At 37.5% G+C, this 57,671-nt stretch carries 56 protein-coding genes and 2 pseudogenes; 20 read left to right on the forward strand and 38 right to left on the reverse strand.

What is annotated here, in order from left to right:
- Positions 1–167: 167 nt before the first annotated feature.
- Positions 168–1,988, reverse strand: a complete 1,821-nt coding sequence (locus CIL03_RS15915) for a coiled-coil domain-containing protein (protein WP_094886877.1) — start codon at positions 1,986–1,988, stop codon at positions 168–170.
- Positions 1,989–1,990: 2 nt separating this feature from the next.
- Entirely contained in the window at positions 1,991–3,934 is a 1,944-nt protein-coding gene (locus CIL03_RS15920) for an efflux RND transporter permease subunit (protein ID WP_240508109.1), read from the reverse strand.
- A 330-nt stretch (positions 3,935–4,264) separates the two neighbouring features.
- Here CIL03_RS15920 and CIL03_RS15925 point away from each other — a divergent pair, with 330 nt between their 5' ends.
- Positions 4,265–4,780 carry a TetR-like C-terminal domain-containing protein gene (locus CIL03_RS15925; protein ID WP_240508098.1) on the forward strand — a complete coding sequence of 172 codons (516 nt, stop codon included), beginning with the start codon at positions 4,265–4,267 and terminating at the stop codon, positions 4,778–4,780.
- Between the two features lie 179 nt (positions 4,781–4,959).
- Here the strand turns inward: CIL03_RS15925 and ectA are convergent, their stop codons facing one another.
- The 3 genes from ectA to CIL03_RS15940 form a co-directional block, all read right to left on the reverse strand.
- Positions 4,960–5,466, reverse strand: a complete 507-nt coding sequence (gene ectA / locus CIL03_RS15930; RefSeq protein ID WP_094886879.1) for a diaminobutyrate acetyltransferase — start codon at positions 5,464–5,466, stop codon at positions 4,960–4,962.
- 455 nt (positions 5,467–5,921) lie between these two features.
- Positions 5,922–6,773, reverse strand: coding sequence for a DegV family protein (locus CIL03_RS15935; RefSeq protein ID WP_094886880.1), 852 nt, complete (start codon positions 6,771–6,773; stop codon positions 5,922–5,924).
- A gap of 242 nt (positions 6,774–7,015) precedes the next feature.
- Positions 7,016–9,448, reverse strand: a complete 2,433-nt coding sequence (locus tag CIL03_RS15940) for an ATP-binding cassette domain-containing protein (RefSeq protein WP_094886881.1) — start codon at positions 9,446–9,448, stop codon at positions 7,016–7,018.
- Positions 9,449–9,743: 295 nt separating this feature from the next.
- Between CIL03_RS15940 and CIL03_RS15945 the strand changes: the two genes are divergently transcribed.
- Positions 9,744–10,151, forward strand: a complete 408-nt coding sequence (locus tag CIL03_RS15945) for a VOC family protein (RefSeq protein ID WP_108721258.1) — start codon at positions 9,744–9,746, stop codon at positions 10,149–10,151.
- On the opposite strand, the gene CIL03_RS15950 is transcribed toward CIL03_RS15945, so the two are convergent.
- The 9 genes from CIL03_RS15950 to CIL03_RS15990 all read right to left on the reverse strand — a co-directional run bounded on the left by CIL03_RS15950 (position 10,141) and on the right by CIL03_RS15990 (position 16,976).
- Positions 10,141–10,380 carry a hexameric tyrosine-coordinated heme protein gene (locus CIL03_RS15950; RefSeq protein WP_094886882.1) on the reverse strand — a complete coding sequence of 80 codons (240 nt, stop codon included), beginning with the start codon at positions 10,378–10,380 and terminating at the stop codon, positions 10,141–10,143. The two genes, CIL03_RS15945 and CIL03_RS15950, sit on opposite strands and share 11 nt — an antisense overlap.
- A 235-nt stretch (positions 10,381–10,615) precedes the next feature.
- A complete protein-coding gene (locus tag CIL03_RS15955) occupies positions 10,616–11,674 on the reverse strand; it encodes a DUF4030 domain-containing protein (protein WP_165767983.1) in 1,059 nt (352 codons plus the stop codon).
- Complete coding sequence (locus tag CIL03_RS15960) at positions 11,664–12,194, reverse strand: RNA polymerase sigma factor (RefSeq protein WP_094886884.1); 531 nt, start codon at positions 12,192–12,194, stop codon at positions 11,664–11,666. The genes CIL03_RS15955 and CIL03_RS15960 overlap by 11 nt, the downstream gene beginning before the upstream one ends.
- Positions 12,195–12,485: 291 nt before the next feature.
- Entirely contained in the window at positions 12,486–12,926 is a 441-nt protein-coding gene (locus tag CIL03_RS15965) for a hypothetical protein (protein WP_094886885.1), read from the reverse strand.
- 152 nt (positions 12,927–13,078) lie between these two features.
- Positions 13,079–13,720 (reverse strand): GNAT family N-acetyltransferase, encoded by a 642-nt coding sequence (locus CIL03_RS15970; protein WP_240508099.1) that lies wholly within the window; start codon positions 13,718–13,720, stop codon positions 13,079–13,081.
- A 403-nt stretch (positions 13,721–14,123) separates the two neighbouring features.
- Positions 14,124–14,618, reverse strand: a complete 495-nt coding sequence (locus tag CIL03_RS15975; RefSeq protein WP_094886886.1) for a DinB family protein — start codon at positions 14,616–14,618, stop codon at positions 14,124–14,126.
- A gap of 74 nt (positions 14,619–14,692) precedes the next feature.
- Positions 14,693–15,280, reverse strand: a complete 588-nt coding sequence (locus tag CIL03_RS15980) for a DUF1062 domain-containing protein (protein ID WP_094886887.1) — start codon at positions 15,278–15,280, stop codon at positions 14,693–14,695.
- 371 nt (positions 15,281–15,651) lie between these two features.
- Positions 15,652–16,353, reverse strand: coding sequence for a GNAT family N-acetyltransferase (locus CIL03_RS15985; RefSeq protein ID WP_094886888.1), 702 nt, complete (start codon positions 16,351–16,353; stop codon positions 15,652–15,654).
- Between the two features lie 185 nt (positions 16,354–16,538).
- Positions 16,539–16,976, reverse strand: coding sequence for a membrane lipoprotein lipid attachment site-containing protein (locus CIL03_RS15990; RefSeq protein WP_240508100.1), 438 nt, complete (start codon positions 16,974–16,976; stop codon positions 16,539–16,541).
- Positions 16,977–17,362: 386 nt separating this feature from the next.
- Between CIL03_RS15990 and CIL03_RS16000 the strand changes: the two genes are divergently transcribed.
- Positions 17,363–17,644, forward strand: coding sequence for a hypothetical protein (locus CIL03_RS16000; protein WP_094886891.1), 282 nt, complete (start codon positions 17,363–17,365; stop codon positions 17,642–17,644).
- Between the two features lie 356 nt (positions 17,645–18,000).
- The gene (locus CIL03_RS16005) at positions 18,001–18,387 is read left to right on the forward strand and encodes a DUF3888 domain-containing protein (RefSeq protein WP_094886892.1); all 387 of its coding nucleotides are present in this window, start codon (positions 18,001–18,003) and stop codon (positions 18,385–18,387) included.
- Between the two features lie 123 nt (positions 18,388–18,510).
- Here CIL03_RS16005 and CIL03_RS19900 read toward each other — a convergent pair whose 3' ends face one another.
- The 7 genes from CIL03_RS19900 to CIL03_RS16035 form a co-directional block, all read right to left on the reverse strand.
- The gene (locus tag CIL03_RS19900) at positions 18,511–18,660 is read right to left on the reverse strand and encodes a hypothetical protein (protein ID WP_165767984.1); all 150 of its coding nucleotides are present in this window, start codon (positions 18,658–18,660) and stop codon (positions 18,511–18,513) included.
- A gap of 58 nt (positions 18,661–18,718) precedes the next feature.
- Positions 18,719–19,492: a class I SAM-dependent methyltransferase gene (locus CIL03_RS16010; RefSeq protein ID WP_094886893.1), complete on the reverse strand. Its 774-nt coding sequence runs from the start codon at positions 19,490–19,492 to the stop codon at positions 18,719–18,721.
- Between the two features lie 239 nt (positions 19,493–19,731).
- Entirely contained in the window at positions 19,732–20,358 is a 627-nt protein-coding gene (locus CIL03_RS16015) for a Type 1 glutamine amidotransferase-like domain-containing protein (RefSeq protein ID WP_094886894.1), read from the reverse strand.
- An 83-nt stretch (positions 20,359–20,441) separates the two neighbouring features.
- The gene (locus CIL03_RS16020; protein ID WP_094886895.1) at positions 20,442–20,915 is read right to left on the reverse strand and encodes a GNAT family N-acetyltransferase; all 474 of its coding nucleotides are present in this window, start codon (positions 20,913–20,915) and stop codon (positions 20,442–20,444) included.
- A 167-nt stretch (positions 20,916–21,082) separates the two neighbouring features.
- On the reverse strand, positions 21,083–23,704 hold the full coding sequence (ppsA, locus tag CIL03_RS16025; protein WP_094886896.1) for a phosphoenolpyruvate synthase: 2,622 nt from the start codon (positions 23,702–23,704) through the stop codon (positions 21,083–21,085).
- 172 nt (positions 23,705–23,876) lie between these two features.
- The gene (locus CIL03_RS16030; protein ID WP_094886897.1) at positions 23,877–24,674 is read right to left on the reverse strand and encodes a nucleotidyltransferase domain-containing protein; all 798 of its coding nucleotides are present in this window, start codon (positions 24,672–24,674) and stop codon (positions 23,877–23,879) included.
- Between the two features lie 266 nt (positions 24,675–24,940).
- Positions 24,941–25,204 (reverse strand): hypothetical protein, encoded by a 264-nt coding sequence (locus CIL03_RS16035; protein ID WP_094886898.1) that lies wholly within the window; start codon positions 25,202–25,204, stop codon positions 24,941–24,943.
- A 730-nt stretch (positions 25,205–25,934) separates the two neighbouring features.
- On the opposite strand from CIL03_RS16035, the gene CIL03_RS16040 reads away from it, so the two are divergent.
- The gene (locus CIL03_RS16040) at positions 25,935–26,114 is read left to right on the forward strand and encodes a hypothetical protein (protein ID WP_094886899.1); all 180 of its coding nucleotides are present in this window, start codon (positions 25,935–25,937) and stop codon (positions 26,112–26,114) included.
- A 136-nt stretch (positions 26,115–26,250) separates the two neighbouring features.
- The gene (locus CIL03_RS16045) at positions 26,251–26,418 is read left to right on the forward strand and encodes an aspartyl-phosphate phosphatase Spo0E family protein (protein WP_094886900.1); all 168 of its coding nucleotides are present in this window, start codon (positions 26,251–26,253) and stop codon (positions 26,416–26,418) included.
- A 131-nt stretch (positions 26,419–26,549) separates the two neighbouring features.
- Here CIL03_RS16045 and CIL03_RS16050 read toward each other — a convergent pair whose 3' ends face one another.
- On the reverse strand, positions 26,550–26,840 hold the full coding sequence (locus CIL03_RS16050; protein WP_094886901.1) for a hypothetical protein: 291 nt from the start codon (positions 26,838–26,840) through the stop codon (positions 26,550–26,552).
- A gap of 369 nt (positions 26,841–27,209) precedes the next feature.
- The gene (gene fosM / locus CIL03_RS16055; protein WP_420855423.1) at positions 27,210–27,659 is read right to left on the reverse strand and encodes a FosM family fosfomycin resistance protein; all 450 of its coding nucleotides are present in this window, start codon (positions 27,657–27,659) and stop codon (positions 27,210–27,212) included.
- Between the two features lie 454 nt (positions 27,660–28,113).
- Here fosM and CIL03_RS16060 point away from each other — a divergent pair, with 454 nt between their 5' ends.
- Complete coding sequence (locus CIL03_RS16060; protein ID WP_094886903.1) at positions 28,114–28,314, forward strand: hypothetical protein; 201 nt, start codon at positions 28,114–28,116, stop codon at positions 28,312–28,314.
- Between the two features lie 232 nt (positions 28,315–28,546).
- Here CIL03_RS16060 and CIL03_RS19905 read toward each other — a convergent pair whose 3' ends face one another.
- The 4 genes and pseudogenes from CIL03_RS19905 to CIL03_RS16075 form a co-directional block, all read right to left on the reverse strand.
- On the reverse strand, positions 28,547–28,717 hold the full coding sequence (locus tag CIL03_RS19905; protein WP_165767985.1) for a hypothetical protein: 171 nt from the start codon (positions 28,715–28,717) through the stop codon (positions 28,547–28,549).
- Between the two features lie 427 nt (positions 28,718–29,144).
- On the reverse strand, positions 29,145–29,420 hold the full coding sequence (locus CIL03_RS16065) for a CD3324 family protein (RefSeq protein ID WP_094886904.1): 276 nt from the start codon (positions 29,418–29,420) through the stop codon (positions 29,145–29,147).
- A 453-nt stretch (positions 29,421–29,873) separates the two neighbouring features.
- Positions 29,874–30,176, reverse strand: a complete 303-nt coding sequence (locus tag CIL03_RS16070; protein WP_094886905.1) for a metal-sensing transcriptional repressor — start codon at positions 30,174–30,176, stop codon at positions 29,874–29,876.
- 192 nt (positions 30,177–30,368) lie between these two features.
- Positions 30,369–32,533, reverse strand: a pseudogene (locus CIL03_RS16075) (heavy metal translocating P-type ATPase).
- Positions 32,534–32,723: 190 nt separating this feature from the next.
- Here CIL03_RS16075 and CIL03_RS16080 point away from each other — a divergent pair.
- Entirely contained in the window at positions 32,724–33,329 is a 606-nt protein-coding gene (locus CIL03_RS16080) for a YdhK family protein (RefSeq protein WP_094886906.1), read from the forward strand.
- A 372-nt stretch (positions 33,330–33,701) separates the two neighbouring features.
- The gene (locus CIL03_RS16085) at positions 33,702–34,619 is read left to right on the forward strand and encodes a glycine betaine ABC transporter substrate-binding protein (protein WP_206207715.1); all 918 of its coding nucleotides are present in this window, start codon (positions 33,702–33,704) and stop codon (positions 34,617–34,619) included.
- A gap of 115 nt (positions 34,620–34,734) precedes the next feature.
- On the opposite strand, the gene CIL03_RS16090 is transcribed toward CIL03_RS16085, so the two are convergent.
- Positions 34,735–35,385 carry a lysozyme inhibitor LprI family protein gene (locus CIL03_RS16090; RefSeq protein ID WP_094886908.1) on the reverse strand — a complete coding sequence of 217 codons (651 nt, stop codon included), beginning with the start codon at positions 35,383–35,385 and terminating at the stop codon, positions 34,735–34,737.
- An 83-nt stretch (positions 35,386–35,468) separates the two neighbouring features.
- A complete protein-coding gene (locus tag CIL03_RS16095) occupies positions 35,469–35,993 on the reverse strand; it encodes a GNAT family N-acetyltransferase (protein WP_094886909.1) in 525 nt (174 codons plus the stop codon).
- A gap of 235 nt (positions 35,994–36,228) precedes the next feature.
- Here CIL03_RS16095 and CIL03_RS16100 point away from each other — a divergent pair, with 235 nt between their 5' ends.
- Together CIL03_RS16100 and CIL03_RS16105 are read left to right on the forward strand one after the other, a co-directional pair.
- On the forward strand, positions 36,229–37,275 hold the full coding sequence (locus CIL03_RS16100) for a M14 family zinc carboxypeptidase (protein WP_094886910.1): 1,047 nt from the start codon (positions 36,229–36,231) through the stop codon (positions 37,273–37,275).
- Between the two features lie 425 nt (positions 37,276–37,700).
- Positions 37,701–39,275, forward strand: a pseudogene (locus tag CIL03_RS16105) (BCCT family transporter).
- A 106-nt stretch (positions 39,276–39,381) separates the two neighbouring features.
- Here the strand turns inward: CIL03_RS16105 and CIL03_RS16110 are convergent.
- The 3 genes from CIL03_RS16110 to CIL03_RS16120 all read right to left on the reverse strand — a co-directional run bounded on the left by CIL03_RS16110 (position 39,382) and on the right by CIL03_RS16120 (position 42,845).
- A complete protein-coding gene (locus tag CIL03_RS16110; RefSeq protein WP_094886911.1) occupies positions 39,382–40,800 on the reverse strand; it encodes a hypothetical protein in 1,419 nt (472 codons plus the stop codon).
- Positions 40,793–41,350 carry an RNA polymerase sigma factor gene (locus CIL03_RS16115; RefSeq protein WP_094886912.1) on the reverse strand — a complete coding sequence of 186 codons (558 nt, stop codon included), beginning with the start codon at positions 41,348–41,350 and terminating at the stop codon, positions 40,793–40,795. The genes CIL03_RS16110 and CIL03_RS16115 overlap by 8 nt, the downstream gene beginning before the upstream one ends.
- A 295-nt stretch (positions 41,351–41,645) precedes the next feature.
- Positions 41,646–42,845, reverse strand: coding sequence for a hypothetical protein (locus CIL03_RS16120; protein WP_094886913.1), 1,200 nt, complete (start codon positions 42,843–42,845; stop codon positions 41,646–41,648).
- 359 nt (positions 42,846–43,204) lie between these two features.
- Here CIL03_RS16120 and CIL03_RS16125 point away from each other — a divergent pair, with 359 nt between their 5' ends.
- A complete protein-coding gene (locus CIL03_RS16125) occupies positions 43,205–44,086 on the forward strand; it encodes a DMT family transporter (protein WP_094886914.1) in 882 nt (293 codons plus the stop codon).
- Between the two features lie 57 nt (positions 44,087–44,143).
- Here the strand turns inward: CIL03_RS16125 and CIL03_RS16130 are convergent, their stop codons facing one another.
- From CIL03_RS16130 to CIL03_RS16150, 5 genes are all read right to left on the reverse strand, one after another.
- Positions 44,144–44,905 carry a LysM peptidoglycan-binding domain-containing protein gene (locus CIL03_RS16130; RefSeq protein ID WP_094886915.1) on the reverse strand — a complete coding sequence of 254 codons (762 nt, stop codon included), beginning with the start codon at positions 44,903–44,905 and terminating at the stop codon, positions 44,144–44,146.
- Positions 44,906–45,136: 231 nt separating this feature from the next.
- Complete coding sequence (locus CIL03_RS16135; protein ID WP_094886916.1) at positions 45,137–46,564, reverse strand: vWA domain-containing protein; 1,428 nt, start codon at positions 46,562–46,564, stop codon at positions 45,137–45,139.
- Positions 46,565–46,804: 240 nt separating this feature from the next.
- Entirely contained in the window at positions 46,805–46,990 is a 186-nt protein-coding gene (locus CIL03_RS16140) for a PspC domain-containing protein (RefSeq protein ID WP_094886917.1), read from the reverse strand.
- A 91-nt stretch (positions 46,991–47,081) separates the two neighbouring features.
- Complete coding sequence (locus tag CIL03_RS16145) at positions 47,082–48,104, reverse strand: FecCD family ABC transporter permease (protein ID WP_094886918.1); 1,023 nt, start codon at positions 48,102–48,104, stop codon at positions 47,082–47,084.
- A complete protein-coding gene (locus CIL03_RS16150; RefSeq protein ID WP_094886919.1) occupies positions 48,101–49,111 on the reverse strand; it encodes a FecCD family ABC transporter permease in 1,011 nt (336 codons plus the stop codon). Before CIL03_RS16150 ends, CIL03_RS16145 begins: the two co-directional genes overlap by 4 nt.
- Before the next feature lie 108 nt (positions 49,112–49,219).
- On the opposite strand from CIL03_RS16150, the gene CIL03_RS16155 reads away from it, so the two are divergent.
- The 5 genes from CIL03_RS16155 to CIL03_RS16175 all read left to right on the forward strand — a co-directional run bounded on the left by CIL03_RS16155 (position 49,220) and on the right by CIL03_RS16175 (position 53,647).
- Positions 49,220–50,197 carry an iron-hydroxamate ABC transporter substrate-binding protein gene (locus tag CIL03_RS16155; protein ID WP_094886920.1) on the forward strand — a complete coding sequence of 326 codons (978 nt, stop codon included), beginning with the start codon at positions 49,220–49,222 and terminating at the stop codon, positions 50,195–50,197.
- A 409-nt stretch (positions 50,198–50,606) separates the two neighbouring features.
- Positions 50,607–51,386 (forward strand): ABC transporter permease subunit, encoded by a 780-nt coding sequence (locus CIL03_RS16160; protein ID WP_094886921.1) that lies wholly within the window; start codon positions 50,607–50,609, stop codon positions 51,384–51,386.
- A 26-nt stretch (positions 51,387–51,412) separates the two neighbouring features.
- Positions 51,413–52,108: an ABC transporter ATP-binding protein gene (locus CIL03_RS16165; protein WP_240508101.1), complete on the forward strand. Its 696-nt coding sequence runs from the start codon at positions 51,413–51,415 to the stop codon at positions 52,106–52,108.
- 2 nt (positions 52,109–52,110) lie between these two features.
- The gene (locus CIL03_RS16170; protein ID WP_094886923.1) at positions 52,111–53,115 is read left to right on the forward strand and encodes an aliphatic sulfonate ABC transporter substrate-binding protein; all 1,005 of its coding nucleotides are present in this window, start codon (positions 52,111–52,113) and stop codon (positions 53,113–53,115) included.
- A gap of 16 nt (positions 53,116–53,131) precedes the next feature.
- Positions 53,132–53,647: a thioredoxin domain-containing protein gene (locus tag CIL03_RS16175; RefSeq protein WP_094886924.1), complete on the forward strand. Its 516-nt coding sequence runs from the start codon at positions 53,132–53,134 to the stop codon at positions 53,645–53,647.
- A gap of 255 nt (positions 53,648–53,902) precedes the next feature.
- Here CIL03_RS16175 and CIL03_RS16180 read toward each other — a convergent pair whose 3' ends face one another.
- Positions 53,903–54,421 (reverse strand): RpnC/YadD family protein, encoded by a 519-nt coding sequence (locus CIL03_RS16180; RefSeq protein ID WP_094886925.1) that lies wholly within the window; start codon positions 54,419–54,421, stop codon positions 53,903–53,905.
- 134 nt (positions 54,422–54,555) lie between these two features.
- Here CIL03_RS16180 and CIL03_RS16185 point away from each other — a divergent pair, with 134 nt between their 5' ends.
- From CIL03_RS16185 to CIL03_RS16195, 3 genes are all read left to right on the forward strand, one after another.
- A complete protein-coding gene (locus CIL03_RS16185) occupies positions 54,556–55,563 on the forward strand; it encodes an ABC transporter substrate-binding protein (RefSeq protein WP_094886926.1) in 1,008 nt (335 codons plus the stop codon).
- A 131-nt stretch (positions 55,564–55,694) separates the two neighbouring features.
- A complete protein-coding gene (locus CIL03_RS16190; RefSeq protein WP_094886927.1) occupies positions 55,695–56,687 on the forward strand; it encodes an ABC transporter permease in 993 nt (330 codons plus the stop codon).
- Positions 56,680–57,474, forward strand: coding sequence for an ABC transporter ATP-binding protein (locus tag CIL03_RS16195; RefSeq protein ID WP_094886928.1), 795 nt, complete (start codon positions 56,680–56,682; stop codon positions 57,472–57,474). Before CIL03_RS16190 ends, CIL03_RS16195 begins: the two co-directional genes overlap by 8 nt.
- The last annotated feature ends 197 nt before the right edge of the window (positions 57,475–57,671 follow it).

Consider the following 57,671-nt stretch of genomic DNA (forward strand, 5'->3'; position numbering starts at 1 on the left):
ACCGGGATCTGCCAGTGTACCGCACGACTTTTCTTGCATATCGCGCGACTTTCTAGATGTATCGCACGACTTTACTTGAGTATCGCGCGATTATTCACTAAACCGGCACGTCACTAAGCCAAAAAAGATGCTGCCCACAACCGGTCCAGCATCTTTTTTCTTTCTCATTAACTAAATAAATCCTTCAAACGAGCCCAAAATCCTTTTTCTTCTTCAACAGGCTTTTCAGCTGTTTCAGGTTCTTCATATTTTATACTCTCCGTTTTCAATACGAACTGTACTGAATTTACGTTTTCATTTTTATCGGAAACAAAGGATACTGCCTCAAAATCTGATTTATCAAATTCTGAAATCATCTGATCGATTTCTTCTGTCATTTGACCTGGCAGATCACTGGTCGATTCGTGCAATTCATTTGTACCGTCATGAAGCTCGCCTGCACCATTTTCCAATTCCTCTGTTCCGTCAGCCAATCCTGCTACACCTGTGTGCAATTCCTGATAAGAGCTGGATAATTGGCTTACTCCGCTAGTATAGTCCTCTAATCCGGAATGGAATGTTTTATAATTGGAAGACAAAGCGGCAATCCCTTCCTGAAGTTCGGCAAAACTGCCAGCACTATCCATTTTCTCAAGGGAAGAAGACAGCTCGCCGGCCATTGCATCCAGATTACGCTGCATTTCAGCAAGTGCGTCGATAACACCCTGTAATGTGCCATCAACTGCAGCAAAAGCCTGTTTTACCTCAGCATAGGTTCCTTTTGCAGTTTGAGCTGCAGTGTATGTTTCAATTAGTTTTCCTACTACTTCCTGATCTGCGTCGCTGCTTTTTAAGGCTGCAAATTCTTCCTTTGTAAGAGTATAGGAAGGAATTGCTTCCATCGCTGAATCCAGAGCACCATAGGCACTTTTGTAATTCTGTTTGAGAGCAGCTAAACCATCTTTTGTGTCTCCTAAACCGCCAGATATTCCGGCAAGTCCGTCGACTAGCTGGTCCATCCCGCTTGTATCAATTTCTCCGGCATTGCCAAGTGAATTACTCATTGTTTCGAGTGCTTTTTCAATTTCTCTAGAACCACTTACCAGTTCAGCGGAAGAACCTGCAAGATCTGAGATTCCATTTTTATATTGGCTAGAACCATCTTCCAATTCACCTGCACCATTATTTAATTCGGAAACACCGCTGCTTAATTCAGCAACCCCATCATTCAACTCTGAAATGGCATCAGACAATGTTTTCATTTCACCTGTCATGTCGCCCGCATCAGGGCTGTCAATCGACATGGACTGTGGTGCCCCTGCAATATCAATCCCGGATAGTTCAAAATTCGCAGCGTCCGCTTCCACTGCAAGTTTTCCCTCATTCTCAGGCATCACGGTAAATGTTACTTGCTTGTTCTTACCATTATTGGCAACCATCCCGTCCGGAGCTTTGATATTCGTAAACACACTGGAATCCATCGGAATGGAAATTTGCAATAAGTAGTTTTCAAAGAATACCGGATTGACCTTCTCATTTGCTGATGTTTCTATTTGAATTTCAACATGGCCGTCCTTTCCGGCTAAATCCTCAGGTGAAATCTGCTTTCCATCCAAGGTATAGGAAATTGCAATATCCCAAGGCAGGGGTTCCTCATCCAGATTCCCCTGATAATAGAATTTCCCTTCCGGCGCGCTGAGCTGTACCTTTTTATCTTTTTGTTCCAGTTCAGCTAAATCAGTTAGGTTCTTCAGGCTGGAATACGAGCCATAATCAACGACTTTTCCTTCTTTTTTTATGTCTAACGTATTTACCACATATATTTTCTGCCTGTCACCAGTGGCACTGAGATTCGCATATACCACTTCATCCTTTGATGAAACTTCCCCATTTTTTTCAGAACTGGATTCCTCTGAATTGCTGTCATTTGCAGAAACAGTTGCAAGAAATGACGGCAATACAAGAATCATAGCTGTTAACACAAGTAGTATCTTCTTTATTCTCCTCATCATCATTTCTCCTTAAAAAAGTTTGGTTTCCATGTTGTCTTTTCTATTACTCTATCAAATACCAATAGTATAGCCGGCAGGAATAGCACGACCATAATAAAGGCAAGCAATGCCCCTCGTCCAAGCAATAGGCCGATCGATGACACGATTGGGTTTGTCGAGGTAATCCACAGAATGAACCCAACACTGGACAGAATCGATGCTGATATGGCAATCGAGAATATTTTTTCATCCAGGGTTTTCTTGATTGCTTTCAATGCTGTCATTTCTTTTCGGTTCTCTTTATATGCTTCCGTCAGTAGAATAGCATAATCCACTGTCGCTGCCAGCTGCACGGTACTGACAATCAGATATCCTACAAACACCAGCGAGGAATCCGTAAAGTAAGGAACCGACAAATTGATCCATACAGATGACTGAATCGTAAGCAGAAGGATTACAGGATACGAAATGGACTTAAAGGTGATCATCAAAACAATGGCAATCGTAATGACGGTCAGCAAATTAACGACTGTATTATCTTTTTGAACAACATTTTTCATATCATATAATGTCACGCTTTCTCCAAGCGAATAGAAACCATCTCCATAATAGCCTTCTGCTGTTTTGTGGACATCTTCAATAAAACCAAATGCCACATCTCCCTCGGCCTCCGTATTGGTTTGAAGAATGATCCGGCTGTATTGTTCAGAAAAGAACTGTTCCGTCACGGATTCACCCAGGTAATCAGGCGGAATCCCCGCTCCGACAGTGCTGACATAGGAAATCACACTTTTCACATGCTCGTTTTCTTTTAGGTCCTGCACTAGTTCTTCTTCTTTTGCTATATCACCTTTTGGAACCAGCAATACCATCGAGGTATTTTTCCCAAACTCCTCTTCAATTTTTTCAATATCACTGCCAGCACGGGTTGTATCCGGCTGTTCCCCAATCCCATAGATAAAATTGGTTTGACTTTGTGCTAAAAACGCCGGTACAAGAAGCAGCAATACGATAAGCAAACTTGGTACTTTCAGTTTTACAACCTTGCTTCCGATATTTTTGAAACTAGGAAGCAATGCTTTATGCTGTGTTTTATCAATCCAATGATAAAACATGAGTGTCAATGCTGGTAAAAAGACCATGACACTGATAAAGCTTAAAAGAATTCCTTTTACCAGGTTCAGGCCTAAATCTGACCCAATCCCAAAATCCATAAACATTAGTGCGATAAAACCGAAGAAGGTTGTTGACGCACTAGCTATAATCGCAGGGAACGACCGCTTCATCGCAAGCCGCATCGCTTCCTTAGGATCAGCTACTTTCTGTCTGTAATCTGAGAAACTATGAAGCAGGAAGATCGCATAATCAAGTGAAACCGCGAGCTGGAGTATCGGTGCTACTGATTGAGTAACAAAGGATATTTCTCCAATAAATATATTGGTTCCAAGGTTGATCAATACAGATACACCAATAGCAGTCAAAAAGAATACCGGTTCAATCCAGGAGGTCGTTGAGAGGACCAAAATGAGAATAATAATCGGTATTAATAACGCTGCCGCATACATGGTTTCCGTAAAAGCCATCTTCTGCTGATTGGCTGTATCAAGTGCCTCACCTGCCATGGCATTCTCTTCGCCAATGAGGTCATAGATCTCATCTGTAATTTCTACTTCATCTCCTGCACGGATACTGAAGGAAAATAATGCATTGCTATCTTTATAATAAGTTTCAACGGTCTCCTCATCCGCCATTTCAATCGGAGTTTTAATATCAATCGCATCATCCAGCCAGGTGACATCAGTTACTCCATCAATGGAAGCCAGCTTTTCTTTGAAAACAAGTGCCTCCTGTATCGTCACTTCATTCATCATGACACTCGTATTCGGAACAGACCCATCAAATTCTTCCTGCATAATATCCAGTGCTTTGGTGGACTGCGCCTCTTCCGGCAAATAATCTGTCATATTGTAATTTACAGATACCGCAAATTGAGCAGCGGCACTGATAACTGTAAAGATGATAAATGCAATCACAATCGGCTTTTTATGTTTTATAATTCGTGCTGCTATGTCTATTTCTATTCATCCTCTCTTGCAAAAACAAAAAATCCACTATATCATTATATAAACACCGTGTTGGTTTTACAACAAACAGTTTCGCAAAATGCGTACATTGCCCAACATATTCGTTTGATTTGTTGGATAACATTATTTTTTATGGAGGAGATTCCTATTACTTCAGAAAAATTAGATCGGCGGAAGAAATATACACGAATGGTTTTAAAGGATAGCTTCATGAGACTGTTAAAAGAAAAGCAAATTTCAGCTATAACGGTGAAAGAACTTTGTGAACTTGCAGATATAAACCGCTCCACTTTCTATACACACTATTCCGATCATTATGACCTGCTGACACAAATAGAAGATGAATTGATTGAGGATATGAATATGTACCTGAGTGCATACAATTTCGAGAAGGAAAAGGAAACCCTGCAGATGACAGAAAAACTGCTCGAATACCTGGCGACACGGAAAGAGGAATGTCAAACACTTCTTAACAAAAATGCTGATTCATCTTTTCAAGAGAAAGTGAAAGCTGTCGCCCATCGTTACATCATGAAAAACTTGATCGAAGCGAATCATCTTGATAAAAGCCTTTCTGAGTATCTCAGTGCATTCATCGTCAGCGGCAGTATCCAAATGATGAAGCTGTGGATGGAGAAAGGGATGGAGAAATCCCCGAAGGAAATGGCGGAGGTTATTATTAATTTGATTAATAAGGGAGTTTATGGGATGAGTGGAGACATATGATAACCCAAATTCTAATATGGGATAAGTTAGAAAATGGGTTATATGATAAAATTGCACACTCATGAACAGTTGTTGAATCAGTGATCATGAGTGTATTTTTTCATTATTCCAATAATTTCGTGGAAGAGTGTGAGTCCCCGCGCTACACTAAAGTTAAATAAAATATCTCTCATTTTAATTTATTTTTGCAGTGGTCCAATTTTAAATAATAACTCATCTTCTTGCCCTTTTTCCGGGAAATCTTTAGTCAAAAAATAATGACTAAGTTTCCAATTCGTATTAAATTTCCTTGCAAGCCCTAAGAATAGATGTCTTGATGCTTCATTTGACCGTGCTACAGTCGATTCCACATAATGAATCCCTTCACATGCAGTACGTTCCAGTAATTGCTGCAACATTCTTTTTGCTAATCCATTCCCTCTTTCAGACTCTTGAACTGCTATCTGCCAAATAAATAATGTATTCGCTTTTTCCGGGTGAATAAACCCAGATATAAAGCCGACAATCTTATGTGTCTCTTTACTAGTAACTACAATTGACGTATCTGCAAAAAACTCGCACCACATCAAATAGCTATAGGATGAATTCAAATCCAGGTTGCCAATTTGTTTAACAAGATTATAAACTTCAGCACCGTCTTCTTTGTCTGGCTTACGGAAATGATATTCTGCTTTACTTATATCCAACTTTTCTGCTACTCCCGAAATAGTGATGCTTCCACCTCCAAATTCATTTTCCTTATATCAATCACCATTAATATCCTATAAGTAATCGTTTGTTTCGTCAAAATGGATTAAACTTGAAATAGCCTGTTTAATCATGACTAATCGTTTTTAAGGAGAAATAGATGCCGTTGTCTATAAAATGCTACCAGATAATATGACATCATCCGGAATTTAAAGAATTCAGTGAATTTCCATTTCCATAAACGCTTGATCTATCAGTGTTTTTATCAACTTTCTTCCAGAAGTAAGATATTTTCTTAATTATTAATGATTAATTTAACTTAGTTAAAAGGCTTCTCTAATTTATGCTGCAAAAGTTGAGTGAACAAATAGCATTAAAAAATTACCACTTATGAACCGTTGTTTAATCAATAATCATGAGTGGTTGTTAAAGTAACGTATTGACTTATCCCGACCTATCTCTCTATCCCGGCAACTCCAAAACCACCAGGTCCAGCGTGCGTAGAAATCATAGCGCCGGCTTGCATCCATTTGATATTTTTAAACCCATGTTCTTTTGCGATAGCCGTCATTCTATCCTTGATACTTTCATCAAGTCCAATGGAGTACAGTAAATAGAGTTGTCCTTTATCAATGTCGTACTGATTTAAATATTCCTGCAAAAGTTTTTCTGTAACGGCGCTCATTTTACCGCGATATTTTTTGGTGGAAACAAGTTTTCCATTTTTTAATTCGATGCAGGGCTTGATCTTTAATAAAGCACCTCCAAGATAAGCCAGATTACTCACTCTTCCACCCGCCTTTAAAAATTCTAAGCTTCCGGGAACGAAAGCCAGTCTGGACTTCGGTATGATTGATTCAATTTTTCCCACTAAATTTTCGGGTTCAATTGCAGGTTCTTTCTCTAATAGATCAACCGCATACATTACAATCGCAGCCAATCCTCCTGTAACGTTTAAAGCGTCAATCAGGATAATATCATCCAGATTTTCCGTAGCGATGAGGGCATTTTGAAAGGAAGAAGATGCTTTTGACGTATAACCAATATGTATAATGATGCAACCAGGATAATCCGCTTTTATCCTCTTAAAAAAATGCTCATATTCATGGGCGTTTGTTGCTGTTGTAGAAGGGATTTTTCTCGTCCGCTCATGATAATCATAAATATCCTGTACTGCTAGCGTTCCATCTAGATAATCCTTATCATCCATAATAACGTGCATCGGGACGACTTGAACTTCATGTTTCTCAGCTGTATCCTTTGGCAGATCCGCTCCACTCTCTGTGGTTAAAATAATTCTTCTCATCTATCTAACCCCTCCTTGATTATTAATACCTATTCTTACTATACATTATAAGGAAGGACTTTTCAGAAATTAATTTAAAAGTACAAAAGTCGTGCAATTAGAATCGAAAGTCGCGCGACTAAACATGATTATCACACGACTTTACGCACTTTATGCTAGACCAACCCCATTGCCAAAGGGATTGGTGGGATATTGGCAAAAAAACAGGCAGGACCTTATTGGATCCAGCCTGAAATTTTAAATTATAAATATTGTCCTGTCACTGATGATAGATTCGCCTTAATGTCATTTGGCGTTCCTTCTGCAATAATATTTCCACCTTTGACACCGCCTTCTGGTCCTAAATCAATTATCCAGTCACTCTTATTGATCATATGAAGGTTATGTTCCACCATGATAATTGAATTGCCCTTATCGATTAAACGATTGAATAATTCTAACAAATATTGAATGTCATAAGGATGCAGACCTGTTGATGGTTCGTCTAATAAGAATAGACTTTTTTGTTTATTTTTCTTCAGTAAGGATGTTGATAACTTTAATCGCTGACCTTCACCGCCAGATAATGTTGTAAGAGATTGACCAAGTTTTAAGTAACCTAATCCTATCTCCGTTAGTAATTTCAGAACTTTGTAGATTTTTGATTCGTTCTTGAAAATATCTGATGCTTCTTCAACTGTACACTCTAGGCAATCATTTATATTGAAGTCATTGTATGTGATGTTGAGGATATTTTCTTTGAAACGTTTCCCTTTACACGTCGGACAGACAACTTCCATATCATTAAAAAATAGCATGTTGCTCATGACATACCCAAGCCCTTCACATGTCTCACAACGGCCGCCATTCGTGTTGAATGAGAAATGTTTTGATGTAAGACCTTGTGCTCTGCTTTCTTCGAGTTTGGCAAAAACATTTCGAATATCTGTAAATGCATTGGTATATGTTGCAACATTTGATCGTTTCATTTTTGTAATGCTTGTTTGATTAATTGTAATGATTTCATCAAACTGGTCTAATCCAGAAACATTGCTACGTTCCTCTCCTACGACATCAAAAATCAGTGAGGATTTGCCAGACCCTGAGACGCCCGTTACACTTACAAGTGATTCTGCAGGCACAGCAACACTTACAGAGGCAAGGTTATGACGCGTAGCATTTTGAATATGAATTGGCGTTTTTCCTGGTTCTCTAATGTCCTGCTTAGGCTGGTTTTTCTTTGAAATGTAGTCTTTAATCAAGGACTTCTCATTGTTTTTAAGGTCTTCCAATGTACCCGTACCAACTAATTCACCACCGAACCGGCCCGCTTTTGGTCCAATTTCAATTAAAAAATCAGCTTCTCTCATTACATCCGTATTATGTTCAATTACAATTACTGTATTGCCTTTGTCTCTTAGTTTTTTCATGATGTCGATGATACCTTCCGTATCTTTAGCGTGAAGGCTTGCAGTTGGTTCGTCGACAATATAAACAACATCTGTCAGGTCAGAATCTAAGATGGCAGATAGTCGAATGCGCTGACTTTCACCGCCAGATAATGTGTTTGTCCCACGTTCTAAAGTGAGATATCCGAGACCCAGCCGTTTTATACGTTTAAGTTTTGTTTCTATATCACGGATATAGACATCAACTGCATTTATGTCCTCTTTGGTAAAATTTAACCTGCAGTCACTGATCCATTCCAGCAATTGCTCTAAATCCAATGCTGCTATTTCTGTGATGGAACGATCCATTACTTTAACACTGCGGCTTTGTCCGTTTAATTTCGTGCCGTTACAATCCGGACAGGTATCACTAAAGAAAAAGATGGATTCCTTGCCCATATCTCCACTTTTTTCTTGATATTTACGCCAAAGGTTTGTCATTACACCTTCGAATTTGCCATCACCAACTGTTTTTGGCTCCTTTTTATTCGTATTATTTCGAATTTCTTTACTGCTTGTGCCATAACAGAGCAGTGCATATTGTAATTCATTAAACTTTTTTAGCGGCGTATTTTCTTCAAGTGGCACATCGTAATAGTTCATTGTATTTTTGATATTTTCAATCTGATACTCTAAGTAACGGCCTGTCCACAATGCAATTGCACCATTTTCAATGGACAATTCCATATTAAATAAGGTGTTTTCATTAATTTGGATGACATTACCGATCCCTTTGCATTTCTGGCAAGCGCCTTCGATTGTGTTATAAGAAAAGTGGCTTCGTGTGAATTTTTTATACCTGTGCTCACAATGGGGACATCGTTGAAAAACAATAAAATCGCCATCGATATGTTCTGTTTCTTCAATGGCCTGCACAGGGTTAACCTTTTTCTCACAGTTTGGACATGATCGGATACCAAGCTTCTCATAAATCATTCGTAAACTCGTATACATGGCTGTCTTTGTGCCTACTGTCGAACGAGGATTCGACGATGTTTCCTGCTGTTTTAAACTTATCGCAGGAGAAGCACCGCTAATATGTTCCACCTTTGGTTTTTCAATGCCCTGCATTCCCATCGCTTCCAAGTATTGTCGTTGCGACTCATTAAAAAGAATATCATGTGCGAGGGTAGACTTTCCTGATCCAGAAACACCAGTTATCACTGTCAATTTGCGTTTTGGTATTTTCACACTGACATCTTTTAAATTGTGTTCGTTCGCATGTTCAATATGTATCCATTCCGTCATCACAGCAACCTCCTTTTTCTTTTGGAGAAGTCATTATACATGCGGGACTAGGGGCATGCAAGCAATATCTTAAAGAAATGCTAAATATGTTATAAACGTATTACACATGGGTATTGCAGAGGGGAGTTTGTGATTTCTTATTGTAAGCCATAGCTAATCTCCACTCCAATTATTTATTTACTTTAGATATTCCGTTTATTAATACCAGAATAAAAAAGGAGTTTTCACCACATTTGCAGAAAATATATTCTGAAGGCTTTAATTTCTAAAATTTTTATAAAACCAGGAGGTAAACATGGGCAGATTAGTGCATTTCGAAATTTACGCAGATGATATGGACCGTGCTAAAAAATTTTATGGGGAAGTATTTGGATGGACATTTGAAGATTGGAGCGAATATGCCGGAATGCCTTATTTTGGGGCAGTGACTGGTGATGAGGATGAGCCTGGTATTAACGGGGCTTTAATGCAGCGGCAAAGTCCTCCTCCAGAATCGGACCAGCCTGTAAATGGCTATGCTTGTACAATGGGCGTGGAAGATTACGATGCTGTTGAAGCAAAAATTCTTGACAACAGCGGCGTGACAGCAATGCCAAAATACGCTCTGCCTGGCAAAAATCACTTTGTTGAGGTGTTGAGTAAAATGAAGCTGTTGTTGCTCAAGTCAATAAAACAGATAGCTTTTTCACACACTAATAATTAACTCTCACCCTCCAGTAGTTATTTGCTGCGGCCACCGTTTGATAATGAATCGCGATTACCTGAGATACCGCAATTAAGCTATCTGCATTCGTTGAGTATTTCGGACGCAACTTTTTTCTGATTTTTTCAGAAGGCTGTGTCACTTCCACCCCTTTTTGCGCAAGTTTGACCGCCAATTCAAATCCTTTCTCTGGCGTATCGGTTTGCAAACTCCTAAGCTTATCTCCCACATCATTCACACCCCTCGGATATATTTATCACACTATATGTGCACCCAGTAACACATGTGAAAAGTGTAGTTTTTCAACAATTATGCCTGATTAGCAGAACACTCCTTATTATTGTAAATATTTATTTCCATATCTGTGAAGACAAGTGTGATTTTAACAAAACAAAACCACAGTGATTTCTTTTAATATCACTGCAGCTTTGTTTGAATGGCTTGTTGGAAACTTTAAATTGAATTTAATTTATTTTCTTTTGATCCGAGCTTCGAACGATAATCTTATATGGTTCGTCTTTCATAACTTTTTGAATTTCTTCCGTAGCTAAAAACTCTTCAACGGTTGTTTCTATTTCTTCGGCAATCTCTTTAGCATCCTTATCTGAACTGTCGATAGTTGTTTTTACAATGATTTGCAGTGGTAACGGATGGAAAGAATACGCCATTCCCTTTGTATGGAATTCTTTTCTCGCCCTTAACCCTTCATGTAACGGACTAATTACCTTACTTGATATAGCCATTTCCAGTTCCTTTCGTTCTTTATTAAAAATATTCAATTTGATATCGAATTCCCCAAAATCTTTGGAATCGATGACCTGCCGAATGATTTGTTTGATTTCCGCCGTTCTTTTCTCCGTATCTGGTACATCAACTGTTACATAGTGGTCATATTGATTATGGCGCACACCAAACGTAGGAATACTAAATCCTTTTTCTTCAAACTTTTGATGGATTTCTTCCATTAAAATATTACTTTCGTTCACATACTGTTTCGTTTCTTCACTAAGATCTTCCATCATCTCATCTTCCGTCACGATCTCCTCATCCCGATTATATCTCTCGGTCTTGACTGAAAATGCATCATAGCTATGTGCCTGCAAAATATCTTCGGCTTCCTTTTTCACCTCACTTTTTACATCCTCATAGTAAGTTTCTGTTCCATCTATAGCGACATACATGATTTTTTTCGGATAGGGTGATTCATCCACTCTATGCACCTTAAATCCAAGTTCATTCAATTCCTCTGTCATCACCTTTTCTATTGGTTCAGACGCAGTAATATTACTTAAAAATGGTACTTTTGCCAAAATGGCAGACATGGTTGGCGAAACAAAAGTAGATCCTATTAATAAAGAAAATACGATGATCACAGCAGTTGAAAAAGTTACCGCTCGATTTCCTATTAATCTCTTGGATAAGCTCATTTCCGCCTTTGATTGTTTGACACCTTGCTTCGCTCGATCGTGCAACTCTCCCGGGATTTCAATAGTTTCTATTTCATGTTTTATTTTATTGCTCATACAAATCATCCCTTCTTACTTGGTTGCGAAGCTTTTCCAGCGTACGATACAAGTTTGACTTTACCGTTCCTAATGGCATCCCTTCCATTTCGGAAATCTCTTGAAAGGTATAACCAAAGTAGTATTTCATCAAAACGATATTCTTATCTGCTTCGTTAAGTTCGTTTAACAAATCTTTGAGTGACACAGAAAGTGGGATGTCCTCGTCTTCTGTACCGATAAACTCTGCGTGTTGCGGATGAAGATGCACAATCTTTTTGTTTTTTCTAATTAAATCAATCGCGCAGCTAATAGCAATTCTTATTACCCATGATTTGATATATTCCGGATTTTTGATTGTTCCAATATTTTTAAAGGCTTTATAAGCCGTTTCCTGTACAACATCTAGCGCATCATGTTGATTTTTTACATAAAAATATGCCGTACGATAAACATCTTCTTCATATTGCAGGAATATTTTTAAGAATGCTTTATCATTCCCTTTTTGCGCTTTCTTTACTAGCTTCTTTATAACAATCACCTGCTTCTCCAATTGCTTTTGATCATGATCACTTATTAGACGAACAAAATGACAATTTAGCTTTCATTTATTAAAATTATTGGTTTTCGTTTATTGTGGCACCATTCTCAATCTATGATTTGGGGACTTTCGTACAGAAGAAAGAACTTGGAATTTCTATTTCCAAGTTCCTTTTTATCTACACATAACTTAAAATACCAACATTTTTATATGAAGTGATAAATTTATCTTATTGATTCCATTACATCGTTTAGTTGCTTCTTCCGCTAACGCACCAGCTAGGACAATAGCTTAAACAATCTGAACTTTGCTCTTTTGAAAATAAACTGTTAAACCGAATACAACTCCATAAAACAATGACATCAACAGTGAGTATGACCCATAACTTAGGTCAAATAGTATATTACCTCCAAATAAAGGTGTAATAAAGATTAGGTAAAAAGGATACTGTATTGTTGCTATTACATCTAAAATACCATTACCAATCATAACGTGCTCAAAAGTTGTGATGACAAATACAATTACACCTGATATGACCCCGAATATTGAAAATATCTTCAATATCCTACTGCCTTTTTTAGAGTACATTAGTAACAAGACCATAAACAGTATCGTTACAAGTGCGTTGAAAGTGCCGATACTTGAATCAGGATGTTTGATTGATGGCATCAAATTAATTGAAAACGCCAACAAGTATGAGCCTATTAACAATATCAATAATATATACTTCATATTAACTCCCCCTCGTATAAATTTTTTCTTTTTCTATTAAACTGTCATTTAGGACAACAAGCGATAGGAGTTGCTGAAGGGACAACTTCTTCTTTCGTTACGCACCAGTTTAATAAGAAAAACTTTAACAAAGCAGTTCTTCTATACAACTATTAAAACTCTTGAACCTTTGAAGAACTGACCACATCTAAGAAATATTGTGGTGCTATTGCAAACTGTAATTTCTCAAAATCTGAATTAAACATGTACTTTTCTAAAATAGGCATACATTCTTCCAAATCATTTTCTCTACTCCCTACAACTGGGTCTGTCAAAAGTTTGAAGCCAATATCAGAATATAATTTTATTGCTCGATATCTAGATGGATGAGTATGTAAAAACACTGGATACTCATTTAGGGGTAAGGACTGCATTACATATGAAAGTAAAGCTCGACCAATACCTTTTCCTTCATATTCATTCAAAACTCTAAACCAGTGCAGTGTCCATATCTCACCATACGCTTTCCATAAAAAGCAGGTTCCGATAGGTTTATCATTATCATCACAGACAAATACACACCTTTGAAAAAACAGATCACCCTTTTTAAGGTACACCTGATTATAGTAGTCTGTCATGAAACCATAATATTCCCTTGCTAATTCTACCGTGTCAAACTGCATGGCTTTCCATGTATCCAACTCATCTTCTCTACAAAAGCGCACATGATACCCTTTTGGTAATTGTCTTGCAGCTTTTGAAATTAATGAATTACAAATCATAAATAGACTTTTTTCCGGTATTTCATCACTCAATTAATAAATCCCCTTTAAAATATATTTGTTTTCAGTTTAACATTTATACATCTACTTTTATGATTTTTCTTGTTCCACTAACTGGTGCCCTTTACCTTAATATTGCTTCTTTCGCTAATGCACCATAAAGTTTACTCTAACCCCCTTATGTGCAGGGAATATCAAAAAGACACTTTCTTATTTAAGAAAATGCAGCCTTGGAATAAGGTTTGATCAAAAGCACCTCGCAAAGCCACACTTTGGGCAAACCAAAAGAATCCGTTTTGAAAAAAAGATTGATCAAAACGAATCCTTTTCCTGTGAACAGGTGTGAAGTTTTTATAATAGAGTTTGATCATTTTCTGGCTATGATCTTCAACAAACGCGCCCTATAGTGGAATAACTGTAAAGCTAATAAAACCTTTTAAAAGCTGCGTTTCCCTGGCCAAGCTCCTTGCATTTTACTTAGGAATACAATTTGCCCAATATGATATGCGTCATGCAATGCTAAACTCTTCAGTTCAAGCACTAATGAATTATCTTCTCCTGGGATCTGTCTATACAAATCTTCATATTCTGATTTTGCTAGTATTTTTTCAAGTTCACGATGAACATAAAAGTATTCTTGTTTTGTCTCCTTCCAATTTTCTAACGTCTCAGTTGGTAATCGAAATGTAGATTCATTATTTTCTGCCTGTGGTTCATTCGCTGTTTCACCAAGAAATCGCAGCAGAAATCTCTTTTCATAGAAAAGTAAATGACAAACTAATTCCCAAATGGAATTCATTGCCCCCTCATCTGGTTTCCAAATTGCCTGTTCTAAAGTGATATCCTCTAGCACTTTTTCAAGTGGTGGAAACCAGTCTTCTTCATCTAAGCAGCTTCCCCATTGTTGTAGCAAAAGTGTCCTTTCATCCATTTTCTATTACCTCCAATTTAATCCCTTTGATTAAAAATGATATGCAGCGTGCTGTTCTGGCATAACTTACAATTTCAAGATGAACCATCGTACCAATCACCCATGACTGTAATTTGTAAATCATCTATAACTTTGCTCTTCATATTAATTTTTGGATTCAGTAAAATGGTTCCATTCTGAGACAATTTATTTACTTTTGACCTTGAAATGCCAAATATTTCTGCTATTAGTTTATCTATTCTAAGACCAAAATCATATTTATAGCAAAGTTTAATAGTAACTTTGTTAGATAGTGAATCAAGTTTTTCTTTTCTTAGCTCGTATCGTATATCTGTATTTACACCATTACATTGTTTTCTTAATTTGCTGATTTGAAAAGCATAGTACCAGATTGTCTCTTTATCATTATTCATAAACTTTTGAATTAGCATAGAGTCAATTTTATTAATATTTACTCTCGATAAAATAGGGTAATTCCAAGTTCCCTCACAATGTTTACAGTTATAAATAAGCCAAATATCAACTATTTTCTGATTTGCATTTACTCTGAATTTCTCACTGCAATAAAATTCTGTGTTCGTTTTACATTTACTGCAATTTCGGTTTATATAAGGTGTTTCCTGAGCAATGATCTCATAAGTGAATAAATTATTAATACTCATACACCAGTTCCTCCTATTTATTCAGAGGAACGCAAAAAACGGTTGAATGGAGAAAAATTTCCAATTAAAAAAACGGAATACCTTACAGGTATCCCGCTGGAAGTAAAACAACTGACTATCCTGCGTTCCCTGTAATGGCTAAAAATAGGCACACTTCTCCCGTCATTGAACTAATGTTCAAAAAAGAAATGTACCATTTAGTTACTAAACCATTACAAGTATGTTGGCAAACCCAGTTCCACCTTCCGTATTTCTCCTATATTATTAGTATACCATTATTATGCTGCTGAACAAAGATCAATCCGGACTCTTTCACTAACCCTGCAGAATAGCTCCCCTTTGCTTTAATAAACAAGCAAGCAATTTTGTTCTTATTGTTTAAATGCCTCTAATCTTTGAACTTGAACTCCACTGTCATCAAAGTTCTCCTCTGTCAACCATTGAGTTGATGCTTGTTTATGTAGAGGCCACTCTTCTAGTAACATTGAAAACCAGCTAGTGTTTCGTGAGCGGTTTTTATAGATAACGGCATTTCTGAAGGTGCCTTCATACTTAAATCCCAAACGTTTTGCTGTTCGAATGGAGGGGGCATTAAGGGAATCACATTTCCATTCATAGCGCCGGTATTGGAGTTCTTCGAATACGTACATGGCTAATAAATAGTGTGCTTCGGTAGACATTCTTGTTCTTTTTATTGCATCCGAAAAATTAATATTTCCTACTTCGATCACCCCATTTGCCTGATCTATCCTCATTAAACTAAAGATCCCAAGCGGTTTGTTTGTCTCTTTATTTAACACAGCATAGTATATGTGTGTGCTGCTTTCTATTTTTTCTAGTAATGTCTGTTCAAATGCTTCATAGTTATGAGGTGGTTCTTCGGGTAAGTAGGTCCAATTACTAGGGTGAGAATTTTTATAGGCATTATAGAGTTCTTTGGTATGTGTACGAGATAATCTAGTGACAATGGTATACTTTCCGACATAATACATATCAGAAGGGAATTTTCTTTTCTGCCAACCGGACAATTCCTCACCAATTGGCTGATTGTATTTGTTTATTCTCTGATTCATTTAACCACCACATTTCATTACATTATTTTATTACTGTATAACTTGTTAAGAATAATTAATCTTCTGGTCTTTAATGATGTCTTCCATTTAATATTAACATAATATTCCTAACCTTTTTCAAAAAAGAAAAGACAATCAAATTCTGATTGCCTTATTCAGATCCTGCACCAGTTAGTGCAACGAAATTAACTACTTTCATTATGCAATTCAAATGATTCTTCATAGTCATTCCATTTAACCTTTACTTGAATAACTTCATCATCATTTACCTTTGCTCCATTTCCCGTACTTCCCCCACTTTTAAATGTAACCTCTTTGGGTGGTTCATCGAATTCTCTTGTACCACTTCCGCCACCAGCAGATGTGTCATAAGAATATTCAAGCGATTCCAACGAAGAAAGTTCTTTTAAAGTCCCTTTGTATGTTAATACAAACTCATCCCTATTTTCGTTAGAGTAGGTCGTTGTTCCATCTTCTTCTCCCCAGATTTCCGTTCCACTAAAAGAATATTCAGCTTCCCAGTGTTCGCTTTCTCCAGTAAATATATAATCATATTGGTTTTCTTCACCTGAACAAGCAGTTAAAACTATCATAGCGAAAAATATCGTAAGTATTTTTTTCAATCTAATCATCCCCTTTAATGGAATATCACTTTAATTATCAAACTCTGTTCTGATTTCAAACCAAACTGTTCCATTACAAAAAAGCATTCCATCTGTTTATTACATACGGGACTGCACAATAAAAATTTCAACATTGTTAAACTATTCTGACTTTTAGGAGGAACGATTATCTTTACTGCATAATCCTGCCTGATAGCTCAACGGTCTTTTTTTAACATTAACATAATATTTAAATTTCTCTTTGGAGTGAACAATTTTTTGACATAGATCCAGTAACGAAGTCATCATACCTTTAACTGTTTCCCATTTTCTTTCATCTTGAAGAATAGGTAAAAAGAATTTGGAAATAGTAGAAATGAATAAAAATAGTAAGTGAGGTGAGTACGGTGAAATTAAAGAAATTAACATTAAGTACCTCTACAGTAATCCTCTCCACTGGGTTGTTATTCGGTTGTGGAAACGCTAATGATGAACAGGAACCAGATCCAACTGAAGAGCCTTCTGAACAGCAACAAGATCACAATGATAATGGCTCAGATATTAATGAAGACCCAATAAAAAATGAAAATATTGGAGGCAATCAAGACCAAAACGTTCAAGATAAAAATAACCAGGACAACAATGATATAGATGATATAGATGATATATTAAAACCGGGACACCAATAAGCATTGTTAGCGCCGTTTAAAAGGTGCCTTTTGTAAATAATTATCTATATTGATTCATTTTTTCAAAATGGTGAACTATAAATAGGATAATCAGAGTAATCACCAACAAAATACTTCCGTAAAAAAGAAAATTATACACAGTAGATAATAAAAATCCAGCCAATGCCATGAAGCTAAGCATTATTCTCCAGATAATATATCCGAGTTTCATTTTCTTCGCCTCCTTTTGAATACATAAGGGGGTGTAATTATTATTAAATTTTTGCACCAGTTAGCAAAATAACATAAATTACTAATTTTTATACTTAATTGGGTAAGTATATCGTTATAAGGTTTATTAAAATGAGGTGTTATTTGTGAAAAAAGTATTAGTTATCTTTACAATGCTATTACTTATTCTTATGTTTTCAACTCCAGCGATTGCTTCAAATCAATCCACTTACGAAGACGCATTGCTTTCCTTAATGTGGGAAGATATTCGTAAGGCTGTTGTTGAATACTATGACATTAAAGATGTTCAATCTTCCAATGAAAAAATATTAGACTTAGAAATGAAAAATGCCCTTGATTTTGAAATCACAATTCAACTTGATGCATTTATAGGTGCACATAACACGATTGGCACAGATAAACTTAAATTTGTACGAGAAGCACCCGATGGGCTGAAATTGGTTAGTTACAAACATACTCCCTCAAAATATAAAAAGGAAATATTAGAACGGTATTTTAAAAATCAGTCATAAATAGCCGATTTTTTTGTGCTTCCTTTCATTTATCCTGCGACCATTGAATAATGATGAAGCATTACCCTTCTTTCAGTAATGCCACCCGTTAATGCAATAAGAAGCGTGCTACTATTAGCAGGTTTAGTTTAAGAAAATATTTGCGAACAAACCAATTAATCTAATAGGCAGGGGTAACCTTCCTCCTTTGTTTATTGGAAATCCCTCTATGTTATTTTTATGTTCCATAGCATCATTAAAAGGTTTATTTGGTTCTTCATTGTGATTAGACATTTTAAATCTCCTTATTAAAGATAAGCACCATGTAATGCAACAACTCGAAGATAGGATGTTAAATTTTCCGAGCTGTCATAATAGGTTGGTAATAACCTGTATCCGCGGGGAGATGCCACTCAATATCTGTAAAACCAATGTCACTTAATACCTTGTTAATATCTTCTCGCAACAATGCTCTGTACTCAGTACAATAATGTTTTGTTTTCCATTCCCCGTTAATTTCCTGCAAGATAAATTGATTTACCGTATAAGTTTTTTCGTCTCCCGCCCAATCATACACCTGAAAAACAATTCTCTTACCCTCATCGAAAACATTCGGTTGTGTAGTTATTGGCTTCTTTTTTTTCAATGCAGCGTAATCTCTTATGGTAATCAAAAGCAGGCCATTTTGATTAAGCTTCGCATGGATATTTTGGAAAGATTTATATAAATCTTCATCAGTAAGTAGATGTGGAATAGCATTATCCGCCGACAGAACTATATCAAATAATCCCGATACATCCTTATCCAACGTGCGAAAATCTGCCACTCCAAAGTTTATTTTTACCCTGTGACTTACCGCTTCTTTTTCGGCTCTTTTTACAGAAGCAGGACTTATGTCAGTCGCACTCACGTTATACCCGTATTTTGCCAGTCCTATCGCTTGTGTACCAATGCCGCAAGAACAATCCAACAGTGGAATGTTATGCGTGGAAGACATGGTAAACTTTGATTGGATGACCTTGTCGAGAACCTCACCTTGCCGTGAAATCGCTTGGTTCCAATCAACAAATATAAGATGATAATCTTCTGCAAGTTTATCATAGAACTTTGGAACTGAAACATTCAATTTAAATACCCCCATTCAAATTGGCTATATAATCCTTAGAACGATTTAAAATATTGTACCATTATTATTTAACTCTTCTGCCATTAAGTTCAATAACTCCCTCTCCGTTTTGAAAAAAAGATTGATCAAAACGGATCCTTTACTTGTGAACAGGTGTGAAGTTTTTATAATAAAGTTTGATCATTTTCTGGCTATGATCTTCAACAAACGCGCCCGATTGTTACGTACCATTAGGTAAATCATTCAATTATAATTACTTCTCCGTCTTTTAACGCTTTAAAGGGTATTTTATTGTCGATCATATATGTAATTGATCTGTCTATATCCTTTGATTCTTTATGATCTGATTTATAGTGTGGGACCAGTGCATAGTCCAAAATATTTAACCCTTCCCAAATGGTTTCGTAACTTTCTCCATACGGATTCAGGTATGGATCATCTACTAAATGGATCCCTTTTAATGTAGGTCCTAGGTTACAAATACCCGCACTATATCCGCCATATAAAATATCCTTGTTGTTTGTAAAATATTTTTTTACAATCTCATCAAAACCACTTAACCTCATAGCCTGTCTAAGAACAAAGGAATTGCCACCCCTTGCCCAAACCACATCATAATGATCGAGTCCTTTTTCCAGCTCAATTGGGTTATGAAAGTACTGTTTCAGATCTAAAATATCAACTGCAAAGCCCAATCTTTCAAGATCAGAAATATCCATTGCATCACTTTTATTTCTTCGTTCTAAATCTGTCGCAAAATCTAATGCATTATTAATATATGCAACTTTCTTGTTCCCGTTTTTTGTGATTTCCTTTAGTTTTTGTTCTTCACTTCCAATTTTAAAAGATGATAAGTAAAATTTCATATTATCCTCCCCTCGGTATTGGCGCGATTCCTTATTAGAAAATCGCGCCCTATAAAGGAATAAACACTATAGTTTGAATTTCTTTAGTTGAGGGTGAGAATAAACTCTTCAACATCCTTACCACGCGCGTTTGCATACCCGCTGTCTTCACCCGAAATCATGAACCCACATCTTTTTAAAACCTTTATGGATCCAGTATTGTCTTTTGCAGCGCGAGCATAAAGTGGACGAATTGAAACCTGTTTTAGAAATTCTCGTAAAGCGTTGGTTGCGATTCCCTTACCCCAGTATTCCTTTCCAATCCAATAGGTTACTTCTGGTTCTCCGAACTGCTCGAAGTGTACAATATGGCCAACGACGGTGTTCTCAACAATGATCGTTTGCTTAATAATATTCTTATTCGTAAGTATTTTGTTCCAGTGTTCAGCGAAGCTATTCCAATCATTAGGGTCCTTACTTGTAAAGGCGGCCATTTGGTTTGCCTCACTGTCCCGTTGATGCTTGAAAAAAATAGGAAGGTCATCCTCAATCACATTCCGAAGCACTAAATTTCTCATTAAACTCACCCTCTGTCGTTTACTTTATTCTAGCAAACATGTGTTCCCAGGGCAATATATTTTATCGTGTAAAACCACCTTGATATGCCTACTACCAATTCATTTCCTTGTTCAACATAATGGCCCGATTGCTTAACAAAGATCAATTATGATTTAAATGTAAAGAATTATAGTATCTCTATATACCCTTCTATTCCATTCACTCTGATCCTTTGTCCATCTTTGATCATCTTCGCAGCATTTTCTACTCCGACAACTGCTGGCAATCCATATTCACGTGCGATAACTGCTCCATGGGTCATCAGACCACCAACTTCGGTGACTAAGCCTTTTACGGATACAAACAATGGTGTCCAGCTAGGGTCTGTAAAGGCGGTGACTAATATATCTCCTTCTTCTAAATCAGCATCCTCCATATTTAAGATGACACGTGCTCTGCCCTCTATAACTCCTGAAGAAACAGGCAGACCAGCAATTGCATTGGCTGGGAGATTTTCTCGTTTGTATTCACCGGCAATTATTTCACCATCAGATGTAATAACACGTGGGGGATTTAGATTTTCGTATAATTTGTACGCTTCTTTTCGCTTGCTGATAATCTCGTAATCCAGTTTATTTGTGTATACAACTTCGCGAAGTTCTTCAAAATCAAGAAAGTATATATCTTCTTTTTCATGTATAACGCCTGTCTGTACGAGTTTTTCGGCTTCTTTCAATAAAGCCTGCTTATAAACGAAGTAACGATTAATCATGCCGTATTTTGGATATTCCCTAAATCCGCTGAAATTCCGGATTAGGTCGATCATTCGCTTAGTTTCTTTGGCTATTTGCCCGCCATCCGGTAATTGCTTCAATCGAACCAGTAACTCTTGTTCTTTTTTCAAAGCAGCACGCCATCCTTGTTCAAATATCTTTTTGCTGGAATTAGGCTCAAAGTTTTTGATGTTACTGAGAATCATGGGGACAATTGCAGCTGGATTTTCGCTCCAGCGAGTTTTCGTAATGTCGATTTCTCCACTGCATCGCATACCGTATTTGCTGAGATAAGCATGTATAGCATCCCGCGCTTCCTCTCCGCCATCAAACCTAACCAGTTCATCCAAAAAGTTATCATCTTCATCATTTACATGCTGTAAATAATCAATTACTTCTGGATAAGGACGGATCACGTCTGCAACATCCAATAGCGCCAGGCCCATTTCTGACGTAATATTGTTTGGGACAGATTGAGAAAGCGTGTCTGCTGCGTTTTTTTCATCTAGCCACTGCTCCATATTTTTATTAAGCCATGAGGAAGCATAGAACGCAGCATTAATTACATCCGAACTTTTGGGATCAAATAAAATCTTCTTTAATTGCTGGATATCTTCTAGGATAAAATTAAATACATCCGATCCTGATTTCGTTTGGATGTTTTGTTTTAACGCTTCTATTGATAGTTGACTACTCTTAATCAAATCAGTCACAAGTGTCGGATCATTTTCGATTTTGGTTAGATAATCCAGGGAGTTGCCATTATTGCTTTGACCGGAACGTTGTGCTTTTTCATCATCTGGTAACAATTTTATAAAGTCTTCTCGCTCTATGATGGTCATGAGTGCGTCTTTTATGAGCGGATCGGATTCTCCCAAAGTATCTATTACCATTTTTCTGCTGGCAGCTGAAGCCAGTTGACCGGTAACATCAACAAACAACCTTCCACCAGCTATACGCATGGGGGCAGGAGTTGTTAACAGGAAGAATGACAATCCCAATGGTTTCATTGGATCGGTCATCATTTGTTGATGACCAACAGATACATAGACATGATTTTTTTTGGTCTTATCCGACTCTGGAATAGGATATAAAGTAGTGATCGGCCGGCTTTGGACAATGTAAAATGTGTCATCAACCAGACACCATTCGATATCTTGCGGACAGCCAAAATATGCTTCAAGTTTTCTGCCGACTCTCTCAAGCTCTAACACCTGATTATCTGAAAGCGAAGCTAGATTTTGCTGTTCCATTTCAATTTCCTTTTCTTCCGTTCCACCTTCTTTTCGTGCATATATAGCCAGTTTTTTGGCAGAAATTGACTTCTCTACAATACTGCCTTCCCGCACTTTATAAGTGTCCGAGGACACTAAGCCAGAGACAAGTGCCTCACCCAATCCAAAGCTTGCATCGATTGTCAGCACCTTTCTGTTTGAGGTAACAGGATCAGCAGTAAATAATATTCCGGAGGATTTAGGAAAAATCATCCGTTGAATAACAACAGACAGATAAACATTTAGATGGTCAAATCCGTTTTTTATACGATAAATCACTGCACGATCCGTAAAAAGTGAAGCCCAGCACTTACTAATATGCTTTAGTATTGCATCTTTTCCTTTGATGTTTAGATAGGTATCCTGTTGACCGGCAAAGGAGGCATGTGGTAAATCTTCAGCAGTTGCGCTGGAACGAACTGCATAAGCGTGGTTCTCGCCAAACTTGCCGAGATAGTGAGTAACAGCTTTCACAATATCAGAAGGAATTTCTGCTTCCAAAATGACTTTTCGAATCTCCCTGCTGATTTCACCAATCTTTATCCGATCCTCTGCTTTTAGCAGTGTTAGCTGCTCCAGCAATGAGTGGAAGGCTTCATTCTTTTCGAGACATTTTCTAAAAGCTTTTGTTGTAACACTAAATCCTTCCGGGACTTGTATTCCATAAATCTTCGATAGTTCTCCTAAATTAAGCCCTTTTCCTCCGACCTCCATTTTCCGTGTTTTATCAATCTCGGAAAACTCCAGAACGTATTGTTTCATTGCTTTCCCTCCCATTTAATAGCTGCTGACTGCGTCAAAGAAGCAACATCACTTGATTTATACTAACAATTTAAAAAATAAAAAAACAGACTAAAAATAGTTAGGCGTTAATGGTATAATTAAACTAGGGAAAGTGGTAATTGCCAATTATTTATCGTAACTATTAGCTGGTTTAAGAGGATATATTGACTTCATGTTTAAAGTTTGCACTAGCCCACTCACCCTCGCACTTAAACAACTTATATACAGCCTCACGGTCCGTTGGAGGATCGTCTATCCAATTCATTAGTGTATGAATAATAGATTCTTTATCTGAAAAATGGTAGATGGAGATTTCAGATTGCTCGTGAAGCCGTGTCGTCCAAATCTGAGAACGCACCATTACCATTGAATAGTATGTACGAATGAGTTTGCGGGAGAAGCTTTGTATTATTGTTTTAAAATCTTCATCAGAAGCTGTTTCCAGCCTTTTCAATGCCCTGGCATGAGACTCAGAAATATCACCATTAAAGCGAATGGGTATCTCAGATGTAAGCTTATACGGACCAAATCGCTCCCCTAAATCCTCTCCGTACACACATACACAGAGTTGCTTAAGAAATGCATTTTCGTAGTAATTTGCGGGGTCTACCGTATAGTCATAATATGCAATAGCTATACCAACATCACGAACCAGAGTACGATACTTTTGAGACAGTTCTCCAGCAAGTTTCTTCAGTTTAGCCTGCTTAACTGAACTTAGCTTACCATCAAACATAGCGATAAGATCTAAATCTGATTTAGCAGCAATCGCTTCACCTCTGGCTACGCTGCCGTATAGATAAACACTGTGCAGCTGTTGATGAAACAAATTCTCAAGTCTCTTAATAGATTCTCGAATACAAGGGACATAGGCTTTATCAATTTTATCTATACTGACATCACTTACAATGAATCCATCAGAGTCTAGACCATATCCAGACCTCAGCATTTCAATCCCCCCTCTCTTCACTAACTTTGTATTTTCCTAATTCTATCTCCTAGATTATTTGGACAAATAAGTTTTTATTGAAGATAAGAACCAGTAACATTCAACTTCTAACTCACTGGATATATATTTACTTAAACAATCCTGCCGTTTCCCGCCCCTTATTTAATAAGTTCAACAAAAAAAGCACTTCTCCTTCTTTAGGAAAAGCACCGATTAGCTTCACATAATACATTTGATTGTGGGCCACCATTTGATTAATTCTTTACTTATAAAACTTCCTTTATAAAAAGGAGAACATCGCCACGGACTACTTTGTCACCCACTTTCACAGATACTTTATCGACTATTCCGTTTGTCCCTGTCAGAATTTGCTTTACATTTCCCCGCTCTTCTCGAATCATTACTATCAATTCCTGTTCGAGAACTTTTCCGCCTGTTTCAACCCTGATACATACAACACTTCCTTTTACTGGGCTGGTAATAATTTGGCCATTACCCCAGCGTTTTGGGAATACTTCATACTCCATCATCAGATTCATCCCCTTTATTTATAAAATATATTCCCATAGATTAGAATATTTTATCAATTATTAGTTTACCAATGTCTTAAAAATGTTAGGACATATAAACAAAAAATTATCTGGGTTAATGATTTCAAATTCTCTGGTGGGTTATTTCTGATCGGGTTTCTTCATCTGCATTCGCTGTGTAGAGTATTAGTTCAGTTTCTTAATATGTTTTTTCGGTAAGATTCAAAATTGTATGCTTTCCAGTAAAATTAACGATTATATTTTTTATGTTAACGATGAATGCTTTTCACTAAATAGAACGCTATTCATCTCCAGGTTTCTGATAATTCTTTATTTACTGTATATATATAATTATAAATGCTTAAATTAATCGAAACAATACGTATTTTAAATCAAATTAATCTGTTTTCGATATGAATGATGGTTAATAGGAATAGAACTACATCAATTACGACATTTTATGGAGATGACCGAACGGGAATACGTTTCGGAGGCAGCAGTCAATTTGCATATGCCCAATCAACAATATGCAGCAGAATTGTCAACCTGGAGAACAAGCTTGGAGTCGATGCCTAATTTTATCAGGGAATTAAGTTTAAGTTTCTTCACAAACGTTTTGGATATTACTGCTCTTTATATTACATAAACATTACAAATAAAATCTAAACATTTAATTTTACTGAATTTTTGATATAATTAGGACATAATTACTATTGTAGGGGGGTGGCATATGAATTCAGTCATGCTGTATAAAAAAATGTGTCATGAGTTCCAATACAAACTTAATAGAGAGCTTACTAACAATGAGCATGATTTCATAAAATGGATTGTGAATAAAAAGGTTGAAGAAGACAGTCAGGAAAATAATCACTCCCCTGTTAGAGCTTTAATTTGCTCTTCCACTTTTTAGTAATGATAATTTATTCAGCATCCTGGGTACTTATATAAATTGTCTATGTTTATCATGTTTTGTCGAAAGCATTTACATTGAAACCTTTCTTCTATATATTGAATAGGTATTCAATAAAAGGCGGGGGCATTTAACATTGTATTTAGGAAAAAATTTAAAACATCACATAAGCACAAAGAGACAGGAAATGATTGATTTAGCATTCAAAAAAGGATTTACAGACAGAGAGACTGTTGAGTGCAGTCAAGAGCTGGACGATCTTTTAAATCTATATAATAAGGTAACATCAGAAAAAATCGCATAAAGATATATCAGATGAAATCGGTTATAACAACACTAGAATAGCTGTCACCTCTGCTGTTACCGTTTCAAGTCAGCCGGGAAAAATAGATAACAAACGTAAGAAAGGGGCCCCATTTCGGGCCCCTTTTATGCTTATTGAAAATTATTATTCTGCTGTGAAGCTTGCGCTTGTTGTACTTGCTGAAGTGCTTGTTGTACTTGTTGTTGTGCCTGCTGTAATTGCTGATTTTGTTGAGCATTGCCACCGGCTTGTGCGTTTTGCAATCCTTGCTGAGCCTGTTGCAATTGCTGCTGTGCTTGTTGTATTTGTTGTGGATTGGCACTAGCCTGGGCTTGTTGCACCGCCTGCTGAGCTGCCTGTGCTTGTTGTAAAGCTTGCTGCAACTGTTGGCTTTGCTGTTGGTTCTGATTTTGATTTGCCATTATAAATCCCTCCCGATATTTTTTGAGAATCTCTGTATTTAGAGTTCCAATTATATGGGAAGTTATGTACAAATTTACAAATAAACTTACACGAAAATTTATTTAAATACCTTGAATGATGAACACGAATAAAATGATAGGGAATTCTTTGACTCCTGCATGATTTTTATACTAAGCATCATGTTTAACAATAGGCTCCTTGCGTCGCTATCACTCAAATCTTTAATTGATTTATGTATTTCTTCCATCCCCACGGTTATTCACCTCATTATTTATTTCTTTTAAAATCTTTGTTATCTATAAATTTCTCGCTTGATTGAACTTCCTTCTTCCATTAAATAGTGCCAAATAGTCAAAGAAAAGAAATTCTCAATCATCATAAAACTCCATATGTGTTTTCTCTTGCTTATAGTAATCTAGCCTGTCTTGCATGGTACCAGTATGAAATTCGAATTTATGGCCATCTGGATCTGTAAAATAAATTGATTTCTTGTCTCTTTCATCTCTTGGGCGTCCAGATAGTATATTAACATTTAACTTTTTTAGTCTCTCATACATTTTATCAAATTCTGTCTCTTCTATTGAAAAAGCTATATGTGTATAGGAGTATTCTATTTCGTTACGAGGAATATCTTTCTCCAAATTTAAGGCAAGCCATATTCCGTTTAAATCAAAATAAGCAGTTCTTCTTCCTTTCACTAACAATTTGGCATCAAATACATTTTCGTAAAATTCAACTGAATTCTCCAAATCTGAGACCGAGAATAAAAAATGATTCAGTCCTTTTATTGACACTTTTATCACCTCAAAAAAATACATTCATTCTGTTAACGTAACAGTTGAATAAGGAAATCTATTTCATAATATCAATATACTATCATTTAATATACATCGGAAATTAACACAGCCCCAATTTCTTTGTCAGAGATAAGAGACCGTTTACATAATAATGGTAGTATAGTAAATTAGTAATAGTTTGAAAATGTAAATGATTTAAATTAGTATTTATTTTAGAAATACATAACAGGAGAAATTCTCACTCCCCACCGGCCGATACAGGCTCTTCGGTGAGATTTCAGGCAATATTTCCATCCACGATAAGGGCGGAAAGCTGATACAACATGAAGTCATTGGCTCACCTGGTGTAATAAGCATTACAGCTGATATACACGAAACGGATATCATCACAATTGATGGACTTGAAAATGCTGGTGCAGAAGCAATCCAGACTGAGCCCTCGACACAGTTGTCAGCAGGCATTTGGAGGGTGGGCTTGGATAATAAACCTGGGAAATACTCCATTAAAGGCAATGGCGGGTTTGGCCATCTTCTAATTCTGGATCGTGACGGAAAATCAAAAATATATGAGGTAATCAGTGGTCAATTTGCTTCAACAGAAAGCGAGATCCAGCTTGAGGAAGGACAGACCGTAAAAATTACTGGTATTTCAATGGTTAATTTTCAGTCTTCCTGAAAGGTTGATAATTTAGTTTGGACAGGATGGACTTAAGTAGTTATATTTCCTTGATAAAGTGAAAGGAAAATCCATTTCGTCTTCAAAATAGATTTTCCTTTGCTTATTCAATTAAAAACCATATGCTGATGGGCTTTCTCCCTATTTTCTTAAAAAAATCATTTGCCTGGCTTATCAATTCAGTTTACTTAAAAAGTCTTGAGTTCCCTTTTATCCATCTTTCGCCTTGTGTTCAATCAGCATTTCCCGGACCAAAAAATGATCTGAAAAGCATGTTTTTCTTCATTTTTCTATCTGTTACGTATTTAGTTTTAGTAACCATTCTATATTCATTGGCTTCGCTCATCAATTGTTTCATGCGATCGTTTACGATACCTTTATAAATGTCAAAATGAAAATGCAATCCAATCCCTCCCTTAATGTTGTTTAAATTGTTTCTCATACAACCGGGAAGGCTTCTGGTCTTCGGCATTCGACGGACATTTCCTTTGCAAACCATCTCTGCTTTTGGAATATGCACCTTAGTCTGAATATGGTTTCCTGAACATGCTTGTTCCTCTTACTTTCCTGAGATTTCCTTTTATACAAAAATCACCTTTATTTGTGAAGTCATAATCATTCAGCCTCCTTTCACCAGAATCTATCGCGACATACCTATTAACGCATGAAACAAACCCTGCAAACAAGCGAAAGAATAATTATAATTATTTTATACACACTTTGGGGGAGCTAGATGAATAGTCGTTCAAAATAACAAAAGCGTGGTAAAAATCACCACGCTTCATTATTTAAAATGGCTTTGGGAAGCCCTTTTGATATTCTGTTTTGGTTCATGATATGCTGCGGGTTTTATAGATGATTTTACGAATACTATCGTTAGATAAATTATACATCTGCTCTAATTCTTCCAGAGACTTTCCTTCACTGTAAGCTTGAAAAATTGCCTTATTTCTCTGGGCAATTAACGCGCGGGAACCGTTTACCTCTCCCCATCCCGCTCGTTGATTTCCTTCCTTGGGAATATAAATCAGTTCGCCCTGGATATACTTCTGGATTTCTTTCAGCAATCTAGGGGGAAGAGCCTCTTTTCCATTTTTGTATTGCACGATTTACGTCCTCCTTATTAAGGTGTACACGGATAAATTTTTTAAACATATTCACATCGCTCACGATCAACATCTCCTTTCTTTAAAATTTTGATTTTGATCTTTCGTAATTACAGTTTAATTGATTTCTCAGAAAATGGAAAGATGCCAATGTTCTGAAAACCATAGAAATATTAAATGGAGCCGCATCATGCGGCCCCATACGCTTTGATTCCCGCTTATGCGGAAATCACCTCAAATTTTGTGATCAATATAATCAGCCTCCTTTCGCAAGAGTCTGTCGGCCCGACACCCTTATTAACTCATAGTATTCCCCCACCTGCAAGTGAAAGTTTTATTATAATTAATTTGCTCCAGGAAGCATGGGAACGTTTCTGATGCTTTCAGAACAAAGGCGCAGGTCATTCCTGTTACACCAAGTGTTGTGGTTTGTTTCTCTCATGATAATCCCGTCTATTTAGAGAACTGTTTTAACACACTCATTAATTCTTCAATCGTTTCTTTGCCTTCCCCCTGTTTAATCGCATCACTTACACAATGGTTGATATGCCGTTCGGTAACAGCGAAGCCTACATTTTTTAAAGCAGATTGAATTGCACTGATTTGTACTAAAATCTCGACACAATATCGGTCTTCTTCCACCATTTTCTGTATCCCTCGAACCTGGCCTTCGATCCGTTTTAGGCGGTTAATTACTTTTTCTTTTTCATCCTTTGTTCTTGGTTTGCTTGGGTGGTCATGTAAGAATTTATCCAAATGAATCACTCCCTTTCCTTTTACACATTTACTATACCCCCGTATGTATGAATGCCGATAGTTAACCTTTATATTTTTTAGCGGACATAGTTGTCTAGTGATTATATTAACCTATTAATTGCTCTTTATCTATGCGTTTTAAAAATTTTCCGGGGGATAATCTAGTTAAAATCAACCCCCTAACCAAAATATTTATGCCTTTAATAACCTTGCATTAATCGCAACAATTATTGTACTTAAACTCATTAATACAGCACCTGCTGCAGGACTCAACACAATTCCAACTGGTGCCAGGACACCTGCAGCGAGCGGGATTGCAAATATATTGTATCCTGTTGCCCACCAAAGATTCTGCACCATTTTCCGATACGTTTTTTTAGATAAATCCATCAAGGCTACAACGTCATTCGGGTTACTTTTAACCAGAACAACATCTGCGGTTTCCATGGCTACGTCAGTTCCTGCACCAATTGCAATACCTAAATCTGCTGTTGCAAGTGCAGGGGCATCATTGACTCCATCTCCTGTCATCGCGACCTTCCAGCCCTTTTCCTGAATTTTCTTCACTTGATTGGCTTTATCATCTGGTAAAACTTCAGCATATACTTCTTCTATCCCTAATTGCTTTGCAACCCAATTCGCTACTTTTTGATTGTCACCTGTTAGCATAATGGAATGGATTTCATTTTCCTTCAAGGCTGCAATTGCTTCTTTTGCTGTTTCACGAACCATATCTGCAAGTGCAATCATGCCAATCAGCTTGTCTTCAAGCAGGACAAATACAACAGTCTTTCCTTCTTCCGACATTTTATTAAATATGTTTTGATCATAGGTTAAATTATTGTTATCCACATAGCCCGGACTGACAACATTTACTTTTTCGCCATCTACTTTCCCTTGAATGCCTTTACCCGTGATGGATTCGAAATCTGTTGCTTTTCCTAATTGAACGCTCTTGTCCTTTGTTGCCTTAACAATGCCTGTTGCAATTGGGTGTTCTGAATTTTGTTCAATGCTAGCTGCCAGTTTTAGTATATCTTCTTCACGATACCCCTCACTAGGTATAATGTCTGTTACACCAAATTCCCCTTTCGTCAATGTTCCGGTTTTATCAAAAACAACCGCATTAAGATTACGTGCACCTTCAAAGTTTGCTCGATTACGGATCAACAACCCTTTTTTAGCGGAAATTGCTGTAGAAACTGCTACAACCAGTGGGGCTGCCAGTCCTAAGGCATGTGGGCAGGTTATTACCATCACTGTTACCATGCGTTCGACTGCCACGTCGAATGAATAGCCGATCAATAACCAAATGAACAGTGTTGCAAATCCAGCTGTTAAAGCAAGGTAAAACAACCATTTTGCCGCACGATTTGTTAAATCCTGTGTTTTGGATTTTGATTCCTGTGCTTCTTTAACCATTGTAATAACCTGTGATAAATACGAATCCTCACCAGTTTTTTCTACTTGAATCGTCAGTGACCCTTCTTTGTTAACGGAGCCACCGATTACTTCATCTCCATTGTTCTTTTCAACTGGAATAGATTCCCCTGTCAGCATTGATTCATCAATTGCTGATTTCCCATCAATGATTGTTCCATCAACAGGAATCTTCTCACCTGGTTTTACGAGTACCCTATCATTGTGTTTCAGGTCCGACAATGGAACATCTTGAATTTGGTCATTGCCATCCAATCGATGTGCTTCATTTGGCATGAGTTTTACAAGCTGCTCAAGTGCATTCGAAGCACCCATAACAGAACGCATTTCGATCCAATGGCCTAATAGCATAATGTCAACAAGTGTTGCTAATTCCCAGAATAACTGATGTCCTTCCCATCCAAATACAACAAGCGTACTGTACCCATATGCAATGATGATGGCTAAAGCAATCAGCGTCATCATTCCGGGACTCTTTTCTTTTAACTCACTGATGCCTCCAGTTATAAATGGCCAGCCGCCATAGAAGAAGACAATTGTTGATAGCGCAAATAAAAGATACATGTCACCCGTAAGCGCCAATCCACACCGATGAACTCCTGAATCATTGGTGATAAAGCAAGTATCGGAATGGTAATAATTAAAGAAATAAAGAAACGTTTCTTAAAATCACTTACCATGTCACCGTGGTCATGATGTCCATGTCCTTCGTGACCGCCATGATGGTGTTCGTGATTCTCATGACTTTCATGATCATGGTCTTCATGTCCGCCATTATCATGATGACTTTCTTGAATATGTTTACTGTTATGATTGTGGTTGTGACTTTCATGATCATGGTGATCGTGGTTTTGATGGTCACGATTGTTGTGTTCACTATGATTATGCTTTTGTATTTCATTTCTACTTTTTTCCATTTATATCACTCCTCTAATGGTTGATTTTATTTTATCCATTTTTCACAAAAGACCTTCATCTAATTCCACTGTACCATACAATACCCCCGTATGGTAAATTTAAAACATTACTTTAATAAACTCTTGCTAATTAGTTTTCATATTTTTGGGGTACAGTATTAATGGAACAAATGAAGGAAGGAGTATTTATATGAGAATTACAAAGATACTAATAGCATTTGTTTCCCTAGTCTCTATATTCACATTGGCTGCATGTGCTGGAGGCAATGAGGAAACGAGTCCAGATGAGGGGGCAGAGACAGAGGTAGATTCAAATACTGACGAAAATAACGATAAAGAATCTAACTCCCATGCTAATATGGATCACTCAAGTTCAGGTGAAGTTCCTGAAGATTTAGCTGATTCAGAGGATCCAGCTTATCCTGTTGGAAGCGAAGCTATGATAAATGCAAATCATATGAAAGGCATGGATGGGGCAGTTGCAACCATTGAAGGTGCTTATGACACAACTGTTTATGCTGTAACCTACACACCGGCAACCGGCGGAGAAAAAGTGGAAAACCATAAATGGGTTATCCATGAAGAAATTGAGAATGCAAAAGAACAACCATATGAGCAAGGAGATGAGGTGGTTCTTGAAGCCAATCATATGGATGGTATGAAAGGAGCTGCAGCTGCAATTGACTCTGCAGAAGAAGCCACTGTCTATATGGTAAGCTATACAGATACAGAAACTGGAGAAGAAGTTGAAAATCATAAATGGGTAACGGAGAGTGAATTAACTCCTGTTGAGTAAAGATTTCTCTCCTTACCAAAGGGCTGACCTGCCAATCAGGACAGCCCACTTTATTTTTCCCTGCCAATTGAATGGCTTAGTTCAAAGGTTCTTAGCTTCAATCCCAACGACCTCTTCAACTAAGCATTCATACGCATGCCAGGTTCACCATTTCCATAAGACCCACGGTTTTAGACCTATTTTGTACATATTTACAGTATTTCTGCGAATTATATAGTCTAAGCAATCAAAAGCTATTTTTATTGACTTACGTTCTGTAATACAGCGTTTCTTCCAATTTGTTTGGAAATTATATCTATTGTATTATTACTGATTGGTGAGGACCTATCATGTTGGATAGTCCTTTTAAACTTGAAGGAGGAAGGATAATTGATGAAATTAAAGTTATTTGGCATCACGCTCGCCCTATCTTTTTCTTTAGTCTTGACTGGCTGTGGTGGTTATGAAGCAGAAGAAGAACAGGATAATGGTAATGCGGGTGATGAGACTGCTAATCTAGGTGAAGAGTTAGAGTATACGATTACAGGAATTGAGCCTGGTGCAGGGGCAATGGGTCTTGCTCAAACCACTTTAGAGGAATATGAAAACCTAGAGGGATGGGAAGTTTTAGAAAGCTCAACTGCAGGTATGATGACCGAACTTGGTGAGGCAATTAATAACGAAGAACCTATTATAGTAGTAGGCTGGAATCCACACTATATGTTTGCTGAATATGATCTGAAATATTTAGAGGATCCAAAGGGTACATTTGGTGAAGAAGAGAATATAAATACAATAACAAGAATGGGCTTAGAAGAAGACATGCCTAGTGCTTATGAAATTCTTGATCGTTTCAATTGGGAAGTAGAAGATATGGAAGGGATCATGCTTGAAGCACAAGATGTTTCCATGGAGGAAGCAGCAAGTGCTTGGGTAGAGGATAATCAAGACAAGGTAAATGAATGGACTGAGGGTGTAGAGCCAGTAGATGGAAAAGAAATCGAACTAGTATTAACCCCCTGGGATTCAGAACGTGCTTCTGGTGAAGTGATGAAACTTGTATTGGAAGAACAAGGGTTCCAAGTAACATTAACACCTGTCGATCCGGCTATTGTGTTCCAGGCAATAGCAAACGGCGAGGCCGACGCTTCACTTGCTCCATGGCTGCCAATAACACATGGTTCTTTCTATGAAGATTACAAGGAGGACATTGTTGATTTAGGGCCAAACTTACAAGGTACAATAATTGGTTTGACTGTACCTGAATATATGGACATTGATTCCATTGAGGATTTACAGCCAAAAGAATAACAATATTTAAGGGTCAGATTAGCTTGTATAAAGTGATCTGGCCCTTTTTTAATTTGTACATTTTCATATCTTTAAAATGATTTGCCAATTGTAAAAAAATGATTTAAATGAAAAATTACTTCATATAATCTTCAACTAATTCAAAGCATCTTTCTTCTGTCAGATTGTTTTCGACCCTTACATATTCATATTGTTCCATTGTACCGCCTTCATATTTAAGGGATGCCTCTTTTGCAGTATGATCCCGGTAATCTAACCATTCGCGCTGTTCTATTCTTAGTAGATCCATTTCTTCTTTTGTAAGCTGATTCTCTAGAACCCCATAAATTTCATTTAGCAATCCATCCAAGATATCGTATGCATCTCCTTCTACCTTTTTCAAGGCGAATGTTGTGTCGTCTATCGGATTTTTTCGCATCTCTTCCACTTTATTTTTAGCATCGTTTAGTTTCTTGAGATACTCTTCCTTCAGACTAGCTGTAATATTAGTATCCGGATTTTCTTCTTTTGCGGTAACATCGTTTGATGTATCCACTTTTTCATTTGCATTATTATCACCAGAATCACTGTTATCTGTTTCAGTCATGTCTGTGTTTGAAGCATTTTCTGTACCAGAAGAATCGTCATTTGCATTTTCAGATGAACTATTTTGTGACGGCTTATCAATCGCAGCACTTGAACCATCAGAAGAGCTTTCACAAGCTGCCAATAAAATAATCAATACTGCTGTTAACATTCCTATCAAAAATTTACGATTAGTTTGCATTAAAATTCAGCCTTTCTTCTTCTGTAATCTAGGTTTAAAAGCATGAGTTGCCTTGAATGCATCAGCACAATTTAGTTACGTTTCTAAACCAATACGTCATTTTGAAAATAATCATTCTGAAACGCACTCATAATGACTGCATTATGATAGCTGCCCTTGACAAAGTATTCATCCTTTAACACAGCTTCTGTATTAAAGCCTGATTTATTATAGACATGAATGGCCTTTTCATTTATTTCATCGACAGTCAAGTATAGTTTATGAAGATTTAATATCCTGAAAGCATAATCCATTGCGAGTCTCGTTGCCTGGCCTGCATAGCCAAACCCCTGATGAGCCGGATCGATCATGATCGCAAATTCTGCTTTACGATGAATCGGATCAATTGAATAAAGACCAACAAAACCGAGCTGCTCCTTATTCTTTTTCAAAATAAATAAGCGCATATGATCACTGTCTTTATTCTTCATATATTTTTCTTCCAGATCTGCTTTTGATTGGTAAGGTTCATCAAACCAAAAGGACATGATAGTTGGATCGTTCATTAAACCGTGAACAAACTCTAAATCTTCTTTTTCCATAGCTTTTAATTCCAGTTGACTAGACATTTTCGTTTCCTCCACAATCATTCAAAGTTACATACTTCATTTATTATTTTAAGTCTATTATCCACGATTGACATACGGCAAATCAAGGGAAAAAACGCCGCTTCAGGTTTTATTTCAATTTTGGGGACAATCCAATTGTTTGTTCGTTTTTATATTCCTGGTCAATCGATTTTAAAATTATTGAAGGAAAATGACGATTTTTGTCGAAAGCAGTAAATAAAGGAGGAATTTTTGCATGAAAAAACAACTAGTATCCATCGCATTAACTGGCACTATACTTGCAGGAGGATCCTTTGCTGACATGGCTTTCGTTCAAGCAGCAGGAAATGGGCCGGATTATCAAGGACATGAGACGATTAATACGTCGATTCTCCATACATACAGCGAGATGGTGGATTACCTTGAGAAGCAAGAAAAAAAGCAGACTTATATGGAATTGGAGGTCATTGGCAAAACCGTCAAAGGACGGGATATGCATCTGGTGAAATATATGCAAAACCCGAAAAATCCGACGATCCTATATATCACTCAGCAGCATGGTGATGAAGCATTGACAACGGAAGGGGCTTTGGATTTCATCAAGCAGCTTGGCACGGGGAAGACAAAAGGTATTTTAGAAAATGTGAATATCCTGTTTATCCCGATGTATAATGCGGACGGGGCCATGGGAGATGTGAATTACGAGTTAGAAGATTACGCAGCAAGCGGGGATCGGCATCTTACCCGCTTGAATGCAAACGGGGCAGATTTAAATCGTGACCACGAAGAGAAAACGCAGCCAGAAACACAGGCACTTCATAACAATGTATTGCAAAAATACGATATAGATTACATGATTGACCTCCACCATCAAGGAGCTCAATGGGTAAAAGACGGAAAATATGTTTCCGGCGCTATCTTCCCATCACATCCTGACCATACAGCCCCTGAGGTTTTACAAGGTTCCAAACAGTTAGGCGCTGTTGTCTATGATGCCATCGAGCCAAAAGGCTGGGGACACCTTGCTAATTATGCAGGAAAAGGTTCTGCTTACGATAACGGTATCAGCGTTTACGGACTTGCCCATGACTATGGTATTTCCACCCTGTTATTCGAAATGCGGGGCACAGCCGATAACGCCAACGACTTCGAAGTATTGGGCCAAAAAAGTAATGGTTACCTGAAAAAACAGGCAGTAATTGCCATGGATTCGGCAGCAAGAGCAGTTGCAGATGGAACAATTAATGAGAAAGATATTTCTTTCTGGGATGACTTGCCAGTTCAGGAAGAGCGGCCATATTAATTTCAATGATAAGGAGTAATCCAACTTGGATTGCTCCTTTTTTTAGCGGTTAAGAAAGTTATAACTACTTTCTTACTGCAAGTGCATAAGGAACACTTCAAACCTTTAACATTGCAGGTGAAAATTACTTTTCATCGAACTAAGGACTTCGCCATTAAAGCTTGCGATCCGGGCTTCTAGGAAAGCAAAATACGCTTATCAAGAATCCCTTTAGCGATAAGCCAAGTTTTCTAAATATTAATAGCCCACTCCCATTTAAATATTGACATTAATTTATTTGAAACTGAATAAAGTTGACGCTAATAAAGGATATTAAAGTTAGTACGTTTTTATTGAAAAGTTTTTGATGCTGCTCCCTTATCTGCTATTGGAAAATAAACCCATGAGGGGGTGTCATAAATGAGTAAAGAGGATGAAACTATATTATGAGAGAAAAAAGAAAACAATTTTCCAATGTATTCACTTACGCGTCAATCGTTGTCGGAATACTAGTATTTCTAGGCTCTGTTTTTCCTGATCAATTTGGTAAAACCTCTGGTGCTGTTGGTACATGGGTTACGGACACGTTCGGCTGGTATTATATGACACTTTTTACGTTGATTTTATTTTTTTGTATATTTTTAGGTTTTAGTCCAATCGGTAAACTCAAACTGGGTAAACCAAATGATAAACCTGAGTTTAGAACGATATCATGGTTAACCATGCTGTTTAGTGCTGGGATGGGGATTGGGTTAGTGTTTTATGGCTCATCTGAACCAATTTCACATTACCTGGCACCACCTACTGCTGATCCGGAAACAAAAGCAGCTTTGGCCGAAGCAATGAGATCAACGTTTCTGCACTATGGATTTCATCCTTGGGCTGTATATGGTATTGTAGCACTCGCGTTAGCTTATTCACAGTTTAGAAAAGGTGAAGTTGGTTTAATATCTAAAACATTACGACCTATTTTAGGAGATAAAGTAGATGGTCCTGTCGGTAATGTTGTTGATGTGTTATCCGTATTCGCAACAATTATTGGAGTAGCTGTTTCTTTGGGTGTAGGAGCAATGCAAATCAATGGAGGCTTGAACTACCTATTCGGTATCCCGAGCAACCAGCTTGTCCAAGGCATTATCATCGCCGTTGTTACTGTGTTGTTCTTGTATAGTGCCTAGAGTGGATTAAGTAAAGGCATCCAGTATTTAAGCAATTTAAATATGATCCTGGCAGGTCTGTTGTTTGCTGCTGTCTTAATTTTGGGTCCAACTTTACTTATTCTCAATATGATGACAAGTTCGACTGGTGATTATTTTAATACATTATTATTCAATAGTTTAGATGTAGCTCCGTTAAACGAACAAAAACATGAGTGGATGCAGTCTTGGACTATATATTATTGGGGCTGGTGGATGAGCTGGAGTCCATTTGTAGGTATATTTATTGCAAGAATTTCACGTGGCAGGTCCATCCGGGAATTTGTCTTTGCGGTATTGCTCGTTCCAACCTTTGTGAGTATATTTTGGTTTAGCGCATTTGGCCTCACAGGAGTTGAAGTGGGACAAAGCGTACCAGAAATATTTGAAATGCCACCTGAAACTCAGTTATTTGGTATTCTCAATGAACTGCCTTTAAGTATCATTTTATCTGTTATTACGTTGGCACTTATATCATCTTTTTTTATCACTTCTGCCGATTCTGCGACATTTGTTTTAGGCATGCAGACTGCTTTCGGAACTTTACGTCCTGCAGGTTTTGTAAAAATTGTATGGGGCTTATCTTTATCAGCAATCGCATATGTATTGCTTTTAGCAGGTGGAGAAACTGGCTTAAATGCATTACAATCCGCAGCAATTATATCAGCATTGCCATTTAGTGTAGTGGTAATATTGATGGCAGTAGCATTTTACAAAGATGCCAATAAGGAAAGAAAGTACTTAGGTTTAACAATTACTCCAGACAAAAAAAGAATGAAAGAATATATTGATCAAACAAATAATGCTCAAGATAAAAGAAGCTAATAATGGACAGCATCTGCATTTCCCAATAGAAGAATTGTTCCGTTGATGTTTTATTCAAAAATACTGATGCTTTTCCATCCCTGGAAAAGCATCAGTTAAAGTAGACTTAATGCCATTCAATTGAATCAACAAACATGTTTAATCTTTGTATATACACACCACCATTATAATCATGTCTGTCTGCATGTTTATGTTGGTAATACCATTCGCCGTTAGCCTCGAATAATTGGATATATCCATCTACGAACGCTTCCGCATCTTGGTATGAGTAATGGTGAGGAATAGGACCATCTGACTCTTTATAATAGGAAAGATCTATGTCAAGGGCTTCAAACATGATCTCTTTTCCCTTCTCTATCGGGAAGCCATCTTTAAGCTTACCAAAAGAATAGAAACTATTTTCCGAAACATTCGGCTCTGTAAAACGCAATTCAATAAAATAATCATGTTCTATCCGTTGTATGTCAGTGTTCTTTGGAAGATAACCTGTTAGACCTAATTCATTATTTTCGTATAACTCAACCTCGACTTGTTCCACTCCTGATGCACCGACTTGAAGAATAACATCTTTTTCCACAGGTCTCTCGTACACAGGATGATTTTCCCCTTCAGATCCATGGATATCGAGTGGTGGATTACCTGTATACATAAAAGTAAAGAATATTATAGAATTATTCCAGCTATCGTCATCATCATAAGAAAATTCTGATGTGAAAATCATCGGATAACCAAACAATTCAGACACATACATTTCCATAAATTGACCACTTTCGCCATTATAAAATGCTGTCATCTCAGTATTCTCTTTATCAAATGGCACAACATTTGGATATGAAAATGAAACCTCGCGATTCATGCTTATATTTTCTACAAACTCATCTACGGGAATGGCAGTCCCTTCCGTTTTTTTAAAGTCAGCTGTCAACTCTTGAATGCGGGTATCGAATGCTTCCTGCGCATGTGCTTTATCGAAAAGCAGAAGTTTCATTTGTTCTCCATCATCACCAGTCATTTGAATCTGAAACTCATTGTCGCCTTCCGTTTCAGAAACAGTCCAGCCGCTTGGAAGATGAACCTCAATTTTTCCATTAAAAATTTTTTGTGTTGGCATTGAATTTAAATCGTTATAGTTAAAAGCAGGTCTATTCAGTGCTTTATCTAATAAATCAATGTCATTCACTTCATCTTGATCATTAGTTTTTATTGCATCTGACTCTGTATCTTTATTTTCTTCGCTGCCTATCTCAGCATTTCCACCAGCCCCTGACTGATTACTGTCTATTATTCCAGTATTAAGAAACAACAGCACTGAAATTCCTGCAGCAGCCGCTCCAGCAATAATTCCAGGAATTTTCCTGCCATATTTACGAGACTTCTCGCTCATTCCACGTTTACCCTCCCCATCCTTTAGACCTTTTTGAAAAGCGTGTAGGCTTTTCTCGCGTGCCTCTTCGGAAACCTTCATCCCCTTCTGTTTCCTCAACGAATCGAGCAACTCATCTTCCCTTTCATTAAACTTATTCATAATTCATCACCCCCGGCTGGATTTGTTCCAAAAGTGCCTTTCTGGCTCGATGTTGCAAAGCCTTCACGGAAAGTGTCGTTTTCCCCATAATATTAGCCGTTTCTTTAATGGAAAAACTTTCGATAAACCTCAACTGAAGAACCATACGATAGTGATCTGGCAGTTTTTCGAGGGTAAACATGACCTCATCCACATCCAATTCCCGCAGAACTGCATTCTCAGCTGATTCTTCACTGCCTGTCATCGAATCTAAGATGGTCTGATTCATTGAAATAGAATTATTCCTTTTTTTATTCTTTCTATAATAATCAATGATGACATTCCGGGTTATTCTAAAAATCCACGTCTCAAAGGACGATCTCCCTCTAAATGTATGAAGCCCGCTTGCTGTCTTATAAAAAACATCCTGCAGCAGTTCCTCCGAATCATGATAGTTACTTGTTTGCATGAAAATATAATTAAAAATACGATCAACATATCGGCCATGCAGCTTTTCGATTGCTGATTGGTCACCTTCAAGAACCTGATGTATAAGCTCGTGGTCCTCCATTTATTCCCCCTCCTGTTTCTCTCTCATAATGATAGACGTTGGATAAAAAATAAGGATTCTCTTATTCTTTATTTTCTTATCCCACCCAAAATAAAAAAGGCAACCTTTAATGATCACCTTTCATTTCCTGACTATTTAAATCGACTAATCGAAAAATGAGAAATATCAACATCATTTATATATTCAATGGTATCACCCACTTTTATCATCGTTTAGTCGGACCTCAACTGCCTTTTCCATTTGGGCATCATTCCTTCTTGAATAAATGCACACTATCATTGCATAAAGAATGATCCTAATTCACATATAAATGCAAAATACCTTCCTGCTTCTTATACCTTCCGTTTATAACTCCGATACCATCAACAGTCAGTGAATCACTATTCTCAATGGGATTATCCTTTAAATTCAAATGTAATTTAGTTATATTTAGAAGTCCTCCATTACAATATGCTATAGCAGGCTGCTGAATAAAATAGTCTTTATTGTTCATTCTTACTTTTATAAAGTTCTTATGTAAAAGCTTATCTTTAAATGAAACGATATTCATCGGGTCAAAAGCTTTCACAGTTATTTCACCTTCAATATATAAAGTAATACCTGCTTGCTGCTCAAAGTTCTCAATTTGTTTTTTCCTATTTTGTCTAACCAGATTAATTGCTTCCTCTGTTTCAGCGCTTATTGTCACGTCAGCTATTTTTCCATAGTTATCGGAAAATTGTTTTAACATATCGTATAGCGTTTCTTCTTTGTTCCAAAAACTTCCCTTCCAATCTGGCAAAAAGTCATCAAGCAATAAACACATAGCCAAACCTGAACTAAAACAACTCTTCCGTATATCTGATGTTGATTCATATTTGTCTATAAGGTCCTGTCCGTATTTCTTTAAAATGGCATTGTATTCTAACGTGCTTTTTTCAGCATAAGCCTTTAGCTCAATATACCACGCTGGTCCTTCTATTGTTTCAACTAATTTTTCGTATAATATATAGTCATTGTTATTGGCAGCTCTTTTTTCTCTTAAGGCAATGAACGTATTAAGATAGTTTTTCTTTTTAATAGAATTTTTTTCTAACATTGCGCGATAAAGCATCGCTCTTTCCTGACTCCGCAATTCCACATTTTCTTTTAATAATGGATAACTTATTCCCTTCAATTCATTTGGAAACCTTTTTTCCCCCTGAAGATATTGAAATCCATGAAATAACTCGTGTACTAAGATAGAATATAATCCTTCGTAGTCGCCATATAATTTCAGGTCTGCAATTGCGGTTGGATATTCTTCATACATAATTAGTGTACAACCATTAAATTGTTCATCCCGCTTTAAGGTTTGAAAATTATTTTGTTGATTACTTTTGAATTTCGGATGATTGAATAAGTAAACCCGGCTGCTGTCATAAAAGGCGAATGCAACCGATTTAAAACCTGGCCAATAATTTTCTAAATTTACTTCTTCCAAGTCTTGGAAAATTCTACTAAGATACGCTGCCATTTTTTTCAGCCCCTGCTCTTTAGCACTATAAGAATCAATCTGTGTGAATATCCTTTATACTATCATATTATTCAAAAAATAGTATTGTATTTTCTTAAAAATGCATCATCCAATTCACTGGACTTATAAAGATAGCCATGCCTGCCTATAATAATCACTCCTAGATAACTCTAAAATAAAATAGAGGGTGTTCTTTAAAAAAAATAAGATAGTTCCTAAAGAACTACCGCTAGTTAATATACAATTTGGAATAATGCCTTGTATTTATAATCTCCTCTCTGAGCAAAATGATATACAAAACATACTCTGAAGATTATAATTCTAAAGTCATTATATTAGTATAGGAGATCGTATGATAAATGTTAAAAGCATATTCGTGGCTGACGCTTTGTGTAATCGTATGGGGAAGCAATTTTGTGTTTGGAAAAATCTTAGTTCAGGATTTCTCGCCAACCCTGTTGACATCACTAAGGCTATTTTTTATTGTCTTCGTATTAACCGGTTTATCGTATTATAAAAGACCTGTAAAACGGCTAAATAAAACAGATTGGCTTGCAGTTTTCTTTTTAGGGGTTATTGGTGTGTTTATAAATCAATGGTCTTTTTTTGCAGGATTAGAAACTGCTGACCCCACAACATCTGCCCTAATTCTGGCTACAGCCCCCATTTTAACAGGATTTTTGGCTGCCATCTTCCTGAAAGAAAAATTAACAATTCAAATGCTGGCAGGGTCCATTTTTGCAATCATCGGAATTTACCTGGTTGTAACGAAGGGAAGCTTATCCTCTGTCCATATTGACAAAGGATTGCTATGGATTGTTCTGACAATGGTAACATTCGCCATCATGATTATTATGACGAGAATGCTTTCCCGGCGAATCGATCCAGTTACGATGACTCTCTACTCGAATATCGTGGGATTTATTGTGTCCATTCCGTTTGTCTTCTTATTGGACAACCCATTACGAATCAGTACTGCTTTCTCCGATTGGGCTTTACTCATTGGGACAGCCGTTACCGTTCATGGGATCGCAAACCTTGTTTGGAATAATTACATCCGCTATGTCGATGCTTCAAAAGCATCTATCCTATCAAATTTAGAACCTTTCGTTGCGATGATCATGGGATTAATATTACTTTACAAACCAATCACTGATATAGAGATAGCGGGTTCCCTATTTATAGTTGGCGGCGTCATATTTTCCACCTACCAGCGAAAAAGAAATACCGTAAAACAATGACTGGTTTCGGAAATACTCTTTTTACAGCAATCCCACCCTTTTGTTGAAGTTGCTTTTTTAGCTTTGGGATTGACACTTATACTTATCTGGATTTAACTTTATCATTGCCTCAGAAATGGTGTCCGACATTTCTCTGGCTTGTTCTTCAATCTCATCATATATTGCAACATCTTTCTGATATTCCTTGTTTATCATAAATACAGCCTCCTGTTTGGTTAAATCCAAATGAAGATAGAACATAGCCCTAACTTCTTCCTCAGGTAAAAATCGGTTAATGCTGCTAAGAAATACAGCAATCTCATCTGCATTGTTATACCACATTTGTTCTGCAGTCATTGCCGCTTGCTCATCACCGGCAATAGCTGCATTTACAAGATCAGCAGCAATTAGAAGATGTTCCTGAATCAAAGCAGCATACGTGTCAGCCGCTGCTTCTCCATATATTGGCCGAATCATATCTCCCATGTCTGTCGCATTTTGCAAAAGACGCGCGATAACAAATTCCAGGTCTGGCAGATTATAGGTTAGGCTTATAATCGTCATTCTGGTCCATGCTACATGCTCCTCCCAAAGGCTTCGGTTATCACGCATTAAATCAACTGCTGCTTGACTTACGCATTGATCTTGCCGTGTAAACCCAGGAGTCGTTTGTGAAACAGGTATGGAAATATGTTGTCCTGCCTGAAGATAATATGGGTTTACTCCCGGATTCACCGTTAAAATTTCCCCAATCGTTGTATTATACCGCTGTGCCAATAGCCAGAAATTATCACCTGGGTGAATAATATGGGTAAATCCCCCATTATAAAAATTGGTCATATTTTTACCTCCCTATTCATCGAAAAACGAATATCAAATGTTGCGCATAATAATGTATTCTTTTTGGATTGGTTGGGTGATAGCCGTTGGGGAGATAACCCATAATTTCAGTCCCCATTATGATAAAGAGTTAATATGGTGGGGACTGACCTTTCAATTACTTCAATTACTTTCGTCCTCACCAACAGGCCGATGAATTTCCAACTATTACTCTCACTCCAGTGAGAGTAATTAATCAATATTATCCAGGAAACGATCATTAATATCAAAAAGGTTATCTAAAAACGCATCAGCATTTGTGCCGATAATATCTAAGTAAGTTTCCGCAATTTCTCCATTAACCGAAAGAAAGTAATCAGCAGCCTGCCCGATAAAATCCAAATAGACTTTAGAGTCAATAATTTCCTCTTCTTTCAAATACACTATTGCTGCTTTCAAGTTATCATTTTCGCGAGCCAGTTGCTCCTTCTGCTTCTTATTCCAATCAGTTAACTGGTCCCTAATAGTATTGGATAATTTACTAATTGTCTCTTTGGCATCCTTACTCCATTCTGACCAGACTTTCGCCATATCAACTGTCTGCTCAAATTCAGATACAAGATCTGCTTGGTTTGTTGCATTGATATAGCGCCCATCTGATGCATCCGCCATTTCCTTCAGTTGCTCCAGCCCTTCATTATCTACCTGATAGCCAATAATATTTACAACCGGGTCAATTTGGGATTCAGCAAGAGATTGAATCGCTTTTACGGGATCACCATTACAAGTTCCAACACCATCACTAACGATATAAATGATATTTGAATTTTCTTTACCATTGTAATCCTTAAGCTTTTCTTCTACCACTTGAATAGCTTTAGCCATCGGCGTCCATCCTGCAGGCTCAAATTGATTTAAAGCATCGGAAAATTTTTCATTATTATATGTAGAAAGCGGATAAACTTCTTCTATATTGGAACAGGACTTTTCTTTGTCAGCATCACTTCCGGATCCAATATGTCCATAAACATCAAGGGAGATATTCGCTTCTTCCGGAAGATTTTCTACAAATTGCTGGATGGCTTCCTTCGCTAAATCCATTCTTGTTCTGCCATCTTCGTAATTCCCCATACTTCCACTTGAGTCTAATAGAATAGCAATATTATAAGTTTCTTTTCGTTTGAGTACTTCATTTCCTTCAGCAGTCGGGTCATTAAATTGCATGGATTCCCATTGATCAATTGGTACATTTACAGGACTAAAATCTTCTTGAAACAATGTCCAAAGGTACCGTTTCCAATGTTCAACTTCTTCCTCGGTACTTTCCCGTGTTAATGTCGGAATCGAATCCAGCACTTCGATAATTTCCGGCTGATTGGTAAACTCCTCGCCAGCAAACTGTCCCGTTATTGGGTAGTCCGCTGCTTCTGTAAATGAAGTGGGTATGGGTGGCAAATCCTCAACAGTATCTTCAGCGATAACTTCTTCATTTTCCTCTTCTTGAGACTGCTTTTCTTTTTCTTCTTTTTCTTCTTTTCCGTCTGTGTCTTCTGCCTCTGCTTCCACACCTGCAGCTGCTTCCTCACTACTGCTTTCTTCTGAATCTGTAGTTTTACCATCATTACATGCAGCAAGTAACAACAAGCAAAAAGCCAGAATTGTTATATGTACTTTTTTCATACTCCCCCTCTATTCTTTAAAAATATAGTTATACTTCCAATTGCTATATCAAATAACAATTATATTACTATATCATATTTGTCTTATTTTTATTTGATAGCACCGTAGATATCGGTATAAATTTCACTTAAAAACGCCTGGGAAATTCCAGGCGCTTTTCAATATTCAACAAACTACTTTATAGTACAATCCTTTTCTTGAATTGCCTTACATATCATGAAGGAAATATTAAAAGTATATCTACAGTGATGGCGGACTATCAGGAATTGTATTAGCAAGAATAATATAAACGATCAAATTAGCGGGCAAAAAAAGGATAAAAAGTAATCTAACTCCTAAAGAGGATATACCGAAATATTCAGCAATTCCTCCACAAACTCCGTATATTGCCTTGTCTGTTGATGACTTTCTTAGCTTTTTTTGCAATATGGATCCCCCCGATTATTTATTCTCAGTTACGATTTGAAAAGTCACGCCGTAAATTTAGGGTCAGTCCCCCACTATGATCGACCCGCTGCTAATTCGTTTTCATCAATAAGTAAATAAAGTACGGTGTGCTTACAATAGACACAATAATCCCTACTGGTATAGTTGTAGGTGCTAACACATTGCTGGCAATCATATCTGCGGCCATTAAGATGAGAGCTCCTAGCAGCGCTGAAATAGGAATAACATATTGATGCAGTGGTCCTGCTATTCTCCTTACAATATGTGGTACAACAAGTCCTAGAAATGCGATTGCTCCACCAGCAGCAACAGCTGCTCCTGCTAAAGCAACAGCGATTAACAGCAGTAATCCTCGTTCTCGCTCAACCCTTGTGCCAAGTCCTGCTGCCACGTCATCACCAAGATGGAACACGTTTAGGGATTTTGATTTTTTAATAGCAACAGGAATCAAAATTAACATCCAAGGCAACAGTGCAATGACAAAACTCCAACTTGCATTCCAAATATCACCTGATAACCAAATAGTTATTTGCCGGAAATTTTGCGGATCCATCTTCAATTGCATAATCGTTAATAGCGCACTGAATGCTGCATTTACCCCGATACCCACCAATACTAAACGAATAGGTGCGACTCCTTTATTCCATGCAATCACATAGATCAGCATTGCCGCACTAAATGCCCCTATTAAAGCGACAAAGGGCAATGCAAAAGTAGAAATCGGGCTTGATGCCGGGATGACTCCTTGAAAGAAAAATAAGAATAAAACAATGGCAAAACCAGCACCAGTATTTATTCCTAGTATTCCCGGATCTGCCAAACCATTTTGTGTAATGCCTTGCATTATTGTTCCAGATACGGCCAGCCCAGCCCCAATTAATAACGCCAATATAATTCCGGGCATTCGGAAATCAAATAATACCAGTTCTTGCTTTTCCGTACCATTTTGCATTAACGTCTGGATAACTTCCATTGGTGAAATAGAAATAACACCAACACTAAGGCTGATAAAAGAGAATCCAATGATAGAAATAATTAATAAGCTTATGATCAGCCAAAACCGTTTCACTTTTTGCTTTTCAATCAGGTTCATTTTTTGCCAGCCCCCCTTGCTAAATAGAGGAAAAAAGGGACCCCGATAATAGAAGTTATCGCTCCTACCGGTGTTTCAAATGGTGCATTTACCATTCGAGCTGCTAAATCGGCATTGACGAGCAACAATGCTCCAAGTATAGCCGAAGTGGGAGCAATCCAACGATAATCTGTACCAATAATAAAGCGGGTAATATGCGGGATGATCAACCCAACAAATCCAACCGCACCTGCAACAGATACTGCTGCTCCAGTTAAAATTAATACTGCAATAATTCCTAACACCTTAATCAGTGTATTGTTTTGTCCTAAACCAACAGACAAATCATCTCCCAGACTAAGTACAGTAATGGATTTTGAAATAGATATGGCAATGACCATACCAATCATCCCTGCAATAAGAAGTACTTGCACGGAACCCCATCCTGTACCATCCAAGCCACCTGCCAGCCAAAAGCCCATATCCTTTTCCAATTGGAAATGCAAGGAAAGAACGGTAGAGATTGATCGTAAAAGCGTCCCAATTGCTACACCTGCCAAGGCTAACTTAACAGGTGTTAATCCACTGCTGGAAAACGAGCCTACTAAAAATACTAGCGTAACGGCTGCCCCAGCCCCTATAAACGAAGCAAATGTTAATCCTGTATTAGAAACAGCCGGATAAAATGCCAGCATAATAACTAACATAAAAGCTGCACCATCGGTTACACCCATAATCGAAGGGGATGCAAGTGGATTACGAGTCATTCCTTGCATTATTGTACCAGACACCGCTAAGAAGGCACCTACCAACGAAGCAGCCAGCGCTCGAGGAATCCGCAGCTCCCGAATTACTTGATGTGATTGATCATCTGAGCTAAATTGAAAAACAGATTGCCATATTTTATGTAAATCGATATTCGTGGCACCGTACGAAATAGATATCCCGATAGATAATAAAACCAGACAAATACCAATCATATTAATTCCCATTTTCGATAATGGAGAGGATCGCGTAAATACCTTCATAATTAAACTCCTAATTTTCTAAAAGTGGCGAAAAGATTTATTGACTTTCTAATTGAAAATGATTATCATTATCGTATGAATTAATTATAGCATAAAGGAGAACCAACCATGAATAATAAATTTTTAAAAAAGAAATACTTTTTCACACTATTATTTACCGTATTATTACTTCTGGTTCTAGCTGCTTGCGGCAATGATGATAATGACAGCAATAATGATACATCGAATAACGCATCCGAAGGGAACAATGAAAATACAGAAGTCACTGTGGATTCGGAAATGGGCCAGGTCACCCTTCCCGCAAATCCGGAACGTGTGCTAGCACCGTTTCATGAAGATACACTGCTTGCATTAGGTATAACTCCAGTTGCAAAATGGGCAATTGGTGAAAGCGTACAAAACTACTTAGAAAAAGATTTACAGGATTTAGAACGCATCGAATGGACAATGCCTCTGGAACAAGTACTTAGTCATGAACCTGATCTTATTATATTAGAAAACAGCTTAGACAGCTACGAAGGTTCTTACGAAGAATATTCAGCGATCGCTCCAACATACGTCATGACAGAAGAAGTAACAAAAGATTGGAAAAAACAATTACAAGTATTTGGAGAAATTTTAGGAAAAGAGACGGAAGCGGAAAAAGCTCTTGCCGATTATGAAACGAAGGTCAAAGAAGCAAACGGGGAGCTCACAGAAATACTAGGAGATGAAACTGTTGCATTCATGTGGGTGACTGGGGGCAAATATTTTCTATTTGAGGAAAATCGTCACAGTGCCAATATGATTTATTCCGAGCTTGGGGTTAACGTTCCAATCCTTGTCGAGGAATTAGGCGAAGCAGGAACAGCCTGGGATCCTATATCATTAGAAAAATTATCTGAATTGGATGCAGATCATGTCATTATTCTTGGCAATCAAAAGGATGAAGGAATAGAAACACTGAAGAATAGTAATGTATGGAAAAACACTGCTGCTGTCCAAAACGATCAGGTTTATTATATTGAAGATGAAAGTAATTGGACCAACAGTGGCTTAAATGCATCAGAACAAACCATTGATGAACTTTTAGAAACATTAAAATGATTGCTTAAGATAGAGAGCAATTTTCGTGATTTTAGCTGCTGCGATATTAAATAAGATAATCTTTTAATACAATTATTTGAGCGAGAAAAAACCCCTTTGAAGTCCAATCTTAGACTTCAAAGGGGTTTTCTATGGAAAAAAAGTGTCAGTTCCCCACTTCTTTACTTTATTTCGCTGGGGGCTGATATCACCTCTGTTTTCTTCATTTAAATTCACTCCTCCCTATCAATTTATTAATTACTCATCATTTTCCTCTTTGTTTAAGATCTCATTCAATATCCAGCTCCCAATACGCATTTCATCCATGATTTACCAACAGGATAATACCTCTAATCATTAATGTTTACAAAACCGATCGGAATTATTATAATTATATCATTCTATTATTTTAGCAGAAGCAGGTGAGCATGTGAAAAGGAACTCAAAATGGTATAATAACGAAATTTTCCCGTGGGTACTGCCAATTGTCATTATTGTACTCTGGCAAATTCTAGGTCAGTATAAAATTATTACTTCAACACTACTGCCTACTCCAGTGGAAGTTGTTCAGGCAGGGATTCGATTATTTAACACCGGTGAACTGCAGGAACATGTTTTAATCAGTACGCAGCGTGCGCTAATCGGATTTGTCATTGGTGGACTTGTCGGATTTATCTTCGGACTGCTGAACGGAACTATTTTATTTGTTGAGAAAATGGTCGATACAACCATTCAAATGGTGCGGACGATTCCCCACTTAGCATTAATTCCACTTGTGGTCCTATGGTTCGGAATTGACGAAACTGCAAAAATATTCCTGGTTGCAGTTGGGGTGATGTTCCCTATATACATAAATACGTTTAATGGGATTAAAAATGTTGATGGCAAATTAATAGAGATGGGTTCGGTTTATGGATTATCAAGATGGAAGTTATTTACGAACATCATCTTACCAGGATCCTTACCTGCTATCCTGGTAGGCATCCGCTATGCACTTGGCGTAATGTGGATATCACTTATCGTCGCAGAAACAATTGGCGCAGATTCAGGGATAGGCTTTATGGCAACAAGCGCTCGTGAATTTATGCAAATGGATATCGTTGTTCTAACCATTGTCCTCTATGCGATTTTAGGCAAGTTATCCGATTTTGTTGCAAAAGTGTTTGAACGACGATTATTAAAATGGAATCCAGCCTTCAATAACAAGTAAGTGTGGGATTAGATTGGAGTGAGATGATGTTCAACATTGAACTAAAAGATGTAGGGAAAAGCTATGGCGATAATGAAGTGTTACGTGATATTGATTTTTCAGTTGATAAGGGAAGCTTCACCGCCATTGTTGGTAAAAGCGGCTGTGGGAAAAGTACCCTCTTGCGGGTTATCGCAAAATTAGAAGAAACCTCGAAGGGAACGTTGACGTTTTCAGGGGAAGGATCCAAGGACCCAAAAATTCGGATCATGTTCCAGGATGACCGCCTGATTCCATGGAAGAATATTTTAAGTAATATCTCGATCGGAGCGGTCAATAAAGCTGCAGCAAAAGAATCCCTTCAGGAGGTCGGATTAATCGACAAGGAAAAGGATTGGCCAGATCAATTATCAGGTGGACAAAAACAGCGAATTGCCCTTGCCCGTGCCCTAGCAAGTAATCCGGATATATTACTGTTTGATGAACCACTTGGTGCACTTGATGCGCTCACGCGAATGGAAATGCAGAATTTAATTGAAGAACTATGGCAGCAGCAGCAATTCACTTCCCTTCTCGTTACACATGACGTAACGGAAGCGGTAACTCTAGCGAATCGAGTCATCGTTATAGACAAGGGGACGATTCAATTAGATGAAAAAATCGACTTACCCAGACCTCGCGAACGCGATGAAAAATTCACATATTATGAGAAGAAAATATTAAACCAAATTTTAGGGGGATAACAATGAAAAAAACAATACTTATTATCGTCACTTCTTTATTTATACTGGCATTAGCAGCATGTGGCAGTGATAGCAGTGAGGGAGCTGCTGCATCAGACTCAGGTAATGATGGAGAAAAAGAAGTAATTACAATCGGTTACCAAAAAGGGAACACGATAAATATCCTTAAAGAACATGGCAATTTAGATGAAGCATTGAATGATGCTGGTTATACCATTGACTGGAAGGTATTCCCTACCGGTACGGTATTGTTGGAAGCTTTAAACACAGACAATATTGATTTTGGCCACGCGTCTGACGGTAATGCTGTATTCATGCAGTCCGGCGGCCACCAATTAAATTATCTGGCTTCTGAAGCACCATACCCGGAAGGTGTTGCATTGGTTGTTAAAGCAGATTCCGAAATTGAAACGGTAGAAGATTTTAAAGGAAAAAGGATTGGCGTAACCAGAGGTGGTAACCAGCATTACCTATTATTAGTAGCGTTAAAAGAAGCTGGAATTCCTTTAGATGAAGTAGAAATCAAGTTTTATAAAGATGCCGCAGAAGGTTTAGCAGCATTTACGAAAGACGAATTTGACGTATACGGTTCATGGGATCCATATCTGGCAATTGTAGAAAGCAAGGTTGATACTCGTACAATAGTAAATGGTACAGATTTAACTGAAAATCGTACCTTCTATTTTGGGACAGAGGAATTTTTAGCGGAAAAGCCTGAAGTTGTAAAAATCATTTTGGAAGAATTGCAAAATGCGGATCAATGGGCAAACGAAAATAAAACAGAGGTTGCTGAAATCCTAGCTGCTGAGTTAGGTCTGGACGTAGCTCCGCTTCAATTGGCGAATGACCGCCGTACATTCGGCGTTGAAAAAATAGATGAAGAAATTATTACGAGTCAACAGCACTTAGGAGATACATTCTATGAAGCAGGTCTACTTGAAAATGAGATTAGCGTTGAAGATTCTGTCAACATCGACGAAGCACTTATTCCAAGTAACCTAGACTAAAATTGGAGGAATTCATATGACAAAAACAATTGAAAATGCATTCTTAAGCTACGGAAATGCTGATGCTCCTGTAAAAGTGGAGGTTTTCTTAAATTTAGCATGTCCTTACTGTGCAACATTCTTTGAAGCAGCAGATCAAACTTTAACGCCATTTATAGAAGATGGTCAAGTTCAATATGTTATTAAACATTATGACAAACCCCGGGAAATGCTGTTATATGGTACTTTAGTAAATTTATTTCTTAACTACAATGACCCACAACGTATCTATGAAATTATGAAAGATCTATTCGCGAAACAGAGCGAATGGAGTGAGTCAGATAGCGACTCCATTAAAAAAATGCTGACGGAAGAGTACGGATTAAAAGAGGAACCTGATACGATTGACTTAAGCTTAAAAATTACAGCAGAAGCTATTAAACGTCAGGTGAAAATGGTTCCGACTGTTTTTATTAATGAGAAGGAATTTCAGTATCCTGTGGAGATTGATGCGTTCGAATTGAAAGAGGAGATTGAGAAGCTGTTGGGTTAGGAATGATTGGTGGATGCTTTTTCGGTTTGCAGGTGATTATTGCAGATTAAAAAGAACTAATTGTGCGGACTTTTGACCCAGTCATTGCAGTGAAAAGGTGCCTGACCCCCACTTTGCTAAAGTATTAAAACTTTAGATAACTAGGGGGCAGGCGTTTTATTATTGATGGAACATTAGATGGTGGTAATAGTAATTTATATGTGCAAACGTAAATTTTGTTTTTCGAATAAATCTAATTAATCAAAGTCTACTAATTTAGTGTAGGCTTTTTTCTGGTTTACTTTTTAGTATCAGGTCAAAAATTTGTGATTCGACAAATTCCGGGGAGTGACTACTGGCACCACAAACAAGGACATGGAAAAAAGGAAATTCCAACGTATACTGATTCTTTTCCCAATTTTCATCATAAGTAAAAACAGCTATAGGAACGATCGGTTTCTGGTACTTATTGTACAACATACTAAAATAATGATACATCCGCTTATGAAAATCATCTTGTTTATAACTTTGTGGTTCCACATGAACGATAACTACAACTTCTGTATTTTTCAGTGTTGTCTCAATGACAATATCGAGTCTACGTGTGCTTCCTTTTAACACGTTCGTGTATACTTCTTCGGACAGTGGCTTAATCGCGTGAAAGTCTAAATTTTCATGAACATCGGGGAAAAATGCTTCAAGGAATTCTTTGAAAAATGTGTTAATGAGTTCTTTGTGTAATTGGTCATGTCCAGTGTAGGTAGATTTTGAGCCATGCCTGCCAATTAAAAACACTCTTAGATAACTCTTAAATCAGTGAAAAGGTGACTGTAAACCACAAACCAAAAAAGTCCTCGCATATAGATACATAGTATGATATAATCGTTTAAATATTTCAATACTTTAAAGCGGTAAAGGGGAGAATTTAAATGAGAAAGGTACTACTATTCATAGCAATTATAGGTATTGTCATTTTAACAGCTTGTGGTTCAAATGATGCTTCAGGCACGGAGGAATCAAATGGAGATTCTTCGTCTGATGCTGGTCAGACATATACGGTTGGTGCAACACAAATTGTTGAGCATCCTTCATTGGATGAAGCATATAAAGGGTTTCAGGATGCACTGGCAGATGCTGGCCTTGATGTAGAGTATGATTACAAAAGTGCACAAAATGATCAGAACAATGTGAAGCCAATTTCGGATGGTTTCGTAGCAGACAATGTTGATTTGATTTTTGCAAATTCAACACCTAGTGCATTAGGTGCCCTACAGGCTACGAGTGACATTCCAATCGTGTTTACATCGGTAACAGATGCAGTTGATGCTGGACTGGTACCTTCTATGGATGAACCAGGTGAAAATATTACAGGGGTTGTTGATCTTCATCCAGAAGCAATTCAGGAAACAGTAGCATTTATTGATGCTCATTTTCCTGATGCAAGTGTAGGAATGGTTTATAATGCTGGAGAACAAAATTCTGTTACCCAGGTTGAAGCGGTTAAGGCGGCGGCTGAAGATACCGGATTAAGCATTGTTGAGCGTACCGTAGCAAATTCTGCTGAAGTACAGCAAGCGGCAACAACACTTGTTTCGGAAGTGGATGTTTTTTATATCATTACAGATAATACCGTTGTTTCTGCATTAGACAGTGTTGTTGGAGCTGCAAATGATCAGGATATCCCACTAATTGTTGGAGAACCTGATTCATTGGCAAAGGGCGGATTTGCTACCTTTGGAATTGACTATCATACAATCGGATACCGAACTGGCGAAATGGCGGCACAAATTTTAACAGGGGAAAAGTCACCAAGTGATTTCCCTGTAGAGTATCCACCAGAGATTCAATTATTTATTAATAAACAAGCAGCTGAAGAGCAGAGTGTGGAATGGAATGCTGAATGGGATGATGCTGCACAGTTTGTTGAAACAGAATAATAGATAATAGTGTTTGTTGCGTCATTTTAACCAGAGTTTTTGAACATCCTATTTTCAGAAATTATTGAAAAGAGCCAGGCAATGTGCCGGCTCTCTTATCTTTTATTTGTTGCTTCAGGAGGGATAAAATCATGTTTATATCAATGTTTGGTGCTGTGGAATCAGGTGTCATTTATGCCATTATGGCCTTGGGGGTTTATTTAACCTTCCGTGTTCTGGATTTTCCTGATTTGACTGTAGATGGAAGCTTTGTTACAGGAGCTGCTGTAGCCGCAATTTCAATTGTGAATGGTATTCCTCCGATTTACGCAACCGCAATGGGAGCAATTGCTGGTTTTATAGCTGGATGTATTACAGGTTTATTGCATACAAAGGGGAAAATCAATGCATTATTATCAGGAATTCTAATGATGACAGCCTTGTATTCTATTAATTTGCGAATTATGGGACAGCCGACACTATCCATGTTGAATGAGACAACCATATTCAGCCAATTGGAGTCCATGTGGGCAGCAACAGGTATTGACTCATTTCTGAATGGTTTATTAGCATCTATTGGCTTAGAGCAATTCCCTTCTACCTGGGCAATTGTATTCGTTATGATCATCGTAACTGTTCTGATAAAATTTATTACTGATTTTTATTTAAAAACAGAAGTCGGCCTTGCGTTAAGAGCAATAGGTGATAATAAAAAAATGATCCGCAGTTTATCCGCAAATACCGATACCCTTACGATTGTTGGTGTTGGAATATCAAATGGTTTTGTTGCACTTTCAGGGGCATTATATGCTCAGCTTGGTGCGTTTTCAGATGTAAATATGGGGATTGGAATGATTGTTATTGGTCTCGCCTCTGTTATTATCGGGGAAGCATTGTTTGGCAAAAAAACAATTGCAAGAGTGACACTGGCTGTCATTTGTGGAGCAGTCATCTATCGAATGATTGTCACATTAGCTCTTCGTGTGGACTTCCTGGATACCGGAGACATGAAGCTTATCACGGCAATCATTGTTATCACCGCATTAGTGGCACCAAAGACACTTCAGATAAGAAGAGAAAAAAAGCGCCGTTCAGAGAAACGGGAACAACTGGGACGACAAGCAGAGGGGGACAGTCATGCTTAAGCTGACGAATATTTCACTCACATTTAACGAAGGCACCTTGGACGAGAAAAAAGCATTGAATGATATTAATTTAGAGATGGAAAAAGGCGAATTTGTAACGGTTATCGGGAGTAATGGAGCTGGTAAGTCGACAATCATGAATGTTATCTCCGGCAACTTGATTCCGGATGTCGGGGATGTCTATATTGATGGAAAACAAGTTGTGCATTTACCTGAATATAAGCGTTCGCCCTACATCGGCCGTGTATTTCAAGACCCTAATGCCGGTACGGCACCATCCATGACAATTGAAGAGAATTTGGCAATGGCTTATTCGCGTACAAAGAAAAGAAAACTAAGCCTTGGGGTAACTAAAAAGCGTAAAGAAATGTTTAAGGAGCACCTGAAAACGCTGGATATTGGGCTGGAGGACCGTCTAACTGCAAAGGTCGGCCTGCTTTCCGGTGGTGAAAGACAGGCACTCTCCTTATTAATGACAACCTTCACCGAACCTAATATTCTATTATTAGATGAACATACAGCTGCACTTGATCCATCACGTGCAGAATTAATTACCAATCTTACGGAAAAAGTAGTACGGGAATCAGGATTAACAACATTAATGGTCACCCACAATATGCAGCAAGCACTGGATTTAGGCAACCGGTTAATTATGATGGATAAAGGGAAAATCATTTTCGATGTAAGCGGTGTAGAACAGGAGAAACTCACGGTCCAAGATCTATTAAATGAATTTCAGAACATACGTGGTGCTCAGTTTGAGGACGACAGGGTTGTACTGGGATGATTATCTATGGGGTGAAGGCAGCATTCGTTGTTTTTGGGGCGTTTTTCTGAAAAGGCTCTGTGGCCGAGACAGATTAATGGCGTTGGTGCACAGATTCCCCAACACTTCCGGGCGAAGTACTAAGCTCTCAGTCCCCTCCCTTCCCCTCTCAATTGAAATCATTTATAATTATCTTAAAACTAATGTAGGAGTGTTAA

The organism is Virgibacillus indicus, assembly GCF_002266285.1.
Lineage (GTDB): Bacteria > Bacillota > Bacilli > Bacillales > Amphibacillaceae > Virgibacillus_K > Virgibacillus_K indicus.

Bases quoted from the DNA above. Each gene is read 5' to 3' on its own strand.
- CIL03_RS15915 (WP_094886877.1), bottom strand. From the start codon at position 1,988: ATGAGGAGAATAAAGAAGATACTACTTGTGTTAACAGCTATGATTCTT.
- CIL03_RS15920 (WP_240508109.1), bottom strand. From the start codon at position 3,934: ATGACAGATTATTTGCCGGAAGAGGCGCAGTCCACCAAAGCACTGGAT.
- CIL03_RS15925 (WP_240508098.1), top strand. From the start codon at position 4,265: ATGAGACTGTTAAAAGAAAAGCAAATTTCAGCTATAACGGTGAAAGAA.
- CIL03_RS15935 (WP_094886880.1), bottom strand. From the start codon at position 6,773: ATGAGAAGAATTATTTTAACCACAGAGAGTGGAGCGGATCTGCCAAAG.
- CIL03_RS15940 (WP_094886881.1), bottom strand. From the start codon at position 9,448: ATGACGGAATGGATACATATTGAACATGCGAACGAACACAATTTAAAA.
- CIL03_RS15945 (WP_108721258.1), top strand. From the start codon at position 9,744: ATGGGCAGATTAGTGCATTTCGAAATTTACGCAGATGATATGGACCGT.
- CIL03_RS15955 (WP_165767983.1), bottom strand. From the start codon at position 11,674: ATGAGCAATAAAATAAAACATGAAATAGAAACTATTGAAATCCCGGGA.
- CIL03_RS15965 (WP_094886885.1), bottom strand. From the start codon at position 12,926: ATGAAGTATATATTATTGATATTGTTAATAGGCTCATACTTGTTGGCG.
- CIL03_RS15975 (WP_094886886.1), bottom strand. From the start codon at position 14,618: ATGGATGAAAGGACACTTTTGCTACAACAATGGGGAAGCTGCTTAGAT.
- CIL03_RS15980 (WP_094886887.1), bottom strand. From the start codon at position 15,280: ATGAGTATTAATAATTTATTCACTTATGAGATCATTGCTCAGGAAACA.
- CIL03_RS15985 (WP_094886888.1), bottom strand. From the start codon at position 16,353: ATGAATCAGAGAATAAACAAATACAATCAGCCAATTGGTGAGGAATTG.
- CIL03_RS19900 (WP_165767984.1), bottom strand. From the start codon at position 18,660: ATGTCTAATCACAATGAAGAACCAAATAAACCTTTTAATGATGCTATG.
- CIL03_RS16015 (WP_094886894.1), bottom strand. From the start codon at position 20,358: ATGAAATTTTACTTATCATCTTTTAAAATTGGAAGTGAAGAACAAAAA.
- CIL03_RS16020 (WP_094886895.1), bottom strand. From the start codon at position 20,915: ATGAGAAATTTAGTGCTTCGGAATGTGATTGAGGATGACCTTCCTATT.
- ppsA (WP_094886896.1), bottom strand. From the start codon at position 23,704: ATGAAACAATACGTTCTGGAGTTTTCCGAGATTGATAAAACACGGAAA.
- CIL03_RS16030 (WP_094886897.1), bottom strand. From the start codon at position 24,674: ATGCTGAGGTCTGGATATGGTCTAGACTCTGATGGATTCATTGTAAGT.
- CIL03_RS16035 (WP_094886898.1), bottom strand. From the start codon at position 25,204: ATGATGGAGTATGAAGTATTCCCAAAACGCTGGGGTAATGGCCAAATT.
- CIL03_RS16040 (WP_094886899.1), top strand. From the start codon at position 25,935: ATGAATTCAGTCATGCTGTATAAAAAAATGTGTCATGAGTTCCAATAC.
- CIL03_RS16050 (WP_094886901.1), bottom strand. From the start codon at position 26,840: ATGGCAAATCAAAATCAGAACCAACAGCAAAGCCAACAGTTGCAGCAA.
- fosM (WP_420855423.1), bottom strand. From the start codon at position 27,659: ATGTATTTTTTTGAGGTGATAAAAGTGTCAATAAAAGGACTGAATCAT.
- CIL03_RS16080 (WP_094886906.1), top strand. From the start codon at position 32,724: ATGAGAATTACAAAGATACTAATAGCATTTGTTTCCCTAGTCTCTATA.
- CIL03_RS16085 (WP_206207715.1), top strand. From the start codon at position 33,702: ATGAAATTAAAGTTATTTGGCATCACGCTCGCCCTATCTTTTTCTTTA.
- CIL03_RS16090 (WP_094886908.1), bottom strand. From the start codon at position 35,385: ATGCAAACTAATCGTAAATTTTTGATAGGAATGTTAACAGCAGTATTG.
- CIL03_RS16095 (WP_094886909.1), bottom strand. From the start codon at position 35,993: ATGTCTAGTCAACTGGAATTAAAAGCTATGGAAAAAGAAGATTTAGAG.
- CIL03_RS16100 (WP_094886910.1), top strand. From the start codon at position 36,229: ATGAAAAAACAACTAGTATCCATCGCATTAACTGGCACTATACTTGCA.
- CIL03_RS16110 (WP_094886911.1), bottom strand. From the start codon at position 40,800: ATGAATAAGTTTAATGAAAGGGAAGATGAGTTGCTCGATTCGTTGAGG.
- CIL03_RS16115 (WP_094886912.1), bottom strand. From the start codon at position 41,350: ATGGAGGACCACGAGCTTATACATCAGGTTCTTGAAGGTGACCAATCA.
- CIL03_RS16120 (WP_094886913.1), bottom strand. From the start codon at position 42,845: ATGGCAGCGTATCTTAGTAGAATTTTCCAAGACTTGGAAGAAGTAAAT.
- CIL03_RS16125 (WP_094886914.1), top strand. From the start codon at position 43,205: ATGTTAAAAGCATATTCGTGGCTGACGCTTTGTGTAATCGTATGGGGA.
- CIL03_RS16130 (WP_094886915.1), bottom strand. From the start codon at position 44,905: ATGACCAATTTTTATAATGGGGGATTTACCCATATTATTCACCCAGGT.
- CIL03_RS16135 (WP_094886916.1), bottom strand. From the start codon at position 46,564: ATGAAAAAAGTACATATAACAATTCTGGCTTTTTGCTTGTTGTTACTT.
- CIL03_RS16145 (WP_094886918.1), bottom strand. From the start codon at position 48,104: ATGAACCTGATTGAAAAGCAAAAAGTGAAACGGTTTTGGCTGATCATA.
- CIL03_RS16150 (WP_094886919.1), bottom strand. From the start codon at position 49,111: ATGAAGGTATTTACGCGATCCTCTCCATTATCGAAAATGGGAATTAAT.
- CIL03_RS16155 (WP_094886920.1), top strand. From the start codon at position 49,220: ATGAATAATAAATTTTTAAAAAAGAAATACTTTTTCACACTATTATTT.
- CIL03_RS16165 (WP_240508101.1), top strand. From the start codon at position 51,413: ATGTTCAACATTGAACTAAAAGATGTAGGGAAAAGCTATGGCGATAAT.
- CIL03_RS16170 (WP_094886923.1), top strand. From the start codon at position 52,111: ATGAAAAAAACAATACTTATTATCGTCACTTCTTTATTTATACTGGCA.
- CIL03_RS16175 (WP_094886924.1), top strand. From the start codon at position 53,132: ATGACAAAAACAATTGAAAATGCATTCTTAAGCTACGGAAATGCTGAT.
- CIL03_RS16185 (WP_094886926.1), top strand. From the start codon at position 54,556: ATGAGAAAGGTACTACTATTCATAGCAATTATAGGTATTGTCATTTTA.
- CIL03_RS16190 (WP_094886927.1), top strand. From the start codon at position 55,695: ATGTTTATATCAATGTTTGGTGCTGTGGAATCAGGTGTCATTTATGCC.
- CIL03_RS16195 (WP_094886928.1), top strand. From the start codon at position 56,680: ATGCTTAAGCTGACGAATATTTCACTCACATTTAACGAAGGCACCTTG.